Annotated in this window: 56 protein-coding genes and 1 tRNA gene (2 of these 57 only partly in view); 33 read left to right on the forward strand and 24 right to left on the reverse strand. The window is 57.9% G+C overall.

Annotated elements, in window-relative coordinates:
* The 3 genes from H1Y61_RS03045 to H1Y61_RS03055 all read right to left on the reverse strand — a co-directional run.
* Positions 1 to 2,991, reverse strand: the 5' portion of a protein-coding gene (locus tag H1Y61_RS03045; protein ID WP_180573680.1) for a translocation/assembly module TamB domain-containing protein. 1,224 nt of this gene lie to the left of the window's left edge; the window shows 2,991 of its 4,215 coding nt (coding positions 1-2,991); the start codon lies at positions 2,989 to 2,991; its stop codon lies off the left edge, out of view.
* A gap of 43 nt (positions 2,992 to 3,034) precedes the next feature.
* Positions 3,035 to 4,984, reverse strand: a complete 1,950-nt coding sequence (locus H1Y61_RS03050) for an autotransporter assembly complex protein TamA (protein ID WP_457915826.1) — start codon at positions 4,982 to 4,984, stop codon at positions 3,035 to 3,037.
* Positions 4,985 to 5,160: 176 nt separating this feature from the next.
* Entirely contained in the window at positions 5,161 to 5,424 is a 264-nt protein-coding gene (locus H1Y61_RS03055; protein ID WP_015917366.1) for a glycine zipper domain-containing protein, read from the reverse strand.
* Between the two features lie 688 nt (positions 5,425 to 6,112).
* Between H1Y61_RS03055 and hemA the strand changes: the two genes are divergently transcribed.
* Together hemA and H1Y61_RS03065 are read left to right on the forward strand one after the other, a co-directional pair.
* Positions 6,113 to 7,327, forward strand: coding sequence for a 5-aminolevulinate synthase (gene hemA / locus H1Y61_RS03060; RefSeq protein WP_180573682.1), 1,215 nt, complete (start codon positions 6,113 to 6,115; stop codon positions 7,325 to 7,327).
* Positions 7,328 to 7,451: 124 nt separating this feature from the next.
* The gene (locus tag H1Y61_RS03065; protein ID WP_180573683.1) at positions 7,452 to 8,681 is read left to right on the forward strand and encodes a serine hydrolase domain-containing protein; all 1,230 of its coding nucleotides are present in this window, start codon (positions 7,452 to 7,454) and stop codon (positions 8,679 to 8,681) included.
* 66 nt (positions 8,682 to 8,747) lie between these two features.
* Here the strand turns inward: H1Y61_RS03065 and dxr are convergent, their stop codons facing one another.
* Positions 8,748 to 9,941, reverse strand: a complete 1,194-nt coding sequence (gene dxr / locus H1Y61_RS03070; protein WP_180573684.1) for a 1-deoxy-D-xylulose-5-phosphate reductoisomerase — start codon at positions 9,939 to 9,941, stop codon at positions 8,748 to 8,750.
* Between the two features lie 130 nt (positions 9,942 to 10,071).
* Between dxr and H1Y61_RS03075 the strand changes: the two genes are divergently transcribed.
* The 14 genes from H1Y61_RS03075 (at position 10,072) to visR (ending at position 23,244) form a co-directional block, all read left to right on the forward strand.
* Entirely contained in the window at positions 10,072 to 10,365 is a 294-nt protein-coding gene (locus tag H1Y61_RS03075; protein ID WP_180573685.1) for a hypothetical protein, read from the forward strand.
* A gap of 373 nt (positions 10,366 to 10,738) precedes the next feature.
* Positions 10,739 to 12,322, forward strand: coding sequence for a globin-coupled sensor protein (locus H1Y61_RS03080; protein WP_409363967.1), 1,584 nt, complete (start codon positions 10,739 to 10,741; stop codon positions 12,320 to 12,322).
* Positions 12,323 to 12,458: 136 nt separating this feature from the next.
* On the forward strand, positions 12,459 to 12,755 hold the full coding sequence (locus H1Y61_RS03085) for an STAS domain-containing protein (protein WP_174111964.1): 297 nt from the start codon (positions 12,459 to 12,461) through the stop codon (positions 12,753 to 12,755).
* Positions 12,752 to 13,117: a chemotaxis response regulator CheY1 gene (cheY1, locus tag H1Y61_RS03090; RefSeq protein ID WP_006726298.1), complete on the forward strand. Its 366-nt coding sequence runs from the start codon at positions 12,752 to 12,754 to the stop codon at positions 13,115 to 13,117. Before H1Y61_RS03085 ends, cheY1 begins: the two co-directional genes overlap by 4 nt.
* A 15-nt stretch (positions 13,118 to 13,132) precedes the next feature.
* Positions 13,133 to 15,388: a chemotaxis protein CheA gene (locus tag H1Y61_RS03095; protein ID WP_180573686.1), complete on the forward strand. Its 2,256-nt coding sequence runs from the start codon at positions 13,133 to 13,135 to the stop codon at positions 15,386 to 15,388.
* A 4-nt stretch (positions 15,389 to 15,392) separates the two neighbouring features.
* Positions 15,393 to 15,860, forward strand: coding sequence for a chemotaxis protein CheW (locus tag H1Y61_RS03100; protein ID WP_174111962.1), 468 nt, complete (start codon positions 15,393 to 15,395; stop codon positions 15,858 to 15,860).
* Positions 15,857 to 16,765, forward strand: a complete 909-nt coding sequence (gene cheR / locus H1Y61_RS03105) for a protein-glutamate O-methyltransferase CheR (RefSeq protein ID WP_015917358.1) — start codon at positions 15,857 to 15,859, stop codon at positions 16,763 to 16,765. The genes H1Y61_RS03100 and cheR overlap by 4 nt, the downstream gene beginning before the upstream one ends.
* A complete protein-coding gene (cheB, locus tag H1Y61_RS03110) occupies positions 16,762 to 17,799 on the forward strand; it encodes a protein-glutamate O-methylesterase CheB (protein WP_015917357.1) in 1,038 nt (345 codons plus the stop codon). The genes cheR and cheB overlap by 4 nt, the downstream gene beginning before the upstream one ends.
* Complete coding sequence (locus tag H1Y61_RS03115) at positions 17,799 to 18,188, forward strand: response regulator (RefSeq protein ID WP_015917356.1); 390 nt, start codon at positions 17,799 to 17,801, stop codon at positions 18,186 to 18,188. The genes cheB and H1Y61_RS03115 overlap by 1 nt, the downstream gene beginning before the upstream one ends.
* Positions 18,185 to 18,739, forward strand: a complete 555-nt coding sequence (gene cheD / locus H1Y61_RS03120; RefSeq protein WP_015917355.1) for a chemoreceptor glutamine deamidase CheD — start codon at positions 18,185 to 18,187, stop codon at positions 18,737 to 18,739. The genes H1Y61_RS03115 and cheD overlap by 4 nt, the downstream gene beginning before the upstream one ends.
* A 334-nt stretch (positions 18,740 to 19,073) precedes the next feature.
* Positions 19,074 to 19,403: a chemotaxis protein CheT gene (gene cheT, locus H1Y61_RS03125; protein ID WP_174112157.1), complete on the forward strand. Its 330-nt coding sequence runs from the start codon at positions 19,074 to 19,076 to the stop codon at positions 19,401 to 19,403.
* Positions 19,404 to 19,680: 277 nt separating this feature from the next.
* The gene (gene fliF, locus H1Y61_RS03130) at positions 19,681 to 21,369 is read left to right on the forward strand and encodes a flagellar basal-body MS-ring/collar protein FliF (RefSeq protein WP_180573687.1); all 1,689 of its coding nucleotides are present in this window, start codon (positions 19,681 to 19,683) and stop codon (positions 21,367 to 21,369) included.
* 331 nt (positions 21,370 to 21,700) lie between these two features.
* Positions 21,701 to 22,354, forward strand: a complete 654-nt coding sequence (gene visN, locus H1Y61_RS03135) for a transcriptional regulator VisN (protein WP_234617693.1) — start codon at positions 21,701 to 21,703, stop codon at positions 22,352 to 22,354.
* A gap of 134 nt (positions 22,355 to 22,488) precedes the next feature.
* Complete coding sequence (gene visR, locus H1Y61_RS03140; RefSeq protein ID WP_174111960.1) at positions 22,489 to 23,244, forward strand: transcriptional regulator VisR; 756 nt, start codon at positions 22,489 to 22,491, stop codon at positions 23,242 to 23,244.
* Between the two features lie 84 nt (positions 23,245 to 23,328).
* On the opposite strand, the gene H1Y61_RS03145 is transcribed toward visR, so the two are convergent.
* The 3 genes from H1Y61_RS03145 to H1Y61_RS03155 form a co-directional block, all read right to left on the reverse strand.
* Positions 23,329 to 24,429 carry an AI-2E family transporter gene (locus H1Y61_RS03145; RefSeq protein WP_234627075.1) on the reverse strand — a complete coding sequence of 367 codons (1,101 nt, stop codon included), beginning with the start codon at positions 24,427 to 24,429 and terminating at the stop codon, positions 23,329 to 23,331.
* 199 nt (positions 24,430 to 24,628) lie between these two features.
* A tRNA-Arg gene (locus tag H1Y61_RS03150) sits at positions 24,629 to 24,705 on the reverse strand.
* Positions 24,706 to 24,763: 58 nt separating this feature from the next.
* Positions 24,764 to 25,927, reverse strand: coding sequence for a M20 aminoacylase family protein (locus H1Y61_RS03155; RefSeq protein WP_180573688.1), 1,164 nt, complete (start codon positions 25,925 to 25,927; stop codon positions 24,764 to 24,766).
* Between the two features lie 176 nt (positions 25,928 to 26,103).
* On the opposite strand from H1Y61_RS03155, the gene H1Y61_RS03160 reads away from it, so the two are divergent.
* Positions 26,104 to 27,204: a D-alanyl-D-alanine carboxypeptidase family protein gene (locus H1Y61_RS03160; RefSeq protein WP_180574390.1), complete on the forward strand. Its 1,101-nt coding sequence runs from the start codon at positions 26,104 to 26,106 to the stop codon at positions 27,202 to 27,204.
* Between the two features lie 141 nt (positions 27,205 to 27,345).
* Positions 27,346 to 28,497, forward strand: a complete 1,152-nt coding sequence (locus tag H1Y61_RS03165) for a CobW family GTP-binding protein (RefSeq protein WP_180574391.1) — start codon at positions 27,346 to 27,348, stop codon at positions 28,495 to 28,497.
* Positions 28,498 to 28,521: 24 nt separating this feature from the next.
* Here H1Y61_RS03165 and H1Y61_RS03170 read toward each other — a convergent pair whose 3' ends face one another.
* From H1Y61_RS03170 to H1Y61_RS03190, 5 genes are all read right to left on the reverse strand, one after another.
* On the reverse strand, positions 28,522 to 28,773 hold the full coding sequence (locus H1Y61_RS03170; RefSeq protein WP_041697160.1) for a sulfurtransferase TusA family protein: 252 nt from the start codon (positions 28,771 to 28,773) through the stop codon (positions 28,522 to 28,524).
* On the reverse strand, positions 28,770 to 30,086 hold the full coding sequence (locus H1Y61_RS03175; protein WP_174111958.1) for a L,D-transpeptidase family protein: 1,317 nt from the start codon (positions 30,084 to 30,086) through the stop codon (positions 28,770 to 28,772). Before H1Y61_RS03175 ends, H1Y61_RS03170 begins: the two co-directional genes overlap by 4 nt.
* Before the next feature lie 353 nt (positions 30,087 to 30,439).
* Positions 30,440 to 31,393: an acetyl-CoA carboxylase carboxyltransferase subunit alpha gene (locus H1Y61_RS03180; RefSeq protein WP_174111957.1), complete on the reverse strand. Its 954-nt coding sequence runs from the start codon at positions 31,391 to 31,393 to the stop codon at positions 30,440 to 30,442.
* A gap of 207 nt (positions 31,394 to 31,600) precedes the next feature.
* Positions 31,601 to 32,599 (reverse strand): site-specific tyrosine recombinase XerD, encoded by a 999-nt coding sequence (locus H1Y61_RS03185; RefSeq protein ID WP_174111956.1) that lies wholly within the window; start codon positions 32,597 to 32,599, stop codon positions 31,601 to 31,603.
* Between the two features lie 42 nt (positions 32,600 to 32,641).
* A complete protein-coding gene (locus tag H1Y61_RS03190; protein ID WP_015917342.1) occupies positions 32,642 to 32,794 on the reverse strand; it encodes a hypothetical protein in 153 nt (50 codons plus the stop codon).
* Between the two features lie 346 nt (positions 32,795 to 33,140).
* On the opposite strand from H1Y61_RS03190, the gene H1Y61_RS03195 reads away from it, so the two are divergent.
* The gene (locus tag H1Y61_RS03195; protein ID WP_180573689.1) at positions 33,141 to 33,734 is read left to right on the forward strand and encodes a shikimate kinase; all 594 of its coding nucleotides are present in this window, start codon (positions 33,141 to 33,143) and stop codon (positions 33,732 to 33,734) included.
* Positions 33,731 to 34,876 (forward strand): 3-dehydroquinate synthase, encoded by a 1,146-nt coding sequence (gene aroB / locus H1Y61_RS03200; protein WP_180573690.1) that lies wholly within the window; start codon positions 33,731 to 33,733, stop codon positions 34,874 to 34,876. The genes H1Y61_RS03195 and aroB overlap by 4 nt, the downstream gene beginning before the upstream one ends.
* A gap of 3 nt (positions 34,877 to 34,879) precedes the next feature.
* Here the strand turns inward: aroB and H1Y61_RS03205 are convergent, their stop codons facing one another.
* On the reverse strand, positions 34,880 to 35,161 hold the full coding sequence (locus H1Y61_RS03205; protein WP_180574392.1) for a BolA family protein: 282 nt from the start codon (positions 35,159 to 35,161) through the stop codon (positions 34,880 to 34,882).
* Between the two features lie 134 nt (positions 35,162 to 35,295).
* Between H1Y61_RS03205 and H1Y61_RS03210 the strand changes: the two genes are divergently transcribed.
* From H1Y61_RS03210 to H1Y61_RS03225, 4 genes are all read left to right on the forward strand, one after another.
* The gene (locus H1Y61_RS03210; protein ID WP_174111954.1) at positions 35,296 to 35,922 is read left to right on the forward strand and encodes a J domain-containing protein; all 627 of its coding nucleotides are present in this window, start codon (positions 35,296 to 35,298) and stop codon (positions 35,920 to 35,922) included.
* A gap of 89 nt (positions 35,923 to 36,011) precedes the next feature.
* A complete protein-coding gene (gene cobS, locus H1Y61_RS03215) occupies positions 36,012 to 37,004 on the forward strand; it encodes a cobaltochelatase subunit CobS (RefSeq protein ID WP_180573691.1) in 993 nt (330 codons plus the stop codon).
* A 17-nt stretch (positions 37,005 to 37,021) separates the two neighbouring features.
* Positions 37,022 to 38,923, forward strand: a complete 1,902-nt coding sequence (cobT, locus tag H1Y61_RS03220) for a cobaltochelatase subunit CobT (protein ID WP_180573692.1) — start codon at positions 37,022 to 37,024, stop codon at positions 38,921 to 38,923.
* Positions 38,924 to 38,961: 38 nt separating this feature from the next.
* The gene (locus H1Y61_RS03225; protein ID WP_180574393.1) at positions 38,962 to 39,939 is read left to right on the forward strand and encodes an esterase-like activity of phytase family protein; all 978 of its coding nucleotides are present in this window, start codon (positions 38,962 to 38,964) and stop codon (positions 39,937 to 39,939) included.
* 11 nt (positions 39,940 to 39,950) lie between these two features.
* Here the strand turns inward: H1Y61_RS03225 and H1Y61_RS03230 are convergent, their stop codons facing one another.
* Entirely contained in the window at positions 39,951 to 40,583 is a 633-nt protein-coding gene (locus H1Y61_RS03230; RefSeq protein WP_015917334.1) for a queuosine precursor transporter, read from the reverse strand.
* A 181-nt stretch (positions 40,584 to 40,764) separates the two neighbouring features.
* Complete coding sequence (gene rpmB, locus H1Y61_RS03235) at positions 40,765 to 41,055, reverse strand: 50S ribosomal protein L28 (protein WP_015917333.1); 291 nt, start codon at positions 41,053 to 41,055, stop codon at positions 40,765 to 40,767.
* A gap of 223 nt (positions 41,056 to 41,278) precedes the next feature.
* On the opposite strand from rpmB, the gene H1Y61_RS03240 reads away from it, so the two are divergent.
* Both H1Y61_RS03240 and yddG read left to right on the forward strand, forming a co-directional pair.
* Positions 41,279 to 42,079 (forward strand): DUF3108 domain-containing protein, encoded by an 801-nt coding sequence (locus tag H1Y61_RS03240; protein ID WP_180573693.1) that lies wholly within the window; start codon positions 41,279 to 41,281, stop codon positions 42,077 to 42,079.
* Between the two features lie 26 nt (positions 42,080 to 42,105).
* Positions 42,106 to 42,990 (forward strand): aromatic amino acid exporter YddG, encoded by an 885-nt coding sequence (gene yddG / locus H1Y61_RS03245; protein ID WP_180573694.1) that lies wholly within the window; start codon positions 42,106 to 42,108, stop codon positions 42,988 to 42,990.
* A 3-nt stretch (positions 42,991 to 42,993) separates the two neighbouring features.
* Here yddG and H1Y61_RS03250 read toward each other — a convergent pair whose 3' ends face one another.
* The 3 genes from H1Y61_RS03250 to gloB all read right to left on the reverse strand — a co-directional run bounded on the left by H1Y61_RS03250 (position 42,994) and on the right by gloB (position 44,882).
* The gene (locus H1Y61_RS03250) at positions 42,994 to 43,554 is read right to left on the reverse strand and encodes a cytochrome b (protein ID WP_197971643.1); all 561 of its coding nucleotides are present in this window, start codon (positions 43,552 to 43,554) and stop codon (positions 42,994 to 42,996) included.
* A gap of 126 nt (positions 43,555 to 43,680) precedes the next feature.
* On the reverse strand, positions 43,681 to 44,112 hold the full coding sequence (locus H1Y61_RS03255) for a cupin domain-containing protein (RefSeq protein WP_180573696.1): 432 nt from the start codon (positions 44,110 to 44,112) through the stop codon (positions 43,681 to 43,683).
* Positions 44,112 to 44,882: a hydroxyacylglutathione hydrolase gene (gene gloB, locus H1Y61_RS03260; protein WP_180573697.1), complete on the reverse strand. Its 771-nt coding sequence runs from the start codon at positions 44,880 to 44,882 to the stop codon at positions 44,112 to 44,114. Before gloB ends, H1Y61_RS03255 begins: the two co-directional genes overlap by 1 nt.
* A 125-nt stretch (positions 44,883 to 45,007) precedes the next feature.
* Between gloB and H1Y61_RS03265 the strand changes: the two genes are divergently transcribed.
* The 3 genes from H1Y61_RS03265 (at position 45,008) to H1Y61_RS03275 (ending at position 47,882) form a co-directional block, all read left to right on the forward strand.
* The gene (locus H1Y61_RS03265) at positions 45,008 to 45,769 is read left to right on the forward strand and encodes a class I SAM-dependent methyltransferase (RefSeq protein WP_015917327.1); all 762 of its coding nucleotides are present in this window, start codon (positions 45,008 to 45,010) and stop codon (positions 45,767 to 45,769) included.
* Between the two features lie 71 nt (positions 45,770 to 45,840).
* Positions 45,841 to 46,947 (forward strand): histidinol-phosphate transaminase, encoded by a 1,107-nt coding sequence (gene hisC / locus H1Y61_RS03270; RefSeq protein WP_180573698.1) that lies wholly within the window; start codon positions 45,841 to 45,843, stop codon positions 46,945 to 46,947.
* Positions 46,947 to 47,882 (forward strand): prephenate/arogenate dehydrogenase family protein, encoded by a 936-nt coding sequence (locus H1Y61_RS03275; protein ID WP_180573699.1) that lies wholly within the window; start codon positions 46,947 to 46,949, stop codon positions 47,880 to 47,882. The genes hisC and H1Y61_RS03275 overlap by 1 nt, the downstream gene beginning before the upstream one ends.
* Before the next feature lie 16 nt (positions 47,883 to 47,898).
* Here the strand turns inward: H1Y61_RS03275 and H1Y61_RS03280 are convergent, their stop codons facing one another.
* Entirely contained in the window at positions 47,899 to 48,858 is a 960-nt protein-coding gene (locus tag H1Y61_RS03280; RefSeq protein WP_235680872.1) for a DUF2125 domain-containing protein, read from the reverse strand.
* A gap of 226 nt (positions 48,859 to 49,084) precedes the next feature.
* Between H1Y61_RS03280 and H1Y61_RS03285 the strand changes: the two genes are divergently transcribed.
* The gene (locus H1Y61_RS03285; RefSeq protein WP_015917323.1) at positions 49,085 to 49,624 is read left to right on the forward strand and encodes a gamma-glutamylcyclotransferase; all 540 of its coding nucleotides are present in this window, start codon (positions 49,085 to 49,087) and stop codon (positions 49,622 to 49,624) included.
* Here H1Y61_RS03285 and H1Y61_RS03290 read toward each other — a convergent pair.
* The 4 genes from H1Y61_RS03290 to ftsE form a co-directional block, all read right to left on the reverse strand.
* A complete protein-coding gene (locus H1Y61_RS03290; RefSeq protein WP_180573701.1) occupies positions 49,619 to 50,422 on the reverse strand; it encodes a lysophospholipid acyltransferase family protein in 804 nt (267 codons plus the stop codon). The two genes, H1Y61_RS03285 and H1Y61_RS03290, sit on opposite strands and share 6 nt — an antisense overlap.
* Before the next feature lie 79 nt (positions 50,423 to 50,501).
* Positions 50,502 to 51,212: a YdcF family protein gene (locus H1Y61_RS03295; protein WP_235680821.1), complete on the reverse strand. Its 711-nt coding sequence runs from the start codon at positions 51,210 to 51,212 to the stop codon at positions 50,502 to 50,504.
* 73 nt (positions 51,213 to 51,285) lie between these two features.
* On the reverse strand, positions 51,286 to 52,236 hold the full coding sequence (locus H1Y61_RS03300) for a cell division protein FtsX (protein WP_015917320.1): 951 nt from the start codon (positions 52,234 to 52,236) through the stop codon (positions 51,286 to 51,288).
* Positions 52,237 to 52,354: 118 nt separating this feature from the next.
* Positions 52,355 to 53,014: a cell division ATP-binding protein FtsE gene (ftsE, locus tag H1Y61_RS03305; protein ID WP_041697140.1), complete on the reverse strand. Its 660-nt coding sequence runs from the start codon at positions 53,012 to 53,014 to the stop codon at positions 52,355 to 52,357.
* A 281-nt stretch (positions 53,015 to 53,295) separates the two neighbouring features.
* Between ftsE and H1Y61_RS03310 the strand changes: the two genes are divergently transcribed.
* The 3 genes from H1Y61_RS03310 (at position 53,296) to H1Y61_RS03320 (ending at position 55,294) form a co-directional block, all read left to right on the forward strand.
* Complete coding sequence (locus tag H1Y61_RS03310; RefSeq protein WP_180573703.1) at positions 53,296 to 53,985, forward strand: hypothetical protein; 690 nt, start codon at positions 53,296 to 53,298, stop codon at positions 53,983 to 53,985.
* A 68-nt stretch (positions 53,986 to 54,053) separates the two neighbouring features.
* The gene (hpt, locus tag H1Y61_RS03315; RefSeq protein WP_015917317.1) at positions 54,054 to 54,602 is read left to right on the forward strand and encodes a hypoxanthine phosphoribosyltransferase; all 549 of its coding nucleotides are present in this window, start codon (positions 54,054 to 54,056) and stop codon (positions 54,600 to 54,602) included.
* Between the two features lie 332 nt (positions 54,603 to 54,934).
* A complete protein-coding gene (locus H1Y61_RS03320) occupies positions 54,935 to 55,294 on the forward strand; it encodes a response regulator (protein WP_015917316.1) in 360 nt (119 codons plus the stop codon).
* 107 nt (positions 55,295 to 55,401) lie between these two features.
* Here the strand turns inward: H1Y61_RS03320 and H1Y61_RS03325 are convergent, their stop codons facing one another.
* Positions 55,402 to 56,382: the 3' end of a TIGR02302 family protein gene (locus tag H1Y61_RS03325; RefSeq protein ID WP_235680822.1), read on the reverse strand. The gene runs 1,722 nt beyond the window's last position; 981 of the gene's 2,703 nt are visible here — the last part of the coding sequence; its start codon lies off the right edge, out of view — the gene reads right to left on this strand; the stop codon is at positions 55,402 to 55,404.

The raw sequence follows: 56,382 nt of genomic DNA on the forward strand, positions 1-56,382 counted from the left end.
TTGCTTGGTCAACAGGCCCTGCAAGGCGCTGAGCGGCAGATTGGCCTTGAATGCCATATTGATGGGCTTGTCGCCTGCTAGCGTCAGCGAGCCGCCGCCCGTAACATTCAGGCCGCCGCCACCGGTCACGCGGCTGTCCACAGACAGGCGGTTTTCGGCAAAGGTGCCGGACGCTGTAATCGCCAGAGGTGGCAGGCCAGCGGACTGCATCTGCGCGACGCTGGCATCGTCGAGGCGCAGGTCATAAGCGATCTTCGGCGCGGATGTGCTGCCGGTGGCGGTGATCTTGCCGGATAGTGTGCCGGTCGCGCCCAGATTGGCCGAAAATGTATTGGCAAGCGAGGCGGGGAGCGCGTTGATCTGCGCTGTCATATCCAGAGCCGCGCCTGCCTTGCCAGCGACCGTGATTGTGCCGCTGCCGGCCTTGATGGTCAGCGTGTCGATTGTCGCCGTGCCATTTTCCACGGTGATATCAGTGGGCCGGGCGAGCGTTACGGCGATGCCGCGTGGGCTGACGGCAAAATCCTGAAGGGCAATGCCGATGCTATTGCCATCCTGCTGCACCAGTGCTTTCCCGGTCAAAGGTGCATTGCCATATCGTCCTGAAAGGTCGATATCGGTGCGGGTTCCTCTCCGGTCGAATTGAAGCGCCAACTGTTCCACAAGGGCAGAGCCGGCGGAGATCCGGTCCGCCTTGACCATGCCCTGCAAGGCCAGCGATTGGAGGTCGTTGGTGGTGACATCGACCGACGGCTGCGCGATTGTTGTCGTACCCTGGCGAATGGCGGTGCCCTCGGCCTTGATCCGGGCAGCAATCTTGCCATTGGCCTCGTCCAGTCTGATGGAGCCTTTCAGATCGCCCGATGCTGTCTGTCCGCCAAGGGCTGCCAGCAGGCCGAGATCGGGAAAGTCAAAATCGACAGAACCGCTGGGAAGCAGCGCACGGGAAAAGGTCAAGGCGCCGTTCAAGCGGTTGTCACCCACCGTCAAGCTCAGATCCGGCAGGCCGATGACGCCGTCTTTGGAGGTGAGGTTGAGATTGGAGCGCACTGGCTTGCCATCCAGCGCGCCTTGCGCGGTCAGTGTCGCGGAGGGGGCGCCGCGTGTCAGGTCGGCTTTCGCCACCATGGAAAAGCCAGTGAGGGCGCGGCCAGCAAGCTTTGCGGCCTCGATGGTGAACGTGCCATTGGTCTGCAAGGCATTGAGGGGACCATTGGCCTCAAGCTCGAACGCGGCCTTGCCCGATGCATTGGCCTGCAAGATGCTGAGATCGGTGATCATCCCCGAGAGGGTGGTGGCGAGTTGCTGCCTTGCAAAAGACAGTTTGCCCGAAGCGTTCAGCAGCCGTGTTTCCAGCGCAAACCCGGGAATGACAATTCCATCGGTTGCGGAATAGCGTGCCTCGCCGGAAAGCTTCACCATATTGGTTTGCTCGGTGCCACCAGGCGTTCCCAGCAGCTTGTCCGTCACGGCTTGTGGAAGCGCTTCAGGCCGCGCAAAAAGTGTATATTGTGCCTCCACGGCCTTGCTGGCGATGGTATAGGCAGCCGTCACGCTGCCGCCAAGCGCCGGGCTTTCGATGGTGAGCGGTTGGGCGGCAATCTGCTGAGGGCTGACCGTAATCGGTGCCTTGAGGGTAAGGGGTGCTTTTACGGCGCGCGCCAACGTCGGGTCCGTCAGTTGCGCCTGCTGCACGGTCAGCATGGTATCGATGCTGCCGGAACGGGTGGCCAGGTTGAAAGCGGGCGCGCTTGCTTTAAGGGCGATATCGCCAAACGTGCCCTGCGGCAGTGTCAGGCTCTCCAGCGCCGCGGTAGTTTCAAGTTTTGCCGCTTCGGCTGCCCCGGTCAGGCTGAATGTCATGCCGGAGACTTGGGCGGCGAGGGTGCCATCGTCCAGCGGCCAGCGGATCGCGGCAGGGCCATTCTTGCCGGTCAGTGTAGCGTGAAGGGAATTTTCGCCTTTCGGCGTATAGGTGCCGCTGGCGGCAAGCGACAGGCTGCCGGTCTCGACGCTACCTTTTTCCACGCTCAAGGCACCGTCATCGGAAAGACGGGCGGCAATGTCGATCATGGTCTTGCCGGCAAAAAGGTCGCGGAGATTGGCGGGCATCAGGCTGTCGAAGGAACCGTCGCCATTGATGGTCACATGGCGACCGTCTGCGGCCAGTCTATGGGTTGCGGTGATGTCCAAACGCGGTGTGCCGTCGAGCGTTGCCGCCAGCGAGCCTTTCCAGTCGTTGATCGGACCGCCGCCCTTGACCGTGATCGCAAGCGCCGGATCATCTGGCAATTGCAGCAGGTTGGCGATGAGTCCGCCCTTTGGCTCCTGCAAGATAGCATCGACGTCCAGCCGGTTCTGCTGCGGCGCGTAGGCGAGTTGGGCCGACAGATTTGCCTGCGGCAGATCTGCACGGCTCACCGTCAGCTGCGAGGTGATGGCTTGCGGGTTTGCCTCACTGCCTCGTTCAGCCTCGACATTGCCGTTCAAAGTCAACCGGGCTGCGGTGCCGAGCAGCGGTTGTTCCAGCCGGATTTCCGGTACAGACACCCGCTCGACCCTGACATCCACCGGCAGGTTGAAACCGTTGCTGCTGGAGGTTTCTGTTGTGGTCTCCACGGTCGGCAAGGGCTTGCGGGCCAGGGTCACGGAGGCGGCCTTTATCTGCGAGGCCTCGAAACGGCGTGACATCAGTGCCAGCGGCGACCAGTCGATGGAGAGATCCTGAATTCGGCCATAAGGACCGTTCGCGTCGGAAACAGTAATTGTGTTTACCCGCAAATGTCCGTCCAGCAAGCCGCTGATCCCGTCCAGGGCGATGATCCGGTTTGGCTTCGACACCAGCGAGGCGACGAAATCGCCGATGAACCGGCTGCCGAATTGCGTTGTGCCGACCAGTGTCAGTGCCACGACCAGCATCGCGGCCAGCACCAGCAAACCATAGGCGAGAATGCGGCCAAGGCCTGAGAATAGGGTTTTGAGTGCGCTCACTGTCTGTTCCGACCTTCTTCTGTCCCGAACGGCTGCTTCTGCGTCAGAAACTTTGTCCAATACCGACATATATGCCGTATTTGTCGCCGTCGGGATAGGGATTGAGCGGTACGGCCACATCCAGACGGATCGGGCCGAACGGCGTCGCATAGCGCAGGCCGATTCCCGCGCCTGCCTTGATATCGGAGAAATCAGGCACATGCCCGCTGGACACGGTGCCCACATCAAAGAATGGCACCAAGCCGATCGTGTCGGTAATGCCGATCCGTGTTTCCAGCGAGGCGGTCATGTAGGAAAGCCCGCCGGTGGCGTCATCCGCGCTGTTTCTGGGCGAAATGCTTTGATAGCCATAGCCGCGCACTGAGCCACCGCCGCCAGCGAAGAACCGTCGCGTCGCCGGAATATCGGCAAGGCCGCCGGTGCCAAACAAGGTCCCTACCGCCAATTTGCCCGCCAGCACCACCCGGTCTTCCATGCCAAGTCCGTAATAGCCGGAAATCGACCCTTCGAAATTGGAGAACACAGTGCTACCGAGGAATTCATAGCTTGGCGCAGCGCTGAGCGTGGCGCGGTAGCCGGTGGTCGGGTTCATCTTGTTGTCGCGGGTATCGCGCACATAATCGAGAGGCACGGAAAAGGTCAGGTAATCGTTTCGGCCAAAGGCATCATCGATCCGGGCATATTCCAGCGCGGTGGCCGCCGAGACCGTGTCATAGTCAGTCAACTCATAGGAATAGCCGAGTTTGCCGGTGATGGTGTCAGCATCATAGGAATCGGTGCTGAGTGTTGCGGCCTTGATCGAGGCTTCCAGTGTGCCTGACGGCAGCAGAAAACCTGGCTTGGTAAAGGTGATCCCAGCGGAATAATCGAAATCCGTTGCATCGGTTTTCTCGCCGATGCCGCTGACCGTGCCTTCGATCCGCAGAGATTCTGCCTGGCCAAACAGGTTGCGGTGGCCCCAATAGCCCTGCAATCCCGCACCGTCTATGGTGTCATAGGTTGCCCCGGCCCCGAAATAGCGGAATTTGCCTTCCGAAACGGTGATATTGAGCGGAATGGCGCCCTGTGGGTTGAGTTTATCGGCTTGGGTGACGGTCACGCTGGAGAAGACGTTAAGCTTGCGCAAGCGGTCGGATGCCTTGCGCAGATCTTCCGGCGAATAGGGCTGACCGGCATTGAGCCTCGAGTATTTCTGCACGAAACCAGGATCGATGGCCTTGGTGCCGGAGACTGCAACCGGACCCAGGGGCGCGACTGGCCCGGCGGACACACCAATGGTCACATCCACCCGGTTACTTTGATGGTCCGCGACCACCTGCCGGTCGGAAATGCGGGCGAGAGGGCGGCTTTGCGCCTTCAGATCATCGGCCATCTTGTTAGCGGCCTTGATAATCGCCAGGGAACCGGCGGGCTTGCCCGCCACAAGATCATAGGCCGTTGGGTCAAGTTTTGCGGCATCGCCGGTCAGCGTCACCTTGCCGAGGGTAAACAGCGGGCCGGGTTCGACCTCTATTTTAACCGGCACGGGTTTCGTGTGGGGGAATTCGGGATTGGGGGGCAGGCTATCCAGGGGCGTGCCATTGACCGTCATGGTAATGACGCCGCCATAATAGGAGTGTTCGTAAAGTGTCGCCAGGAGCCGCTCCCTGTCCTCGCGGGCCTTGATGACCACGCCAAGATCGCCGGAGACCGGCTTGTCCTTCTCCTGTATCAGCTGTGAGCTTTTTTCCAGCGCGTCTTTCAGGTCGCCGGACGCATCTTTCTCATCGCGATTGCCGGACGCTTCTTTCGACTGGAAATCGACAGAATAACGAACGGGATCGACGACATCCGTTTTGCCTTCATCGCGGCCCCACAGTGTTATCCCGAAAATCTTGAAGGCATAGGCATCAACTGGAAACGACAAAGCCGCACCCACGACGACACATGCCAGAGCGGTGCCTGACTTCCGAAACGCTCTACTGACATTCGGCAATGTCACCCTACTCGGTATAAACAGTGTCTGAAGTCCTCAATCTGGCCAGAGCAAAACCATCCACACCCCTTGCTCCGAAATCGCTATTCCCATTTGCGATTATAGCCGAAACAGTTCCTCGGTGAACTCTTCCGGTAATGTATGGCCACCGCCGGATCGGGCCGAGAACGGCTGGATCCGGCGGTGGCTGGATATCAGTAGCCGCGTGGGCAGTTGTCAACGTAGCGACGACCGTAGCGGTCACGATAGTAGCACTGGCCCGGCTGTTCGTTGACGCGTCCGATGATGGCGCCTGCTACGCCGCCCACGGCAGCACCAACCGCCGCACCGCGGACATTGCCAGTGGCGACGCCGCCGATGATGGCACCCGATGCGGCGCCAATGCCGGCGCCCTTTTCGGTTTCCGTGCAACCGGCGACGGCCAAGCCTGCCAGAATGAGTATAATTGCCTTTTTCATGTCCATCTCCGTATTGGATTTATCCGGATACCCAGGTCTCGCCGATCGTACTTCATCCTGGCCAGATTTGGGTCTGCCGGCGCGTCCGCCCCTGCGCTGATATTTTGTTATGCAGCATTATTTGTCGTCTTTTGACGCATTTCCTGCCGATTGTTGTCCATTGCTGGAATCCCAACATTGCAAAAACATATAGCGAGAGCGGCGAATGTCCACCGCAAACGCTCTGTTTTTTAAGGTGTCTCTCAAAGAGATTGTCAGCATGGACGATTTTTTTCGCGATACGCGACTTATGGCAATGAACACTGAAGATAGTCGCACATATTCTGGTTGTGAATGCCATTAATTTGCAATTTGGCGCATAGCCGAGGAGGATGGTTGGTAACCCCTATTAAAGTTATTTTGTTTTAGTTTATTCTATAATAAATGTCTGCTGTGTTCAGGTTCACTCTTGCTGTGCGCGCCGTCAAGCTTGACACAGATCAAGTCTGTTTGGATCCGTATCGGCTACTGAATGAGCGTGCGGCCTGCGGCGATGGGAGAGATCGATCGTCGGGCAGCGATGGTGGCGGTGGTTATCGGACCCCGCATCAGCGCCGGTGCCTTTTGTCGCAGTTTAGAATCACTTTAAGGGGTTGACCGCTGCCCCGAACGATCTCAAAAGAGATCCAGGAAGATTGGAGCAGGCGCAATGGATTTTGAAGCGTTTTTCAAGAGCGAACTGGATGGCCTGCACGAAGAAGGCCGTTACCGGGTTTTTGCCGATCTTGAGCGCCAGCGCGGCAATTTTCCACGGGCTACCCGCTACACGGAAAACGGTCAGCATGACGTGACCGTCTGGTGTTCGAACGACTACCTGGGCATGGGCCAGAACGAACAGGTCGTCGAGGCGATGAAAAACGCTATCGATCACTGTGGCGCGGGTGCTGGAGGCACCCGCAATATTTCCGGCACCAATCACTATCATGTTCTGCTGGAGCAGGAACTGGCCGACTTGCATGGCAAGGAACAGGCGCTGATCTTCACGTCAGGCTATATTTCCAACTGGGCGACGCTCGGTACGCTGGGGCAGAAGATCCCCGGCCTGATTATTTTTTCCGATGCCCTGAACCATGCCTCGATGATTGAGGGCATCCGCTATGCGAAATGCGAACGGGTCATCTGGAAGCATAACGACGTCAAGGACCTGGAAGCCAAGCTGAAGGCGGCCGATCCCAGGGCGCCGAAGCTGATCGCTTTCGAGAGCGTCTATTCGATGGATGGCGATATCGCGCCGATCAGGAAAATCTGCGATCTGGCCGATCGCTACGGCGCCATGACCTATCTGGACGAAGTTCATGCGGTTGGCATGTATGGGCCGCGCGGCGGCGGTGTTGCCGAGCGTGAAGGCATCATGGACCGACTGACGATCATCGAAGGCACGCTTGGCAAGGCATTTGGGGTGATGGGCGGCTATATCACAGCTTCAACCGCCTTATGCGATTTCATCCGTTCATTTGCGTCAGGTTTTATTTTCACTACGGCTTTGCCACCGTCGCTGGCTGCCGGTGCGGTTGCCTCGATCCGGCATCTGAAATCCAGCCAGATTGAGCGCTTCGCTCATCAGGAACGGGTGCGTCGGCTGCGGTCGCTTCTGGATGCGCGCGGCATTCCTCATATGCCCAATCCCAGCCATATCGTGCCGGTCCTGGTTGGCGATGCTGCTAAATGCAAGTGGATCTCCGATATCCTGCTCGACAATTTCAATATTTATGTGCAGCCGATCAATTACCCCACGGTGCCGAAAAAAACCGAGCGCCTGCGCATCACGCCCACGCCGTTGCATAGCGATGCCGATGTCGATCATCTGGTCGGAGCCCTGCATCAGCTCTGGTCGAGATGTGCGCTGGCGCGGGCTGTCGCCTGATTTTTCCATTTCACTCTTGCGCAGGTTGTGCGGGTCATGGTCACATGGCCCGCATTTTGTTTTAGGGTTTGCCAGGGAAAAGTGGAATCCGGTTTTCCCTGACAAACTCTAGGGGAGGGATAGGATGTCGATTGTCGAGCGGGTCAACCGCGTGCTGGAAGAGGCTGTGTCAAGGGAGGCTCTCGTTGGGGCGGTGGTCATGGTGTTCAGGCACGGACAGCCCCTGCTGCGGCGGGCCATTGGCTATGCGGATCGGGAAGCGCGTATTCCGGTGCGGCTCGATACGATTTTTCGCTTCGCATCGGTCACAAAACCATTTGTCGCGGCCACGGCGCTTACTCTGATCGACAAGGGATTGCTGGGTCTTGACGATCTGGTGGCCGATTATCTTCCCTGGTTCCGTCCAAAGACGCCCGCCGGCACGTTTGCCGCCATCACGGTGCGTCATCTGCTCACCCATACATCGGGTCTGACCTATGATCCGGCGCTGCAAAGGCTGCCGCGTGAGCGGGCGATCAATCTCGGTCTTCTCGATACGGATTTGACGCTTGAGGAGAATTTCAGCCGCCATAATGCCATTCCGCTGGCTTTTGCCCCTGGCGAGCGTTGGGGCTATTCTATCTCGACGGATCTGCTGGGCGCAGTGGTTGCCAAGGTGCATGGCGAAAACAGCCTATCGGAGCAGAAAGAGACCACGGAAGCGACAAGCGCTCCTCCGCTCCCTGGAAGCGTTCCGTTCGAACGATTTTTCGGCTCCATCGAGAACAGATGCATTCTGGAGGCTTCGGTGGTCGAGCATGTCTGTGCGCCCTTGCGGCTGACGGATGCGCGGTTCCATGTTACGGATATGTCCCGATTGGCCTTACCCTACCGGGACGGCGAGACGCGGGCCGAGCGCATGGAAGACCAATGGCGGTCAACCGGTGTATCGGGCGAAGGACCGGCGTTTTCCCCCTCGCGGATTTTCAATCCACGTGCCTTTCAGTCCGGAGGCGGGGGGATGGCAGGCACTGCGCTGGATGTGCTGACGCTGCTCGAAACCATTCGTACTGGCGGTGGTGCACTGATGTCACCTGAGCTGGCGCAAATGTGTCTCTCCAACCAGATCGGCGATCTCCCCATGGGACTTCCCGGCAAGCGCTTCAGCTTTATCGGTGCTGTCATCACCAATTCCGCCGCAGCGGCAACGGCCCTGCCGCCGGGCGCGGTGCAATGGGGTGGTGTCTATGGCAATACGTGGTTCATCGTTCCCGAGGCCGGTTTGACCGTGGTCAGCTTGAGCAATACGGCATTGGAAGGCTGTGACGGTGCGTATGTCGAGCGCTTGCGTGCTGCGGTATGCGCGACTGGATAATTCCTGAAGCCGGAATCGGCTCAAGAAAAACTATACTGCAGATTTAAAGTGTTGCAGCATTCTGGATTATCGCGTGCGGCCTTGGTTCACGATGACCTCCTGGGCTCGGCGTCGTGCCTGCGCATCGGCGGCAAAGACATCGGCAATCACGGTCGCCGGTGCCAAGCCCGATAGATGGTCCATGACATCCTCGACCACATCGGCCATGGCAAGAAAACAGATCTTTTCCTCGACAAAAGCCTCAAAGGCACATTCTTCGGCGGCGTTCAGCACCGCGCCCTGCAAGCCGCCGCGCTCAAGCGCTGTACGGGCGAGACGGATGGCCGGAAAACGGTCCAGGTCCGGCGCTTCGAAATCCAGCCGCGCCAGCTTGGTAAAATCCAAGCGGTCCACATCCAGCGCCGCGCGTTTCGGATAGCTCAGCGCATAACCGATGGCGGTGCGCATATCCGGTACGCCAAGCTGGGCCAGCACGGAGCCGTCACTATAGCCCACCATCGAATGGACGATCGACTGAGGATGGACGATAACCTCGATCTGGTCGGGTGTCAGATCGAACAGGTGCTTGGCCTCGATCATCTCCAGCGCCTTGTTGAACATCGAGGCGCTGCCAATCGACACCTTCAGTCCCATGGACCAATTCGGATGGGCGCGGGCGGTTTGAACACTGACATCGGCCATCTGTTGGCGGGTGAAGGTACGAAACGGCCCCCCAGAAGCCGTCAGCACGATCCGCTCCAGCGTGTCACGGTGATTTTCGTCCAGGCATTGGAAAATTGCCGAATGCTCACTATCGACGGGGATAATTTTGCCGCCGCCCTTGCGCACCGTCTCGATGAACAATTCGCCAGCCGAAACGAGGCATTCCTTATTGGCGAGCGCGATATCGGCGCCGCGTGCAGCCGCAGTCAAGGTTGGCTGCAAACCGGCGGTTCCGACAATGGCGGCCATCACCCAGTCGGCCTCAAGGCATGCCGCTTCCTGTAGCCCGCTGCTGCCAGCTGCAACGTCGATACCGCTGCCCGACAACAGATCTTTCAAGGCAATATATTGATTTTCATCCGAGGTAACCGCCAGCCTTGCGCCTGTCACCAATGCCTGCTCCGCCAGAAGAGCGACATTGCCGTGCCCTGTCAGAGCCATGATGTCGAAGCGATCGCGTCCGCCCATTTGTCTGATCACGTCAAGCGTGTTGGTTCCGATAGAGCCGGTTGACCCCAGAATGGTGAGGCGGCGGGGCTGGGACGTGGCGGTATTCATAGATATATCCGGCAATTGCACCTGTTCCCCATGCGTCTACAGGGGAATGGGCAGGGCGGCAAGCTTCAAGCCGATGGCGCTCCCTGATGGACCATAGAAGGCCCCCCTTGAACGCTTCAGATGATTTGCTATGGCACAGGCATTCGACCAATCCTTAAAAGGATATGGACCAGGCATCTGGGAAATTTTCGAGTGGAAACGACAAAAACCAGCAGTTTTAATAGGTAAGACTGCTCTTCATGCGTGGGTTAAACGCATGGTAAGTCAGAATGTCGGCTTTGTCGCGACCGCCAACTTGCCTCGCTCATTCAGCGATACGACAATTATCGTGCTTGCTGCAATCAGCGCAGCCCCTATTCCTAGAACAATCATTGCTCACCTTTTCGACCGTCATGCCGCTTGGTGCCACATTAACACAACTTAACCTTGCTCCAAACTGGATTTCACGTTTACGCCTTCACAAATCGATTCAAATTTTAAGAATTTGGCAGTAAAGTTGAGCAGATAATAAACATTAACCTCCAATCAACGAATTAACCATAAAGATTGTAGGACACGGAGGAATGGGCGCGTTGCGCGTCCCACTCGGCATGATGCCAGTCCCACCGTACCGGTTCCGATCCGGTATCTCCAGTACAGAGCGGTTCTCCAGGTCATGCGGCGTATAGCGCATCCATGCGGACGATTTAACAGGTGATGGCGGTCAGTTCCTGGTTCGACAGGGCCGACCCCGCGGGGATTGGCAATTGGTTCAGCACGCTGAGGCAGAACGGACAGGTGGATCGCAGGCTGGCAGCTTGCGGGACCGGCTGAATTTTGCCGGCCTGGACCAGGATGCTTGCAGTCTTTTGCGCCGCCACCGGGTCGGGCTGGAACCTGAGGTGGAAACGGGTCTGCGCGCGTTTTTTCGCAAGCTGCAGACGGCACCCGATGCGGCCCGTCAGTTTACCGGCGAGCGGCAGATTGACCGCCTCCATGATCTCTATGTTTCCCATTGGGACGTGATGACCGATGCACGTTTCGATGCGCTCTATGCCGAGCGTGTCAAAGTGCTGGCTGATAGCCAGAGCCGGATGGGGCTTGATCCCCGTTGGCAAATTGCCGGCCATGCCGTTGTTCTGGAGGGCCTGGTCAGTTCCGTCTTCGCCGATCTTGCCAATCGCGGCTTCATGCCGTCCTCGCGCAAGCGGGCAGCCGAATTGCAGGCGCTGGTCAGCGCGCTCATTCGCCTGGTCATGGTGGATGTGGAGATTGCCGTTTCCCTGCGCTTCAACGAATTGCGCCTCAAGCATCATCGCGACATGGCTGATCTACGCCGCAAGGAGCGCGCCAGCGTCACGGATCTGTTCCAAGGCGCATTCACGGCGCTGTCGCAGGGCGATCTGTCCAGCCGGCTGAACAGTGATGTCCCCGAGGAATATCTGGATCTCGTGTCGAGTTTCAATGGCGCAATGGAGAGTATTTGCGCTGCGGTTTCCGTGATGGACGCTAGCCGCCGCACGGCGGAGGACGTCAGCGCTGCCCTTGGCGAGCAAGGATCCGCGCTAGGAGTGCGGGCCGATGAGGCCGCAGCAGGCCTTGATGCGGCAAGTGCCAGCCTGCGGCAGGTAACCGAAACAGTCAGCCATAACGCGGCGCAGTCGAAACTCACCGAGCAGGCTGTCGAGATGACCGTCAAGGCGGTCGAAGCGAGCGGCGAGGTGGTTGGTAAGGCCATCGCCGCCATGGCGGATATCGAAACTTCCGCTGAGCAGATTGGCCATATTATCGGCTCCATCGATGAAATTGCCTTCCAGACCAACCTTCTGGCTTTGAACGCCGGCATCGAGGCGGCTCGCGCCGGTGATTCCGGTCGTGGCTTTGCCGTCGTTGCCCAGGAAGTGCGGGCTTTGGCCCAGCGATCCGCCGACAGTGCGCGGGAAATCAAGGCCTTGGTTGCGGCCACCAAGCATCAGGTCGAGGCCGGGGTGGAGATGGTCAATCGGACCCAGGATGCGATTTCCAGCATCGTGACGCAGGTCGTCGATATCAATCGGTCGGTCTCGGTGATGGCTGGAGAAACGGCTAAGCAGGCCGCAGCCCTGGATAGCGTCGCGTGCGTGCTCGAAGCCCAGGGCGAAACATCGCGTGCAAGCGCACAGTTGTCACGCCAGGCAGCGGATGACAGTGCCGATCTGCATACGGTGATCGTCGAGCTTGGCAAGACCGTGCGGCAATTCACCCTTGAACGCACGCCCTATCGGGGCAACCAGACCAATCCGTCGAACGGTTATCCGGTGCCATCAGCACAACCAGCAGAGCTGCCGATGGCGGCTTTTTCCGAGGACTTCGGGGGGCACGATTTTTTAGTGCCGATTCGGGCAGGAGGCCTTTCGATGTGAGCGGTTTATTTACCTACCTCTTATACAACGGAGGAAGGTTCGGGATGAAAACAGCTTTTCGTGCCGGAGAAGCGCTTAGGTTTTGAGCTCTCATACCCTTATGGGGCGGTCGTTAGAAACAGTAGGGAAACAGTCTATGGCGAGCAAGAAAGGCGCATCGGCGCAGCTTAAACTGGCATCGGTGCTCGACTTGAATGAAGCGTCTCAGCTCAAGGACAAGCTTCTGTCCATGCGGGGAGGAGCAATTGAAATCGACGCATCCGGTGTCGAGCGAATGGGAGCGCTTTGCGCCCAGGTGCTCGTCTCGGGCGCGAAAACCTGGGAAGAAGACCAGAAAACCTTCTCGATAAAGCAGGCGTCAGACGCTTTCACCAAAACCATACAGCTCTTGGGCTTGAACAACGATCAACTGATCGCGGAGATCCGGCAATGAAGAAAAAAGTATTAACCGTGGATGACTCTAGAACCATCCGCAACATGCTTCTCGTGACCCTCAACAATGCGGGTTTCGAGACCATCCAGGCCGAAGACGGCGTCGAAGGTCTTGAAGTGCTTGAAGAGTGCAATCCCGACGTGATCGTCACCGATATCAACATGCCGCGCCTTGACGGTTTTGGTTTTATCGAGGGCGTACGCCGCAATGAAAAATACCGTGCCGTTCCGATCCTCGTTCTGACGACCGAAAGCGATGCTGAGAAGAAGAACCGTGCGCGCCAGGCTGGCGCTACCGGCTGGATCGTCAAGCCATTCGATCCGACGAAACTGATCGATGCGATTGAACGTGTAACCGCCTAACGGGGTCTGACTTCGATGGATATGAACGAAATCAAAGAGATCTTTTTCCAGGAATGCGAGGAACAGCTCGCGGAACTGGAATCCGGTCTTCTGAAAATGAACGATGGGGATCGTGACCCGGAGACGGTGAATGCTGTTTTCCGAGCTGTTCATTCCATCAAAGGAGGCGCAGGCGCGTTCGGTCTCGACGATCTCGTTGCCTTCGCTCACGTTTTTGAGACGACCCTTGATTGCGTTCGATCCAATAAGCTGGAACCGGGCATTGAAGTCATGAAGGTCATGCTCAAGTCGGCCGACGTGCTCGCCGACCTGACCAATGCTTCTCGTGACGGCGGCAGCGTCGATCCGTCTCGTTCAAGCGGCCTTGTCAAGGAATTGGAAGCGCTTGCCAAGGGTGAAGTGCCTTCGTCATCCACCACACCGGCAGCGCCTGCTCCAAAGGCGGCTGCCAAGCCTGCACCGGCGCCAGCAGCCACGGATGACAGCGGTTTTGCACCCGTTCCATTCTCCTTTGACGATTTTGCCGACGAAGAGCCTCCCATTGTGTCTCCTCCGCTTGAAGTGACCTTCAAGCCGCGCCGGGATCTCTACGCCAAGGGCAATGACGCCACGCTTTTGCTGCGTGATCTGTCGCGCATCGGCGAAGTCAGCCTGAACTGCAACGTAAGCGCCGTTCCGACGCTGGAATCCATGGATCCAGAGGAGGCCTACTTCTCCTGGAAAATCCTGGTGAAGAGCGAAAAAGGCGAAGAAGGCGTTCGGACTGTTTTCGAGTTTGCCGAATGGGATTGCGAACTGGAAATCAAGGAACAGGAAGCGACTGTTGCTGAAGGGAGCGATGAGCTGCCGATGGTACCGGTGCCGTTCGATCTGTCCGCGCTGGACGACGATAGCGGCGTTGAAGAGGTTGACGATAGCGCCGTCGACTTGATCGCAGAGGCCGTGGAAGCCGCCGATACGGCAACCAAAGTGGTCAGTGCCGTCAGGGAGAAGAGAGAATCTCCAGCCGCTGCTGCCGCCGCTGCCGCTGCCGCTGCGCAAAACCAGTCCGCAGCTTCTGCTGCCGGGCAAACGATCCGCGTCGATCTCGATCGCGTCGATCGCCTGATCAACCTGGTGGGCGAGCTTGTCATCAACCAGGCCATGCTGTCGCAGAGCGTCATCGAAAATGACACCAACGGCACATCGTCGATCAATATGGGCCTCGAAGAGCTGCAACAGCTCACCCGCGAGATCCAGGATTCGGTCATGGCGATCCGTGCTCAGCCGGTCAAGCCGGTGTTCCAGCGCATGTCGCGTATCGTGCGAGAAGTCGCTGATATGGTTGGCAAATCGATCCGTCTGGTCACCGAAGGTGAGAACACCGAGGTGGACAAGACGGTCATCGATAAGCTGGCCGAACCGCTGACCCACATGATCCGAAATGCCGTTGACCATGGTATCGAAACCCCCGAAAAGCGTAGTGCCGCCGGCAAGAACCCGGAAGGCACGGTCAAGCTGACGGCAAAGCACCGGTCTGGCCGTATTGTGATCGAACTGGTCGATGATGGCGCCGGTATCAACCGCGAGCGGGTCCGCCAGAAGGCAATCGACAACGATATCATCGCTGCCGACGCCAATCTGTCCGATGAGGAAATCGACAATCTGATCTTCATGCCGGGCTTTTCGACGGCGGACAAAATTTCCGACATTTCCGGCCGTGGCGTTGGCATGGACGTGGTCAAGCGGTCCATTCAGGCCTTGGGCGGGCGCATCTCCATCAGCTCGCGCCCCGGTCAGGGCTCGACTTTTACCATGAGCTTGCCGCTGACACTGGCGGTTCTGGATGGCATGGTGGTCACGGTTGCCGGTCAGACGCTTGTCGTTCCGTTGACGGCTATCGTTGAAACCTTGCAGCCGGAAGCGCAGAACATCCATTCCTTCGGGGCCAACCAGCGGCTGATTTCGATCCGCAACAGCTTCTGCCCATTGGTGGATGTCGGTCGGATCCTGAATTTCCGGTCAGTCCAGGCCAACCCGATCGATGGTGTTGCTCTGCTGGTTGAATCGGAAGGTGGCGGTCAGCGCGCCTTGATGGTTGATGCCATCCAGGGTCAGCGCCAGGTGGTCATCAAGAGCCTCGAGGCTAACTATACGCATGTGCCCGGCATCGCCGCGGCAACCATTCTGGGCGATGGCCGCGTGGCTCTGATCCTGGATGTGGATGCTGTCGTCGCTGCCTCGCGCGGTCAGTCTCTCAAGCAGGAAATGTCGTTAGCCGTCGCAGGATAGTTCTATGTCGAATGCGGTCAAAAGTCTGGTTCAGGGAAATCGCGAGTTGATCGCGTTTCGTATCGGTGATCAGGAGTTTTGCGTCAACATCATGCAGGTGCGGGAAATCCGTGGATGGACCCCCGCAACGCCGTTGCCGCAGTCTCCTCATTACGTGATGGGCGTGATCAACCTGCGCGGAGCCGTCTTGCCGATCGTCGATCTGGCGATTCGGCTCGGGCTGAAGCGGACAGAACCGACAGTCCGGCATGTGATTATCGTGGTCCAGACCAGGACCAAGGTCGTCGGCCTGCTGGTGGATGCCGTGTCCGACGTACTGAGCGTGACAGATGAGACAATCCAACCGACACCTGAGGTCTCGTCTGATCTCGAGCGTCAATACGCAAGAGGCATCCTCGCCATTGACAAACGGATGATCTGTTTGATTGAGCTGGCGGGCCTTTTCTCTGAAACTGAAAGCGAAGCGGCATGACATCGACCTTTTCTGCGCATAGCCGGCAATCGGACGACGAGATCATGGCCAGTGGCGAATACCCGTTGACCCGTCGCGATCTCAACGAAATTGCTGCGATGATCTATGCCGATGCCGGGATTGCGTTGAACGATTCCAAGGCTTCCCTTGTCTATTCGAGACTGTCGAAGCATATTCGCAATCTTGGATTGCGTGGCTTTCGGGAGTATTGCGCGCTCGTGTCGTCCCAGGAGGGGGCCGGGGCGCGACGTGAAATGTTGTCGCATCTGACAACGAATTTCACCCGGTTCTTTCGTGAGAACCATCACTTCGATCATTTGCGCACCGAGGTTCTGCCGGGGTTGATCAACCGCGCCAAGGCCGGTGGTCGCGTGCGGATCTGGTCTGCCGCCTGTTCCGATGGGCAGGAGCCCTATTCCATCGCCCTGACGGTCCTGTCCTTGATGCCGAATGCTGCCGATTACGATTTCAGGATATTGGCAACGGATATCGATCCGAAGATCCTGGCGCTGGCCCGGGCCGGAGCCTATGACGAAACGGCGCTGGAAACCGTGAGCCCAGCCATGCGCAAGCAATGGTTCCGCGATGTCGATGTCGGTGGACGCCGGAAATTCCAGGTCGATGATCGGGTCAAGAAGCTGATCACCTTCAACGAGCTGAATCTGATGGCGCAATGGCCGATCAAAGGACCGTTCGACGTGATCTTCTGCCGCAATGTGGTGATCTATTTCGATGAGCCCACCCAGGTGAAGATTTGGTCGCGGTTTGCCGGGCTTCTGCCGGAAGGTGGTCATCTTTATATCGGCCACTCCGAGCGGGTATCTGGCGATCCGAAGAACCTGTTCGATAATATCGGTATCACCACTTACAAATATACCGGCAAGACCGGAGGGCGCAAAGCATGATATCAGCCGCTCGCGTTCTTGTCGTCGATGACAGCCCAACCATGCGGGGACTGATCACCGCCGTTCTCAATTCCGATCCGGAAGTCAGCGTCATTGGCCAGGCCAAGGATGCCATGGAGGCACGTGCCGCCATCAAGCAGCTGAACCCGGATGTGGTGACGCTCGATATTGAAATGCCAAACATGAATGGTTTGGAATTTCTCGAAAAGATCATGCGGCTGCGGCCGATGCCGGTGATCATGGTTTCGACCATGACCCATCGCGGAGCTGAAGCGACGCTGGCTGCCTTGGAAATTGGCGCATTCGACTGTGTCGGCAAGCCGATGCCGGGTGAGGCTCGTCCGTTCGGCGATCTTGCCGAGAAGGTCAAGGCTGCGGCCCGCTCCCAGCGCCGGCAGATCATGCAGGCAGCGCCTGTTGCCACGCCTGCGGCCGATTTTCGGGTGGGTCGCAAAATCGTGGCGATCGGTTCCTCGACAGGGGGTGTCGAAGCGCTGATTGCCGTGTTGCAGAAGTTTCCACCTAATTGCCCGCCGACGGTGATTACCCAACATATGCCGCCGACATTTACCAAGAGTTTTGCTGAGCGGCTGAACCGGCTCTGCGCTCCGGTGGTAGAGGAAGCAACGGACGGTGCCAGATTGCAGATCGGTAAGATCTACCTGGCCCCTGGTGGAGAACGGCATCTGCAAGTGGTGAACGCATCCGCTCCCAGTTGCCGTTTGCTGGACACGCCCCCGGTCAATGGACACCGGCCATCGGTCGATGTTCTCTTTGATTCGGTGGCGGAATTGGCTGGACGCAATGCTGTTGGCGTCATACTGACAGGTATGGGACGCGATGGAGCGTCTGGATTGCTCAAAATGCGAAGTGCAGGCGCACGGACCATAGGGCAGAACGAAAAGACCTGTGTGGTCTATGGTATGCCTCGCGTTGCCCATGAACTGGGTGCCGTCGAGCATCAATTGCCGCTTGGCTCAATCGGCGAAGAAATTCTCAAACTCACGGCCGCACGGAAAGAAGGTTATGAATAATGTCAATAGCTGAAAAAATTAAGGTCCTGATAGTGGACGACCAGGTGACCAGCCGCTTGCTTTTAAGTGATGCGCTGACTCAGCTGGGTTTCAAGCAGATCACGGCTGCCGGTGACGGTGAGCAGGGGATGAAGATCATGGCGCAACAGCCCCATCATCTGGTGATCTCTGACTTCAATATGCCGAAGATGGACGGTCTCGGCCTTCTCCAGGCTGTTCGCGCCAATCCAGCGACCAAGAAGGCGGCCTTCATCATTCTGACTGCCCAAGGGGACAGGGCGCTGGTGCAGAAGGCGGCCCAATTGGGTGCCAATAACGTCCTCGCCAAGCCGTTTACCATCGAAAAGATGAAGGCGGCCATTGAAGCTGTTTTCGGAGCATTAAAATGAGTGACGAAGCTGCGGCTCGCAGGGTCCATATTATTCAAGGTGAATACAAGGTTGTCAGCGACCCGAATGTGGTGCTTTCAACCATCCTGGGTTCCTGCGTGGCTGCATGCATACGTGATCCCATTGCCGGTGTCGGAGGCATGAACCATTTCCTCCTGCCGGGCTCTGCCAATCCCGGCATGGGAGGCGGGGATGCCACGCGCTATGGCGTCCATCTGATGGAGTTGCTGATCAACGGCCTCTTGAAGAAGGGAGCTCGGCGCGATCGTCTGGAAGCCAAGATTTTCGGGGGCGCCAAGACGATTGCGACGTTCTCGAATGTTGGCGAACAGAATGCCGCCTTCGCTGCACAGTTTCTGAAAGATGAAGGCATCAAGGTGGTTGGCTCTTCCACGGGCGGCGAGCATGGCCGCAAGCTGGAATTCTGGCCGATCAGCGGTCGTGCCCGCCAGTATCCTCTGACAGGAGCGGAAACGCAAAAGACCGTGGCCATGGAACAGCGACCGGTCAAAGTGCAAAAGCCGGTGGAAAGCTCAATCGAATTTTTTTAACGGTTCCGTTCTTTCACAGGCAATCCATATTGATCAAAGTTGCGTAACGATTTTGAAGGACAATCCAAGGTATGTGATGCGGCTGACGGCACGATGTATTCGAGCAAGGCTGGCATGAAATGAATGACAATCCGAACCTTGTTTACGGTTTCGGATGAGCGGAATGGACAACCCCTCGCTCGTTTACACAAGCTCAGGGCGGGACTGAATAAAAAGCATAAATGGTGCGTGCCGCGCGGCTTTTGTCCGTGGTGGGTTCCGGGAGAACAGAACTGCGAAGCCTGAGTCAGTATTGGAGGCCACGAGCGTGGAAGAATCACTACCTGAAATTCTGATGCGTGTTGTGACGGAACTTCACGACGTTGCCTATCTGATCGAGCGGGTCGAGCCGCAATTACTGGAACTGGGTGGCTCAAAGGCGTTGGAATCAGCCGAGACGCTGAAAGTCTTGCAAGGTATCGATCTCGCCGTGCAGAAATCGCGCGGGTTGGCGGAATTTATCGATACCATTACGGCGGATGTTTCCGATGACTGGAAAGTGGACATGACGACGGCGCTCAGCCTCGTCAAGCTGGCCGAAATGCAGAAGGCACTGGGCGATGGTTTGCGTCATGGCCATTCGCAGCCTCTCAGCAAAGTTGCCGGCGATTTCGATTTTTTCTGATCTCTGCAAGCCCCGAGAGAGCATTTCCAGCAGAAGTGCGAGGCCGTTTGCCCCCGCAAATACGTAGAAATAAAGAGAAAGAATTTTGTAATTCCATAAATACACAAATACTAAAGTGTTCAGATCGCTCCTTTCCGGGGCGATCTTCGTTTTGGGACATTCGTTTCCGCACACCGGGCTTCCTTCGCAGGCTTCAGGAAACGCTCGCACAAGCTTCGCGTCCTAGGGTGACACTAGGCCAAAAGCCGTAACCTCATGTTTGACGGTGCGAGACAGAATGAATCTGTTCAATCAACTACTCCAGGTCTTCAAGAACCTTTCGTCCTTGGGACCGACTAAACTATGGACCCTTGCGGGTGTTGGCGTCGTTTCGGTGGCGCTGGTTATCGGTGCGGCGTTTTTTATTAATAAGCCTGCCTTTGAGACCCTTTACGTTGGCCTCGAAGCGACAGACGTTAATCAAATCAGTATTGCGCTGGCTGAAGCGGGCGTCGGTTTCCAGACTGGCGCCGATGGCAAGAGCATTCAGGTCCAGGCCGGAATGACCGGCAAAGCCCGTTTGTTGCTGGCCGAACGCGGCCTGCCCAATAGCACCAATGCTGGCTACGAACTGTTCGATAATGTCGGCTCCCTAGGTCTGACATCCTTCATGCAGGAAGTGACCCGGGTGCGCGCCCTTGAGGGCGAGATTGCCAGGACGATCCAGCAGATCAACGGTATTGCGGCAGCCCGCGTGCATATCGTCATGCCGGATGTCGGGAATTTCCGGCGCGGCGCGCAGAAGCCAACGGCCTCGGTGATGATCAGAGCCGGCTCCGATGCTGGTCGCAAATCCGCAGCTTCGATTCGCCATCTGGTGGCGTCGGCTGTACCAGGTCTTGAAGTCGATGATGTCACCATTCTGGATTCGACCGGCCAGTTGCTGGCATCGGGCGATGAGACGGGTGGGGCTGCAAACCGGAATCTCGGCGTTGCCCAGTCGGTTCAACAGGAAATCGAATCGAACATCGACAAGGCGCTCGCACCTTTCCTCGGTATGGACAATTTCCGCTCCAGCGTCACGGCGCAGTTGAATACCGACCAGCAGCAGATCCAGGAAACGGTCTACGATCCCGAATCCAAGGTCGAACGCTCGACCCGCACCACCAAGGAAGCGCAGAAGTCGCAGCAGCGGCAATCCGATACCGCAGCGACTGTGGAGCAGAATATTCCGCAGGCAGCTCCGCAAGCGGGCGGTGCTGGCCCTGAATCGTCCGACCAGCAGGACAAGAAGGAAGAGCAGACCAACTACGAAATCAACAGCAAGACGATTGCCACCGTCAAGAACGGCTATACGCTGGACAAGCTTTCCGTGGCCGTGGTGGTCAACAAGCAGCGTATCGCCACCATGGTCGGCGAGCCGGTCGATCAGGCCAAGATCGATGCCTATCTGGCGGAAATGCAGAAGATCGTCAAATCGGCTGCTGGGCTCGATGACAAGCGTGGCGACGTGGTGACGCTGACGGCGATGGACTTCCTGGAGAATCAGCTGCTGAGCGAGGCTCCAACCGGACCCGGTGTGATGGAAATCCTCAGCCGCAACATGGCGGGTATTATCAACTCGCTTGCCTTCCTCGCCGTTGCTTTCCTTGTTGTCTGGATGGGCATTCGTCCGATGGTACGCTCGATGGGCGGCGGTGGAACTGCGGCGCTTGAGGGTGGCAGCGACGCTATTGCCGGACTGGAACTGCCCGACTTCTCGCCCGGTCTTGATGCCGGTGCCGGCGGCGGCCTGATGGATGGCTTTGGTTCCGATTTCGGCTTCGATAGCGCTGATGATGTCCTTGCCCTCGACAATGACCCGAATGGCGGCTTCAACCGTCGCGTCAAGGAAGGCCCGGAACGGCGCCTGGCGCGTATGGTGGAAATCTCGGAAGAGCGCGCTGCCAAGATCCTGCGCAAATGGGCGGTCGAGAACGCAGCCTGATCCTTCAATCCAATCGAATAGGGGAGCTGCGCTGGCGAAAGTCGGCGCAGCTTTTTTGTATGGTGCGGATAAGCCACACCTTCTGTACTAATCCCCGTAGCGTTTAGAAGTTATTTACATACAATAACAACATGGTGATTCGGCATGTTTCGAATGACGCGCCTAACCACGGAATGGGCGGCTTCCGTGGCAAAGCATATAGAGAGGTGGCCGTTTCGTCCCTTGAAAGGGGAGCCTTATGAGTGTCGAACTCCTTGAGCCTGGGGGCTATCAAGGGATCCGTAGCCAGAAGACGGCGAACAGGCCTGAAGGGCCCAGGTTGCGTGATGCGATGATCAGGCAGCTTTCCTCGGCAGCGTCCTCAGGAAAGCTTCGGGTGGCAATGCATATCCTGACGGATTATGCCGGAGCTTCGCACTATCTCCTGGCGCGATACGACCTTATTCAGGAACATGGGCTGGATTTCGTGGTGACGGCCGACTGGCCGTTCGATCTGGCGCGTGGGGTTGCCACGGAATTGTCGGCTGCCTGTTCACGGGCCACAGAGCTTGAAAAATGCTTGGGTCTGCTGCAAGCAAAATTCGTGCTCCTGCCTGACGACCTGGAACTGCCCTTAGGGGCCAGCCGTCAATATTGCTCCGTCATGTTCAATGTTGGGCGCACACGGCTGGCGCTGGTCATGCTTCTTCCGGACGGATTTGTAATCTCGCCGGACCGGTTGCGGGACGTGGGTTTGTTGGCAGCCTATTGCGTTAGCCTGTCGACGGGACGGTCGCAGAAAGCAGATCGTGATTTTGAGCTGACGGAACGTGAATTGGAATGCCTATTTTGGATTGCTGAAGGCAAGACAAGCGATGAAATAGCCACGATTCTGGGTATTTCCCGCAATACAATCAATAATTACATCACCAGTGTGATGCGCAAGACAGCTACGAAAACTCGCTCTGAAGCGATTGCCTACGCGGTTCGCAACAATCTGGTCTAACGCCGACTGCCCTTCAAGGTGACGGTTGGCATTCTAATTCAGGATATCTCGAGTCTTTGATGTCTTGAGACATCCACAACCACTTCAAGATGGAGATGCGTTCGCATCTTCAAGCGTTGGTATGAAAGGCAGCCATGGCGTTTAATGCAGACATGTCGAGCGGCAGGACAGGATCGGCGGCAGATCTGAAAGCCCGGCTGGCTGCGAACCGGGGCGATATTTTTCCTCGGCTGATTGCCATGCAGAAGACGATCAACGCCCGCAGCTTCGCGGTGTTTCGGGTTGCGGGTTCAGGCCTGCCGCGTAAACGCATGTTGCAATGCGAATGTGAAAGCTGGGCGGCTAGCGGCATGGTCGGCAGCTATAGCGACGCATTTGTGTCCTGCTATGGCGACCTTCTGCTGAGCCATATCGACGATTTGCTGCTGCCTTTGATGTGGAATGCCAAGGACAACGCCACATTCTGTATCAGCAGTGAGTTTGGGGCTTTCGTATCGCGCCTGCCTGCTGGCAATCTGCCGTTTTCGGGTGTTGCCTTTCCTGTCCGGCTGGGCGCTGTCGGCAATGGCTATGTCATCTTCGCATTAAACGGATCTGAGGATCTCGATAGTGATGTAATGATCGACATGCATAATCGCAGCTGCAAGCTGATGATGGACATTCTGTCCCTGAGCGAGCGAAAAGTAGCGCCCTCCGAGGCGTTGAGCGACCGGGAAATCGCCTGCCTGCAATTGGCGGGCGACGGGCGGATCAGCGAAGAAATTGCCGAAAATCTCGGCCTCTCGGTCCATACCGTCAATGCTTACCTGGGATCGGCGACGATCAAGCTTGATTCGGTCAACCGTATACAGGCAATCGCCAAGGCTATCAGGCTCGGCTATATCAACTGAGTTTCTAAATAGATTTCCCTATCGGCTTGTTTGCCTGGCAGGAATTTCCGAACCGGTTTGGCGTAAAGCGCTGCCGAAGCGCGATCACTCTGGCTGTTTGGCTTCCAGGAGCCATTCGCGCCAGATGGCCACCAGGATCGCCATCAGCACCGGGCCGACGAACAGGCCGAGCATGCCCATGGTCTTGACGCCGCCGATCAGGCCGAAGAATGTTGGCAGGAAGGGGAGTTTGATTGGTCCGCCCACCAGTCTCGGTCGCAATGTCTTATCGACAATGAAAAGCTCCACAGTTCCCCAGGCAAGCAATCCGACCCCTGCAATGGTCGATCCGCTGGCAACCAGATAGATCGAGACCAGGGTGAAGGACAGCGGCGCGCCACCGGGAATGAGCGCCATGAAGCCGGTGATAATGCCCAGCGTGACGGGGGAAGGCACGCCGGCGATCCAATAGGCGAGGCCAAGCACGATGCCTTCGCCGACCGCAATGATCGTCATGCCGGTCACCGTGGAACTGATGGTCAGCGGAACCAGACGAGATACCCGTTCCCAGCGACCGGGCAGGATGCGTTCACCGACAATATCAACTTGCGCGACAATCCGCTCCCCGTCGCGATAGACGAAAAACAGGGCGATCAGCATGAAGAGCAGGGTGAGAAAACTGTGGAAGGCCGAGGAGCCGACCACCAGCAGGCCACGGTAAATCGTGCCGATATTGGCGCCGCTGATCAGTTGCACCAATTCACCAAGCGCGCCGGGATGGCCGACATATTGATCCCAATGCTCGGAAAGCCAGGCTCCGGCCAGAGGAACCTGGATTAACCATTGCGGGACCGGCGCGCCGACTTCATTGGCCCTCAAGGCCCAGACGCCCCAGCTTTTCACCTCATCGACGGCATAGATACCAGCAAGTGAAATGGGAACGACAATGAAGGAGACGACAAGAATGATGGCAATCGTCGCACCAATTGTCCTATTGCCACGGGCGAGGCCCAGGATGCGCCGATAGATCGGCCAGCTTGCAAAGCCGATCACCATGGCGGCCAGCAACGGCACGATGAAACCGTAGAAAAAATAGGCGCTGGCCATCAAGACGGCCAGCAGCAGCCAGCGCGCCGCCGAGGTTGGTGCAACCAGCGCATAGCGCTCTGCGGCAGCTCGCCGTACAGGAACGGCGGGCGGTGTCACGACGCTATCGTTTTTCGCAGTTCTCACGGTCACCAATACACTCCGAAGTCCAAAAGCCTCTCTGAAGCATGATAACTTCAGCATGAGCCGACGCAGGTCCGCGCCCGGTCGACCGATATTAGTTCCTAATTCCAAAAAGCTTGTGAAAATATGGCAGCCGCACTGCAAAATATCGTTTATTTCGCTTTTGGCTTAAAAATGGTGATTCCGACGCGATTCGAACGCGTGACCCTCAGATTAGGAATCTGATGCTCTATCCTGCTGAGCTACGGAACCACTGCCTATCTCCATACAAAAACCCGTTCGTGAAGCCAAGCCTTTTCCTTGCGATATCTCAATCCCCCAGCCGCTGTTCGGCAAGCCTGACCCAGTAGGAAATGCCGTAGGCGATGGCTTCGTCGTTGAAATCATAGGCCGGGTTGTGAAGGCCCGCCGTATTGCCATTGCCGATCATGATATAGGCGCCGGGTCTGGCCTTCAGCATGAAGGCGAAGTCTTCGCCTGCCATGGAGGGATCAACGTCGGTGTTAACATTACCTTCGCCGACGATATCGATGGCGGCGCGGGCGGCATTGTCGGTTTCCTTAGGATGATTGGCCGTGACCGGGCAGGGGCGCTCATAGATCACCTCTGCTTCTGCTCCATGGGCGCTGGCGATGCCAGCGACGATTTCGCGGATCCGGCGCTCTGCCATGTCCTGTGTTTCGTCGTCATGGGTGCGCACAGTACCGGTCAGTTCGGCCTGCTCGGGAATGATGTTGTGGGTCGTTCCTGCCTGAAAGCGGGTGACGGAGACGACGACCGAGCGCACCGGATTGGCGCTGCGCGCCGCGATCAATTGCAGATTGGTGACGATCTGGGCGCCGATGGCAATCGGATCGATGGCGCGGTGCGGTTCGGCAGCATGGCCGCCACGGCCCTTGATGGTGATGAAGAATTTGTCCGGAGCGGCCATGATCCCGCCCTTGCGGATCGCGAAGGTGCCAACCGGCATGCCGGGCATGTTGTGCATGCCATAGACTTCGGCGATGTCGAAGCGCTCCATCAGGCCGTCTTCCACCATGGCAAGCGCGCCTGCTCCGCCTTCTTCGGCGGGCTGGAAAATTACGGCAACCGAGCCGTTGAAATTACGGTTCTCGGCCAGATATTTCGCGGCACCCAGCAGCATGGCGGTATGGCCGTCATGGCCACAGGCATGCATGCGGCCATCGGTTTTCGAGGCCCAGGGTTTGCCGGTGATTTCCTGTAGAGGCAGGGCGTCCATGTCGGCGCGAAGGCCGATCACCCGGCTGCCATCGCCGCGTCCCTTGATCAGACCAACGACGCCGGTGCGCCCTAAACCCGTCACCACCTCATCGACGCCGAATTCCGTCAGTTTTTCCGCCACGAAGGCAGCCGTCTCATGGACGTCATACAGAATTTCCGGATTCTGGTGCAGATGATGGCGCCATTGCCGGACATCGGCTTCCAGTTCTGCGGCGCGGTTCAAGATTGGCATCGGTTTTCCTGATCACATGCGTTTGAACCGGGCGGGTCCGGCTCATTTATCACTCGGTTGCAATTGACGTTACTGATGGGCTTTGCCATTGGTTCGACATATAGGACATATGGTTGCCCGATGCGAGAGACATTCAGGGTTGCCTGTCCAGTTTCCGGAAGGAGAAGTCATTGTCTGTGCTGCCTCGCCAGATCCGGCGCGCCTTTGTTGCCGTTGCCTTGTGTGCCGCCATGCTGCCGTCTACGGTCGCCGCCAACCCCGTGCTGGTGGTGGATGTCAACTCCCTGACGGTGTTGGAGCACCAGGATAGTTTCAAGAAATGGTATCCGGCCTCGCTGACCAAGCTGATGACGGCCTATACGACGTTCAGGGCGCTGAGAGCCGGCGAAGTGCGTCTGGATAGCGTGGTGACACTGAGTGCCTTTGCAGCGTCGCAAGCGCCGAGCAAAATGTTTTTCAAGCCCGGCTCGAAAATGACGCTGGACGACGCCTTGAAGATGATGCTGGTGAAATCCGCCAATGACATTGCCATGGCCGTGGCTGAAAATGTCGGTGGCAGCCAGACGGCGTTCGTTGCTCGGATGAATGCCGAGGCGGCCCGGCTTGGCATGACATCCAGCCATTTCGTCAATCCGAATGGGCTGCCAGCCCCCGGACAATATTCCACGGCTCGCGATCTTGCGGTGCTGGCCGTGACCATTCGCCGCGAATTTCCTGAATATGCAGGCTATTTCAAGATCGAAGCGATTGATACCGGCAAAAAGATCTATCCCAATGTCAACATGCTGGTCGGCCGCTTCGATGGGGTCGATGGCATGAAGACCGGTTATATCTGTGCCTCCGGTTTCAATCAGATCACCTCTGCGACCCGCAATGGCCGCACCCTGATCACCGTGGTTATGGGCGCTGACAGCCTGGCGGCACGCGCCGATATTTCCGCCAATCTGCTCCAGAAATATTTCGATCGACCCAATGCTCAGGGATCGCGCCTTTCGGCGCTAGGGCCTGACAGCGTTGACGGTTTGAACGCGGTGAATGACGTGTCTGCCGAAATGTGCTCCACGGAGGCACGCAAGCGGCGCAGCGAAACCCGGGACGAGACCGGCCGGATGAAGCTGCAATCGCCCTATATCCATGAAATGTCCGCGCCGCCGGTGCCAGTCTTTGCTGGCCTCATCCCCGGCAGTGAGCCGCCGGATCCGCCACCGGCTGCTTCGGGTGCCAAACAGCAGCAGATGGGCGAAGTTCCCCGCCCCACGCCGCGCCCGCAAATGTAATGCGGGGCGCCATTGATAATGGCAGTCCGTGTTTTCTTTTCGAATACCTCAAGCCTTTAATAGATTTGTAAAATTCGAAATTCTTTCAAGTCGAGGATGCGTGAGCATCTCCCAGCCTTCGTATAAGAAGAGGTCATGACCATGGTTGCCCTTGCCGACCGCATTCCTGTTTCGATTCTGACCGGCTTTCTCGGCGCAGGAAAATCCACGCTGCTCAACCGGCTGCTGAAAGATCCCGCCATGCGCGACGCGGCGGTGATCATCAATGAATTTGGCGAAGTGGGGATCGATCACCTCTTGGTCGAAGCCTCCAGCGATTCCATCGTTCAGCTTTCGGATGGGTGCCTATGCTGCACGGTGCGGGGTGAATTGATTGATACGCTGGCCGAACTGGTTGATGCCTTGCAGACCGGGCGGATCAAGACCTTGTCGCGGGTGGTGATCGAAACCACCGGATTGGCGGACCCCGCCCCGGTGATGCAGTCGGTGATGGGACATCCTGTTTTGTCTCAATCGTTTCAGCTGGAAGGGCTTGTCACCGTGATTGATGTGGTCAATGGCGAGAAAACTTTGGACAGTTACAGCGAAGCTGTCCGGCAGGTGGCGGTGGCCGACCGGCTGGTGATGACCAAGGCGAGCCTTGCTGATGAAGGTGCCGTCGCAAGGTTGAAGAGCCGGATTGCCGGGCTGAACCCACGGGCGGTTGTTGTCGATGCGGAAACATCGGCTGCCGGTGAAGCGGTGATCCTGAACAATGGTCTTTATGATCCGGCGACAAAAATGCCGGACGTGGCGCGGTGGTTGCAGGAAGAGCAACACGCGGAGGATCATCGTCACCACGACCACGACCACGACCACGACCACGACCACGACCATCATCATGCCCACCATCACCATGACGATGTCACACGTCACGGCGCCACGATCCGCTCCTTCTCCATCCTGCACGACGATCCGGTCGATCCGGCGGCGCTCCATATGTTCATCGACCTGCTACGGTCGGCTCATGGTGAAAAAATGCTGCGGATGAAGGCGGTGGTCGGGCTGAAAGACGATCCCGAGCGGCCGGTCGTCATTCATGGTGTGCAATCGATCTTTCATCCGCCGCATCGGCTGGCAGCCTGGCCTGATCCCTCCGACCGCCGGAGCCGGCTGGTGATGATTACTGATGGGCTGGACGAAGCCTATGTGCGGGACTTGTTTGATGCCTTCACAGGTAAAGTGGCGATAGACCGACCGGATCGGAAGGCTCTGGAAGACAATCCCCTGGCAGTGCCGGGCATGACCTTCTGATCGGCGGTTATCTCGGACGCTGCTTTATCGGGTGGGCATCTGATCCGGTTTGCCGATCACAAAACGGTGGCCGGTCGCGGATCTCTCGCTGGACAGCAGGATATATCCGTCTTCCCGGCAGAAATGCGGGATATCGATAATCGCCAGGGGATCGGTGGTTTCGACAATGAGCCGGCTACCGACCGCCATCCCAGACAGACGTTTTCGCGATTTTAGCACGGGAAGCGGGCATTTCAGCCCTTTGAGGTCCAGGATGTCTTCCGGCTCCGGGGTCACCGGGCGGCCCAGAATTTCCAGAAGGGTTTCGCCGCTGGCTCAGAGGCCGCATCCATGGCCACCATGCTGGCCTGCGGCGGCGCGACCGGGTTCGGCACGGGAACCGGGCCGGTGGCCGGGAGTGCGACGGTTGCCGTCTGCGTTGGGTCGATGTTGGCCGGAGCACCAGAACTCATAGTGCTTGCTGTCTGCGGATCGCTTGGCGCGCCATAGCGACCGGTCTTGGCGGAATTGTCCAGCGATGCGAACAGCGGGGCGGCTGTCGCTGCGGTTTTGCGTGGGCTGATGACCGGATTGGCGGGGTCGGCGACCTCGGACAATTTCAACAGCTTGCCAGCCTTCAGCGCCGAGCCTGTCGGCGCATAGGCCAGGTCGCGGCCTTTCTTCAGGTCGGCAACCAGAGCCTTGCGTTCGGCTTCGCTCGGATCGTACCAGACCTTGTCCTCATACTTCTTCATGGCCTTGGCATAGTCGCGGCTATAGGCTGAATTATAGGAGGCAAGCGCCGCAGACAGTTGCGGTGGTGTGCTCATCGGTGGGCAGGCACCAGCCGGGTTCAGGCTTTTGCCTGCTTCGACCTGCTGGTTGAAGACATATTTCTTGTCGCAAACCCCAACCTGCGGCGGTTGTTTGGTGACTTCGAACTGGTCGTAGCCAGCCTTCAGCATCTGCCAGAAAGGCATGTGGGTGCTGTAGCGATGCCGGGCCATGTTTTCGGCGGTCATGCGGAACGGAAAGGCTTGCAATTGCACGGTCTGCTGGCCGCCGCGAAAGGCATCGCGGGCAAAGGCATAGATTTCCAGGATCTGGGCATCCGTCATCGAATAGCAGCCGGAGGACGAGCAGGCCCCATGGATCATCAGATTGGTGCCGTTGCGATTGTTGACGGCATCATACTTGTTGGGAAAACCGGTATTGATCGCCAGATAATATTTTGAATAAGGATTGAGATTGGCGGGCGTCAGGGCATAGAATCCCTCCGGCGCCTGCCGGTCGCCTTCCTTCTCTTTCGGTCCCAGTTTCCCGGACCACGCACAAATCTGGTAGTCGGCAATTTTCTCGAAACGCCCGTCAGTCTTGGCTTTCCAGATTTCCAGAACGCCTTCTTCCTTGAAAATCCGGATGGCGATCGGCGAGTTTCGCTCCATGCCCTTCGCCTTCAGCGAGGCGAGGATTTCAGGTGGCAGCGGCTGCTCTACCTTGTTGGACACATTGGCCGGCATCTTCTTTTCGCTGACGCTATCCAAGGTGTCGTTGCACCCTGCCAGAAGCAGGGCGGTGGCGATCAGCAGGGCGGCGTTTGAAAGGCGCATTGTCGAGCTCAACTGGGTCTCATTGGGGCGGAGGCATTCTTTCAGGACAAGGATGCGTGAGCATGTCCTTATCATGGAACGACGAAGCATTGATCATTCAGGCGGGACCATATCAAGTCGGAGCCTGTCGATCCAGTCTCGATCCTTGCCCGAATATGGTTTCTAAAGTGTGAACGGGCACTGATTGCCCATTCCACGCTTTGCCTTAATTGCCAAGGCTTTTGTCGTTCACAACACCTAATACCGACAGTCCATGGTTATGACTGTCGGTATAAGGCCCGATTGAAACATTTATGGGGCAAATCACCGGCTGCATCGCATGCCGATGCAAAAGGAGTTGTACTCGGGGCGGTTTACAGGTTGCGACCGATATCGAGGAATTTCTGGCGCCGCGCCGCGCGCAGCTCTGCCCCGCTTTGGCCCGACATATCCTTCAGCGCCGCCGCGATGGTTTCTCCCGTGCGGTCGATCACTGTCTCGGGGTTGCGATGGGCGCCGCCAACCGGTTCGAGAATGATGTCGTCGATAATGCCGAAACCCTTCAGGTCTTCCGCCGTGATCTTCATATTGGTGGCGGCTTCCTTGGCGCGCGTGCTGTCGCGCCATAGAATCGAGGCCGCACCCTCAGGCGAAATCACCGAATAGATGGCGTGTTGCAGCATATAGACGCGGTTGCCGGTGGCAATGGCAATGGCGCCGCCGGAGCCGCCTTCGCCGATGACGACGGATATCAACGGGGCTTTCAGGTTAAGGCACATTTCCGTCGAGCGGGCGATGGCTTCGGCCTGGCCGCGCTCTTCCGCACCGACACCGGGATAGGCGCCAGCGGTATCGACCAGCGAAATCACCGGCAGACCAAAACGGTCGGCCATTTCCATGACGCGGATCGCCTTGCGATATCCTTCAGGCCGGGGGCTGCCGAAATTGTGCTTCAGGCGCGATTTGGTGTCGCTGCCTTTTTCCTGGCCGATAATGGCCACCGGTATACCCCGGAAACGGGCCAAGCCAGCCTGGATGGCTGCGTCCTCGGCAAATTTGCGGTCGCCGGCCAGCGGCGTGAAGTCGGTAAACAGGCGTGAGGCGTAATCGACGAAATGCGGACGCTGCGGATGGCGGGCGACCTGGGTTTTTTGCCAGGCATTCAGCTTGGAATAAATCTCTTCCATGGCTTCGCGCACGCGGACTTCCAGACGACCGATCTCTTCCGAGGTGTCGATGCTTTCATCCTCGCTCTTCAGCTTCTTCAACTCGTGAATCTTGCCTTCGAGGTCGGAAATAGGCTTTTCGAAATCGAGATAGTTGATCATCAGGTCCGTTCCGATCCGTTACTCTATCCTGCTTTACGATGTTGGCTGAGCGGCGGCCATCGTAATCTCTGACTATATGCCTGATCTCACCACCCATCCTTGATGGTGTGAAACCGTAAATGTCTTCGCAATGCTTGGCCGCATGTCTGTCTTGCAGACAATTTGCGTGCCAACCCAAGGGGCTTAGCACATCGCCTAGCCGGGCTTCTAATCGTGGTTTTTCCTATGTTTTGCAAGAGGGTGATGTGTCTCAACCAGAATCTGGAGCCTTTCTTCGAGCACATGCGTGTAGATTTGCGTCGTCGAAATGTCGCTATGTCCCAGTAATTCCTGCACAACACGCAGATCCGCGCCGTTTTCGAGCAAATGGCTGGCAAAGGCATGCCTGAGCACATGCGGCGACACCGCATCGCCGCTGAGACCGGCGCGAATGGCCAGATCCTTCAATTCCCGCGCGAAAACCTGCCTGGGCAGATAGCCTTCGCGGCTGGCGGCTGGAAACAGGAAGCCAATGCCCGATGATTTTCCCAGTTTCGACTCTGTTTGTTTCGACGCTGTTTTTTTCGAGGGTGGTTTTTCTGCCTGTTCGATTTCCTTGGCCTGCGCGTAAACCTGCATTGCGGCGATGGCCGAGCGCGACAGCGGTACCAGCCGTTCCTTGTTACCCTTGCCGCGGATCACCAGGAACCGGCCCTCCTGCGCAAGCACATTGGCCGGAAGTGAGACCAGTTCGCTGACACGCATGCCCGTCGCATAGAGGAGCTCCAGCAGCGCCAGGCGCCGCAGCCTTTGCAGGCGGTCTGGGCCTTCCAACGCCGCCTCGGCCTGGGCCAGGGATAGGAGCTTGTCGACATCGGCAATCGACAGGGTCTTGGGCAGAGGCCGACCCTTTTTCGGGGTATCGAGGATCGATGTCGGGTCGTCACCGCGCAGTCCCTCGGCATAGAGAAACTTGTAGAATTGCCGAAGCGCCGACAGACGGCGGGCCTGGGAGGAGGCTTCGAAACCGCGATGGCCAAGATCGGCCAGATAGGCGGAGAGGTCGTCGCTGGTGGCGGCCATGACGCTGACTTTGCGCGTGGCCAGAAAGCCATGCAGATCTTCCAGATCCCGTTCATAGGAAGAGAGCGTGTTGCCCGCCGCACCGCGCTCGGCGCTCATCATCTCAAGGAAAGCTTCAATGCGGGCGTGGCCGAGATCAACCATGGATGCTGTCGTTTCTATTGTTTGGTGTCTGTGCCATCACCGTTATGGCTGCTGCGGCTTGATTTGCGCGGCGGGAATGGTTGCGGTGATCTCCCGCTGGCCTGGTTCCACGAAGATGACCAGAGCCCACATCGCCGCATAGATCATGGCCGCCACAGTGGCAATGACGAACAGGAAGCGGAACAAGGTGGGCATGATGACGGCCTCCTGCCTTAAAAGGCATGGTGTACAGTGCCGTGCTTCCCAGAAGAAGCAGTCGAGTTTGCTGTAACACTTTGGGTTCTCTGGGTGTCGTTTATCTCTTCGGGAAAGAACTGTTTTGCTTTTCCCTCAGTGCAACACACATCAGCAATATCGGCTGGAGCCGTTCCTGTTTCAAGATGGAACGTGGCAGCTTCTGCCAGATAATGCCCTAAACCCCTGGCACTTAAGGGAGGTCAAGTGGCATGGAGGTGATTGTTTCTTGCTGGCATGCGCGGCAAGTGCTTGACGTGGCCCCGGCATTTGTCAATAGGGTGGTAAACCTGTTGCGAAAAGGCTGATGACCCACTCGATGCCCCATGCTGTTCTACCTCTTGCTGAGCGTGCCCGCTCGGTGCTCGGGCGTCGAAACCTGATTTTCGTCGGCCTGATGGGGGCTGGAAAATCCGCGATCGGGCGTCTCGTGGCCCAGCAATTGAACCTGCCGTTCATCGATACCGATACCGAGATCGAGCGTGTGTCGCGTATGACGATCAGCGAATTGTTCGCAGCCTATGGCGAGGCGGAATTCCGGGCGCTGGAAACCCGGGTGATCCGGCGGCTGCTCAGGTCCGGGCCGAAAGTCGTCTCGACCGGCGGCGGGGCCTTTATCAATGACAGGACCCGCAGGCAGATCGAGCGTGGTGGCATTTCCATCTGGCTGAAAGCCGATCTGGATGTGCTCTGGGAGCGGGTCAACAAGCGCGATCATCGCCCGCTGTTGAAAACCGAAGACCCGAAACAGACGCTGGAAAAGCTGATGCTGGAGCGCTACCCGATCTACCAGCGTGCCGATATTACCGTATTGTCGCGCGATGGGCGCAAGGAAGCCATTTCCGCTGAGGTGATGGATGCGGTGATCGCCTATATCAGCAAAGGCAGGAGCAAGCGATGAGTACAGATCAGGCATCCGAACGTCCCGAATCCTCAGAGCGCCTAGTCCATGTACCTCTTGGTGAGCGCGCCTATGATATCCTGATCGGCGATGGCCTGATCGGGCGGGCGGGCGGTGAGATTTCCACCCGTATTAAGGGCCGCAAGGCAGCCATCATCACCGACGAGAATGTTGGTGCACTCTACCATGGGCCGCTGATGGACAGCTTGGAGGCCGACGGAATCGACACCGTGTCGCTGACCCTTCCCGCCGGTGAAAAGACCAAGAGTTTCGACCACCTGACCAAGGTTTGCGACGTGCTGCTGGAAGCGCGCATCGAACGAAATGATGTGGTGATCGCGCTTGGCGGCGGCGTTATCGGTGATCTCACAGGCTTTGCGGCGGGCATCGTCCGGCGCGGGGTGCGGTTCGTGCAGATCCCGACCTCGCTTTTGTCGCAGGTCGATAGCTCCGTCGGTGGCAAGACCGGTATCAATGCCAGGCAGGGCAAGAATCTGGTTGGCATTTTCAACCAGCCGGATCTGGTTCTGGCTGACACCGCAGTGCTGAATACGTTGAGCGAACGGGAATTTCGCGCCGGCTATGCCGAAGTGGCGAAATATGGCTTGATCGACAAGCCGGAGTTTTTTGATTGGCTGGAGCGCAATTGGCGCGAGGTGTTTGCCGGTGGAGCGGCTCGCACGCAGGCAATTGCGCTGTCCTGCCAGGCCAAGGCCGATGTGGTCGTGGCGGACGAGCGTGAACATGGCCGCCGGGCTCTGCTCAATCTTGGCCACACCTTCGGCCACGCGCTGGAGGCGGCCACGGGCTATGATAGCCGCCGCCTTGTGCATGGGGAAGGCGTTGCCATTGGCATGGTACTGGCCCATGAATTTTCGGCCCGACTCAATCTGGCCAGCCCTGACGATGCAAAGCGGGTCGAGCGCCATTTGAAAGAGGTTGGACTACCCACCCGGATCGCTGAAATTCCTGGCGATATGCCGCCCGCCGAAGAGCTGATGAAGGCCATAGCTCAGGATAAGAAGGTCAAGGGGGGTCAACTGACATTCATTCTTACCCACGGTATCGGACAGTCTTTCGTCGCCGATGATGTGCCGTCTTCGGAAGTGCTGGGCTTTCTGAACGAAAATCTGCCCGGCTGATCTCTACCAGCGTGTGGCCTCGCCAGGGGCTGATGGTTCGATGGCCAGCGCATGCAGGCCGGCATCCAGTTCTGGCTTTAACAGGTCGGTGACAGCCCGGTGTCGGGCCAGGCGGCTGAGGCCGGTAAAACTGCCTGAGATGATGCGCACCCGCATATGGGTTTCTCCAGTGCCGGTCATATCCGGTTGATGGCCGGCATGGTGGTGGCTTTCATCGATCACCAGCAGGCGCTCGGGCTTGAAGGCCTGTGTCAATTTCTGCTCTATCATCTGGCGAAGTGACATCTGGTGGCTCTGCATGCGATGGCGTCCAATTCTGCTGACCAATTCGGGCGTTTTGAGAAAAGCCTCCAAATGGCCAAGAACAATATGATTTGTCAATTCTTGTTGTGAGATGGGGAAAGCCTCATAATTTGCCAATGAAACTCGACTCAAAATATTTCGACAAGATCAGAACGCGCCGCAAGAAGGATGCGGAACCGGAACCGCCTGTCACCACGTGCCAGTGGGATGGCTGCGAGCGACCGGGCGTGCACCGTGCGCCTGTCGGACGCAATGCTGAAGGCCAGTTTTTCCTGTTCTGCTTCGAGCATGTGAAGGAATATAACAAGGGTTACAATTACTTCTCCGGCCTTTCCGACAGCGAGATTGCCCGCTACCAGAAGGAGGCGATCACCGGTCATCGCCCGACCTGGACGGTTGGCGTCAACAAGGCCGCCAAGGGATCACCCATTCACTCCACCCAACGCTCCGGCTCGGCCACGGCGCAGGCGCGGATGAGGGACCCTTTCGGCTTTGTCTCGCAAGGGCGCGGCAATGCGTCGCGGTTCGAGCCGCAGGCGCGGAAATTGAAGACGCTGGAAGCAAAAGCCTTCGATGCCCTGGGCTTGACGGGCGCTGCCACCGCACAAGATATCAAGAGGCGCTATAAAGAGCTTGTCAAAAAACATCATCCAGATGCAAATGGCGGAGACAGAGGTTCTGAAGAGCGTTTTCGGGCTGTTATTCAGGCCTATCAATTGTTAAAGCAGGCGGGTTTCTGTTAATCGAAGACTATATCCGATTGCGTATGCGACCTGATTGTATGCGACCTTGATTGTATGCGCTGGGAGATGCCGCCCGGCTTGGAGAGACGATGAGCAAAATTGACCTTGATATCGCCAACCTGCCCGACACGACAGTTTCCGTCCGGGAGGTGTTCGGCATCGACAGCGACATTCGCGTGCCTGCCTATTCGAAGGGCGATGCCTATGTGCCGGATCTCGATCCCGACTATCTGTTCGACCGGGAAACCACGCTGGCCATCCTTGCCGGTTTTGCTCACAACCGCCGCGTCATGGTGTCCGGCTTTCACGGCACGGGCAAATCCACCCATATCGAGCAGGTCGCTGCCCGGCTGAACTGGCCCTGCGTGCGCGTCAACCTCGACAGCCATGTCAGCCGTATCGACCTGGTCGGCAAGGATGCCATTGTCCTGAAGGACGGCAAGCAGATCACCGAATTCAAGGACGGCATTCTGCCCTGGGCCTATCAACACAATGTGGCGCTAGTGTTCGACGAGTATGATGCCGGTCGCCCGGACGTGATGTTCGTTATCCAGCGGGTGCTGGAATCCTCTGGCCGCCTGACCCTGCTCGACCAGAGCCGCGTCATTCGTCCACACCCCGCTTTCCGGCTGTTTGCGACGGCCAATACGGTTGGGCTTGGCGACACGACCGGCCTTTATCACGGTACCCAGCAGATCAATCAGGCGCAGATGGACCGCTGGTCGATCGTCACCACGCTGAACTATCTGCCGCATCAAAAGGAAGTCGATATCGTCCTGGCCAAGGTCAAGGGCTTTGCCGCCACCCAGAACGGTCCGGATAATGTGGCCAAGATGGTGCGGCTGGCCGATCTGACCCGGTCTGCCTTCATCAATGGCGATCTTTCGACCGTCATGAGCCCGCGTACCGTGATCACCTGGGCGGAAAATGCCGAGATCTTCGGTGATATCGGCTTTGCCTTCCGCGTCACCTTCCTCAACAAATGTGACGAACTGGAACGGACCCTGGTGGCCGAGCAATACCAGCGCGCCTTTGGCATTGAACTCAAGGAAAGTGCTGCCAATATCGTTCTTGGCGCCTGAAAAGAGACTTAAGGAACATGGCAGGTCGCGGCGATAATTCCCAGGCGAAACCCGGCACGGCGGTCGATACCGAACCGTTGCGCCGGGCGATTACCGGCTGCGTGCGCTCGATTGCCGGCGATGCCAATGTCGAAGTGGCTTTTGCCAATGATCGTCCGGGCATTGCCGGCGAGCGGATTCGCCTGCCGGAAATTTCCAAGCGACCAACCGCCCACGAACTGGCGGTGACGCGGGGTCTTGGCGATTCCATGGCGCTACGGCTCGCCTGCCATGACCAGAAAGTTCATGCCTCCATGGCGCCGGAAGGGCAGGATGCTCGTTCGGTATTCGATGCGGTCGAACAGGCCCGGGTGGAATCGATCGGTGCCTTGCGGATGACGGGTGTTGCCGCCAATCTGAAATCGATGACCTCGGAAAAATATGCCAAGGCCAATTTTTCCGGCATCGAGCGGCGCGAGGATGCTCCCCTGTCGGAAGCGGTGGCGATGATGGTCCGTGAGGCGCTGACCGGTCAGAAGCCACCGGAAAGTGCTGGTAAGGTGCTGGATCTGTGGCGCTCCTTCATCGAGGAAAAGGCCAGCAGTGATTTTTCCAATCTCTCCAATGTGATCGAGGACCAGCAGGCCTTTGCCCGCGTCGTGCGGCATATGCTGTCGTCCATGGAAATGGCCGAGGATTTCGGCGAGGACCCGGAACAGGCCGAGCAGGAAGAGACCTCAGAAGAAGACCAGCAGCGCAGCGGCGAGGAAGAGCAGGAAAATTCCGAGGAGGATGCCGGCTCTGAAAGCGCGCCCGCTGATGAAAGCGAATCTGCCGAAGAGCAGATGGACGATGGCGAGATGGACGGCGCCGAAATTTCCGATGACGATATGTCAGAGGAAGGCGACGAGGACAGCGAAACTCCCGGTGAAATGCGCCGTCCGGCCAGCCCGTTCGATGATTTCAATGAAAAGGTTGATTACAAAGTCTTTACCGAGGCCTTCGATGAGGAAACCTCGGCGGAAGAACTTTGCGACGAAACCGAACTGGATCGGTTGCGCGCCTTTCTCGACAAGCAGCTTGCCCATCTCCAAGGCGCGGTCGGTCGGCTGGCCAACCGGTTGCAGCGCCGGTTGATGGCGCAGCAGAACCGGTCCTGGGATTTCGATCTGGAAGAAGGCTATCTCGATCCGGCCCGTTTGACCCGGCTGATTATCGATCCGATGCAGCCGCTGTCGTTTAAGCGGGAAAAGGACACCCAGTTCCGCGATACGGTGGTGACGCTGGTGATCGACAATTCCGGCTCGATGCGCGGCCGTCCGATTACCGTTGCCGCCACCTGCGCCGATATTCTGGCCCGCACGCTGGAGCGCTGCGGCGTCAAGGTGGAAATCCTTGGCTTTACCACCAAGGCCTGGAAGGGCGGCCAGAGCCGCGAGCAATGGCTGGCCAGCGGCAAGCCGCCAACGCCAGGCCGTCTCAACGACCTGCGCCATATCGTCTATAAATCGGCGGATGCGCCGTGGCGGCGGGCGAGGCGTAATCTTGGCCTGATGATGCGCGAAGGCCTGCTCAAAGAAAATATCGACGGCGAAGCGCTGATCTGGGCGCATAACCGGCTGTTGGCGCGGCGCGAGCAGCGCAAGATCATGATGATGATTTCCGATGGTGCGCCGGTGGACGATTCGACCTTGTCGGTCAATCCCGGCAATTATCTGGAACGGCATTTGCGCGCTGTGATCGAGCAGATCGAAACCCGGTCTCCGGTCGAATTGCTGGCCATCGGCATCGGCCATGACGTCACCCGCTACTATCGCCGTGCCGTGACCATTGTCGATGCGGATGAATTGGCAGGTGCGATGACCGAGCAATTGGCTGGCCTCTTCGAAGACAAGCCCACTAAGGGTGCCCGTGGCGGTTCGTTCCGCCGCGCCAGCTGAGTGCGCGTGATCCGTTGCTAATCACCTCCCGCAAAGCCTTGGCCGCCTTCTGCTGCGCCTCCGCACTGCTTTTGGCAGCATCTCAGGCCGTTGGTGAGTCTGCGGCGGTGAGTAGCCGCAAAATTGAATATTTCAATCCGGCCTCGGACCAGACCGTGTTCGGCAAGCTGGAATTTCTCGGAGGGCTGGACCTTACATCCTCAGACAGTCTGTTCGGCGCCTGGTCTTCAATCCGGTTTCGACCGGATGGTAAGCGTTTCATCGGTGTGCTGGACACCGGCCACTGGATTTCCGGCGAAATCAAACGGGATGAAAAGGGACGCCTTTCCGGTATAGATGGTGTGTCGTTGGCTCCGATGTTGGACCGCGAAGGCCGCAGCAATGCGCCGAAACGGGCGATGGATGCCGAGAGCCTGGCGATCCGTGGCGACACGATCTATGTCGGCTTTGAGCAACGCCATCGGATCGATCAATACCCACTCGACGGATTTGAAACGGCCAAGCCGGAAAAAAGCCTGCCTTTGCCTTTTCCCAAGACGGTCCTGAAGAGCAATCGCAGCCTGGAAATGCTGACAGCATCGCCCGCTCAAGGACCGCTTGCCGGTGGCCTGGTGACGATCACCGAGGAGAGCCTGGACGCCAAGGGTAATCTCTATGCTGGCGTGGTCGATGGTCCGCATCCGGGCGGCTTCAAGCTGGTGCGCCGTGAGGATTTTGACGTCACGGACGGCGCATGGCTGCCGGATGGTGATCTGCTGCTCTTGGAGCGGCGGTTCCGGTTTCCCAGTGGGCTGGGGATGCGCATCGTGCGCGTCAAGGGCGACAGCATCAAGCCGGGCGCGTTGGTGGATGGTGAGATCATGCTCGAGGCCGATCAAACCTTCCAGATCGACAACATGGAAGGCCTGGATGTGGTGGACATGGGCAATGGCGACCTTCGCCTGATCCTGGTCTCTGACGACAACCACTTCATGTTGCAACGGACGCTGATGCTGGAGTTCCGGCTGCTACCGTAAAGCAGTTGGGGTCAAGCCCGCGCAACTTGGTAGGGCTTTAGCCTGTTCATCAATGCCCCATAGGGCAAAAGCATGATCAGGCCAACCAGCATTTTCACGGTAAAATCACCGATGGCCCAGGAGATCCAGCGCGGGATTTCAGGGGAAAACGCGCCAAGCAACGGCGCTGAGCTGATAGCAAAATCATCATTCGGGCCGATGAAGCCAAAGACCGGCGCAAAGGACAGCGAGAAGAAAATCACCGTATCGAGTACCGAGCCGAACAGTGAACCGGCCAGCGGTGCTTTCCACCAGTCCTGCTGACGCAGCCGGTTGAAGACGCTAATATCAAGCAATTGTCCGACCAGATAGGCAGTGCCCGAGGCAATGGCGATGCGTGGCTGCCCGGTGACAAAGGATAGCGCCACGCCCACCAGAAAGCCCACGAACACCACTTTGCGGGCCGTGGAGGGGCCGAATTGGCGATTGGTGAGATCCGTGACCAGAAAGGCGACCGGATAGGTGAAGGCACCATAGGTCAAGAGGTCGCCGAGCTGCACGCCCGCCAATTGCCCCGACAGCGGAAACTGCACGAGGATGTTGGAGGCGACCACAACCAGGGTCATGAGTAGGCTGTAGACGAAGATGTGCCGTGTGATCCGCATTTTTTTATCCTGGGAGATGCCACCAGCTATAGCTCAGCCCACACGCGGACTGGCCATAACAAGAAAGGGTCGATATTTGCCGCTATGCCAAAGACTTTGGTAAGAAACGGCGCAAGCGAAAAGGCTCGAACGTTTTACCGTTCAAGCCCATTCGTTATGTCAGTGCTGTGGCTGCCTGATATCAGGCGGCGACGGCGGTCTTCTTGACGATCTGGCGGCGCAGCAGACGAGCGCGCATGCTCAGTTCGGTTTCATTTGCCTTCAAAAGGAAGGCATCCAGGCCACCGCGATGCTCGACGGAACGAAGAGCAGCAGCAGAGACGCGCAGACGGTAGCGCTGGCCGAGGGCATCGGAAATCAGCGTAACGTCGCACAGGTTCGGAAGGAACTTGCGGCGGGTCTTGTTGTTGGCATGGCTTACATTATTACCCGACTGGACGCCCTTGCCGGTCAATTCGCAACTGCGGGACATGATGCACCTATTCTTATTGGCAGTCAGAGAGCTTTCCGGGCAATAACCCAGGGCGCAATCCAACGCGGTCTGATTGGAAAGTTGCGGTTCTATAGTCAGCTGAAGCCGCCCCGTCAAGACAAACCTTGGCAAAAGGGCGGATTTATCGACGCTTCGGCTATGGTCTTGCCATAGTGAACGTCATAAATGAAGGGGTAACAGACATTGGAGCCATGGTGTCGCAATGGGTTTTAAGCTTGTTCGTAAACTGTCTTTTCTGCTGGTCGCCCCTGTCGTGCTTGGTGCTACGCTGGTCTGCGCCAGCGGTTCTGCCTTTGCAGGCGAGACCTATCGCAATGAATACCGCGTCACCCTGCTTGGTCTGCCCGTCGCCCGGGCGACCTTCGTTACCGAGGTGACACGCCCCGGCTACACCATTACCGGCACGATTTCGTCGGCGGGCATTGCCAATGTCTTCACCAGTCTCGATGCAAAGACCAAGGTGACGGGACAGGTGGCCGATGACAAGCATTTGCAGGCCAGCAATTACAATCTGGTCTATACGCGCGGCAAACGGACGCGGGTCTATGACGTGCGCTATGCGGGCGGCAATGTCGTCTCCACGACCATCACTCCTCAACCGAACCGCAGCAAGGACCGCTGGATACCGGTGAGTGCCGGGGATCTGCGCGCCGTGCTCGATCCGGTCGGTGGGCTGACCTTACCCGACGATGGCAAGATCTGCTCCCGGACCCTGCCGATTTTCGATGGTGAAAGCCGGTTGGATCTGGTGATGTCGCCAAAGGGCAAGAACAAGTTTACCGCCGGGAATGTGTCGGGTGAGGCGATTGTCTGTTCCGTGCGCTATGTGCCGAAATCCGGCTTTAACAAGGGCCGTAGCGATATCGAATATCTGCGCAGCGCCAACGATATGGAAATCTGGTTTGCCAAGACCGGAACCATGACCTTATATGCCCCTGTTTATGCGCGGGTGCCAACGCGGGTGGGAACGCTGTCGATCACAGCGACCCGGTTTGGCGCCTGATCAGCACTAAAATAATTGAGGGGCGGATGAAGGTTCGGGCAACGCTGATCGGGTTTTCGGCCATCCTGATGTGGTCTTTTCTGGCGCTGTTTACGGCAGCGTCCGGCACCATGCCGCCCTTCCAGCTCTCGACCATCTGCTTTGCCATCGGCAGTCTTCCCGGCATTGCCACCTTCATTGTCCGCCCGGAGCGGCTGACATTGCTGAAACAGCCGGCTAAGGTCTGGTTGGTTGGGATTGCCGGCCTGTTCGGTTATCATTTCCTCTACTTCACGGCGCTGAGAAATGCTCCGGCCGTGGAAGCCGGGTTGATTGCCTATCTCTGGCCGCTGTTGATCGTGTTTGGATCGGCGCTGCTGCCGGGGGAGCGGCTGCGCTGGTATCATATGGCGGGTGCGATTGCCGGGCTATGCGGCACCGTGCTGATCATCGGTAAAAACGGTCTGTCCTTCGATCCAGCCTATGCGATGGGCTATGGCGCGGCCCTGCTCTGCGCCTTGACCTGGTCCAGCTACTCGCTGGTCACGCGCCGGTTCGATGCGGTCTCCACCGATGTGGTGACAGGCTTCTGCCTCGCCACGGCAATGTTGTCGCTGCTCTGCCACCTCTGGCTCGAAACGTCCGTCTGGCCGGATAGCGCCAGCCAGTGGCTTGCTGTAGCGGGTCTTGGGCTGTTGCCGGTCGGTGCAGCCTTTTACGCCTGGGATTACGGCGTCAAGAACGGCGATATCCAGATCCTGGGGGCAGCGTCCTATGCCGCCCCGCTGCTATCGACGCTGGTGCTGCTGGTTTTCGGTTTTGGTGAGGCAAACCTACGCATTCTTGGTGCTTGCGTGCTGATCACGGGCGGCGCGGCGCTAGCTGCAAGCGGCATGTTTCGCCGCAAGACAGCCATCGAAGACGCGGCTTGACGGTTACCTGCCGGGCATCATCTTCATCAACACGCCATCTTTCAGCACGGCATGATGGAAAATAGCCGCAGCTGCATGCAGCGTGGCCGTGCCGATGATGATCCAGGCGAGGAGAGAATGCATGTCACCGAGCAGATGGCGATAATCCGGCGATATACCGATGAGATCGGGAATGGAAAACAGCCCGAAGAAATCAACCGGTTTGCCTTGCGACCAGCGCCATAGAAAGCCGAGAGAAATTTGCGCGGCAAGCCCGAAATAGAGCAGATAATGCACCGCCTTGCCCATCAGGCCCAAAACGCCTTTTTCGGCCTCCGGCAGGGTTTTGAGACTGGCGATCCGCCAGACAAGCCGCAGCACAAAAACAGCGAAAAGCGTGATGCCAGCACCATAATGCAGCGCTTTCAGGCCATTGCGCACAGCACCGCCTTTTTCCGTAAATTCCCAGATTTCCGCCGAGAAAAACAGGGTGAGCACCAGCAGCGCTGTTGCCCAATGCAGCCAGATCATGCCGCTATTGTAACGCGTGCCGCGCGATTCGATCACATTAAGAGGTATATTCATCGTCATGTCGCCACTCCAAAAAATCGGATTTTGCAGCGCAACAAATCGGTTCATGCTGACATGGGCCTGAAGCACATTGGGGCCTGAAGCATATGGGGGCCTGAAGCATAACAGTATGCCAGGTTATCAAAGAGGCTGACCTGGCTCCCAGCCCGGAGGGGCCATTTCGAAAGCGTCGAAAGTAAAGCCCGGTGCGACCGTGCAGCCAACCAGTGTGTACTCCCCAAGGCTTTCCGCGGCCTGCCAGCTAAGCGCTGGGATGATGGCCTGGGGTCGCTCGCCGCGCACAAGGTCTGTACCTAGAACCAAGGTTTCCACGGATTGTCCGTCATTCGAACGGTAACGCGCCAGCGGGGCGCCAGCATAATAATGCCAGATTTCAGCCGCGTCCTTGACCCGATGCCAATGGGAGCGTTGTCCCGCTTGCAGCAGATAGTAGATGGCCGTGGAATGGCCACGCTGACCTCCTTTACCGTCGCGGAAGGTTTCGCTGTACCAGCCGCCTTCCGGGTGGGGCTGCATGGCCAGCGCTGCGATGATCTCATCGGCATCGGCCATCAGAAATTGTCCTTGCGCTTGCGGATCTCGGCAAAAACCTCTTCATTGCTCTTGCTTTCCATCACCAGGTTGCGGCGGATTTTTGGATCGGCCACCCGCAGGAACGGATTGGTTTCCTTTTCCAGAGACATGGTGGTGGGAATGGTGAACTGCCCTTGCGCGCGCATCGCCTCGATGTCGCGGGCGCGGGCTTGAAGCCGCTCATTGTCCGGGTCGATAGTCAGGGCGAAACGGGCGTTGGACAGTGTGTATTCGTGGCCGAAATAAATAGCGGTTTCATCCGGCAGCACGGCCAGCTTTTGCAGGGAATGCCACATGTCGGCAGCCGGCCGTTCGAAAAGCCGTCCGCAGCCGAGCGCAAATAGTGTGTCGGCGGCAAACAGCAGTTTGGCGTCTGGAAAATGATAGCAGACATGGCCTGCCGTGTGGCCCGGCGTTTCGATCACCTGAACCCGGTGCGGTCCGAATAAAAACTCTTCCCCATCATAGGCAGACCGGTCCAGACCGGGAATGGCGACCGCTTCGTTGACCGGGCCGATGATTTCACAGCCATATCGTTGCTTCAGCGCCAGATTGGCCTCGACATGGTCATTGTGGTGATGGGTGGTGAAGATATGGCTGATCTTCCAGCCGCGTTTTTCGGCAGCCGCCACGATCGGGCCTTCCTCCGGCGCATCGATGGATGCGGTCAGGCCGGTTTCAGGGCAATGGACCAGCACACCGTAATTGTCGGTGCGGCACGGGAAGATTTCGATATCCGGGCTTTTCATCGGGGTGACCCTTTGCTTGGCGGTGGCGATTACAGGGGCTGGGCAGTGGCGATTGCAGGGCGATTTAAGGAGAATCTAGTGCCTGGGGCCTTGATGTCCAACAGCCTGCTGCTAACAATTGTGCCATGCATGTGGATATAGTCGATCTTCGTCAGTTCTATCACACCATGCTTGGCCATGCTGCCGAGCAATCCATTACCATGGCGCTGTCGTCGCTCTGGGCGCGGCTGCCGGAAGAGCGGCTGGTGGGGCTGGGCTATTCGGTGCCGTATCTGGATCGGTTTCGGGCCGATACCGAGCGGACATTCGCCTTCATGCCAGCGGGGCAGGGGGCGGTGAACTGGCCGCCGGGCGAGCTTTCCGCCACCTCCCTGGTGTTTGACGAGGAATTGCCACTGCCCGACAGTTCCATCGACCGGGTTTTGATGGTCCATTCCCTGGAATTTGCCGAGAATCCGCGCGAGACGCTCAAGGAAATCTGGCGGGTTCTGGCACCGGGCGGGCGGTTGGTTATGGTTGTGCCCAATCGCCGTGGGGTCTGGGCGCGGATGGAGCATACGCCTTTTGGCTCCGGTCGCCCCTATTCTCGGGGCCAGTTGACGGCGCTGCTGCGCGAGACCAATTTTACCCCCGGAGCCAGCACCGAGGCATTGTTTTTCCCTCCATCGAAGCTCAGAACCATGTTGAAAATGCATAGTGCCTTCGAGCGCTTCGGTCGCATGCTGTCACCGGCTTTTGCCGGCGTTATTGTTGTCGAGGCGCAAAAGCGGCTCTATCAGGGCCTGCCCGTTGCCATGCGCGCGTCGCGCCGGGTATTTGCTCCGGTTTTGAGCCCGCAGGGCGTGCCAACCACACGCCAGACCCTCTTGCCGCCCTCGACAAAATAGAGGTTCCGGGCTACTTGCGTAAATTGTTTGAACCGGATCAGGTTCAAGGTCAGAATCAGGAAATCGCGTCAATGAGCAGCACCATGAACCAGCCCGTTCCACGCCCGGGGATCCTCGATATTGCCGCCTATGTTCCCGGTAAGGAACATGCCCCTGGCGTTGCGAAAGTGTTCAAGCTCTCATCGAACGAGACGCCGCTGGGACCAAGCCCGAAGGCCATCGAGGCATTTAAGGCGGGTGCTGCCAATCTGGAGCTTTATCCCGATGGCCAGGCTGTGAAGCTGCGGGAGGCGATTGCCAGTGCGCACGGGCTGAACCCGGCCAATATTCTCTGCGGCAATGGTTCGGACGAATTGCTCGGCCTGCTCTGCCATGTCTACCTGGGCACGGGCGACGAGGCTGTTATCACCGAGCATGGTTTCCTGGTCTACCGTATTCAGATCATGGCGGCAGGTGCCACGCCGGTCACGGTCAAGGAGCAGGATTGCCGCGTCGATGTCGATGCCATTCTTGCGGCAGTGACCGACAAGACGCGGATGGTGTTCATCGCCAATCCTGGCAACCCGACGGGGACCTATGTGCCGGGTGCCGATATTCGCCGTCTGGTCGCTGGTTTGCCGAAACATGTGCTGCTGGTGCTGGATGCGGCCTATGCCGAATATGTTCGCCGTAACGATTACGAAGCCGGGCTGGAAATCGTTTCTGAAAACCGCAATGTGGTGATGACCCGCACCTTCTCTAAAATCCACGGGCTGGCAGCGCTGCGGATCGGCTGGATGTATGGTCCGGCTGCCATTCTCGATGCCCTGAACCGGGTGCGCGGACCGTTCAACATGAATGCCCCGGCGATTTCGGCGGGGGCTGCTGCCATTCTTGACCGTGATTTTGCCGATAAGGCTGTGGATTTCAATCTCGAGTGGCTGGACCGGTTGACGGAAGCCTTCGAGGGGATCGGCTTGAAGGTTACGCCGTCGGTCACCAATTTCCTGCTCATCCATTTTCCCGATGTTGATGGCAAGCGGGCGCCGGAGGCCGATGACTTCCTGACCAGCCGTGGCTACATCCTGCGGGCGGTCAAGGGCTATGGCTTTGCCAATGCCCTGCGCATGTCAATCGGCACGCCGGAGGCCAATCTTGGCGTGATGGATGCCCTGACCGAATTTATGGGCAAGCCGTGATGGCCAGCATTCAGTTTGACCGGATTGCCCTGATCGGCATCGGCCTGATCGGCTCTTCCATTGCCCGTGACGTGCGTGCGCTTGGCCTGGCGCGTGAGATCGTCGTCTCAACCCGCTCGGTGGATACCTTGCGGCGAGCCGAGGAATTGCAGCTTGGGGATCGCTATACGACGTCGGCTGCCGAGGCGGTTGCAGGGGCCGATCTGGTGATCGTTTCTGTACCGGTCGGGGCGTCCGAAGCGGTGGCCATCCAGATTGCGTCGCATCTTGCGCCGGGCGCTATCGTCACAGACGTGGGGTCCACCAAAGCTTCGGTCATTGCGCAAATGGCACCGCATATGCCGGATCATGTGCATTTCATTCCGGGCCATCCGCTGGCTGGCACGGAGAAATCTGGCCCCGATGCCGGTTTTGTCGGGCTATTCAATGGACGCTGGTGCATTTTCACACCGCTGGAGAATACGGATCAGCAGGCGATAGACCGGCTCAAGCGTTTTTGGGAAGCACTGGGCTCGCGCGTCGATGAAATGGACCCCCAGCACCATGACAAGGTATTGGCGATCGTTTCGCATCTTCCCCATATCATCGCCTATAATATCGTCGGCACCGCGGATGATCTCGAAGCGGTGACGGAATCGGAAGTCATCAAATATTCCGCCTCCGGTTTTCGCGATTTTACCCGTCTGGCGGCGTCCGATCCCACCATGTGGCGCGATGTCTGCTTGCACAACAAGGACGCCATTCTGGAAATGCTGGCGCGGTTTTCAGAAGACCTTGCCTATCTGCAAAGGGCGATCCGTTGGGGGGAGGGCGATAAACTGTTCGAACTGTTCACCCGCACCCGCACCATACGCCGCTCGATCATCGATGCGGGCCAGGATGTGGACGTGCCGGATTTCGGCCGTCATGGGCTGGATGGCAAGACGAACGCATAGGTCGTTCGCCGCCGGTTCAGATTGGTGGGATGTTGCCAAGCGGAATGAAGCCCAGCACCACGACGCCATTGGTGATCTGAAGGGTCACCTGGCCCTGGTTCTGGCCGAGGAAGACCGCTTTCAAACCCTTGGCAGCCATCCGGGCGATGTCCTTGGTTTCGGGATAGGCGGCAATCACCAGGTCGCGCCAGGCATCGACCTTGCCAATTTCCAGCTTGAGCGTGCCATTGGCAAGGCCGGCATTATCGATGGAAATCGGTCCGCTGGCGGTGATCGTCCTGCCTTGGCCCATATCGATCTGCAGATTGCGGATGTCGGCGCTTAGACCCCGCAATTCTATGGGTTCAGGATGTTCGATATCGAGGGCGCTTGCTTGGCCAAGTAATTTCACGTCCAACTGTGCGGCCATGGGCGGCAGATCGGGGTTACGGTCGTCCTGGCCAAAATCCATGTCAGTCAGACGGGCGGTTCCCACGAGGTCTTCGCCATCGCGTTGCAGCCGCGTCCGGCTCTCAGTGGCGTCGATCCTCAGAACCCGACCGGAGAGTGCATCGGTCAGGTTGGCCTGCAATTTCTGGATCACGCTTGCTGACGAATCGACGCCGTTCATGCCCAGTGACAAGGTGGAGCGAAAGCTGTCCCACTGAAAAGCACCGGCAAGCCCGGTGGAGGTTTGCAGAATGGCAGGCCCGTCGATTTCCCATTTGATTCTGCCGGGCCGGAAAATTTCGGCCGATGACCGGAAAGCGCCTGATGAGCCGGTAATACCGTTGCGGCTGTCGTTGACCGATACTTTGGTGCAATTCAATCCGATATGCAGCGGAAAACCGCTCATCCGCATTCCCGGGCAATCGAGGGCAGAGGCCAGCGGATTATCGCCATCAAAGGCATGTTCGAGTTTCGTCGTGGCGTAATTGGCAGCGGCGAACCAGCCTGCGGTGTAGAGGATACCGAGCAGGACAAGGACAATGCCCACCAAGAGAACTGGCGATCTCTTCCGTGGTCTCTTCGTCCGGCTGGACATGGCCATGCGCTTCTCCAATTGTCTTCCATTTTGCCCAGCGGTCACTGAAGCGACTTTTGAGTCATCAGAGCCCAGCACCGGTTATCAGTGCAAAGACTGCTGTAAAAATTCATTTCTGCTGGATAATTTCAACCCGAACCTATCAGAATTCGAGAATGAGACAGCAGGAGCGAGCATTATGACGTGCGATATGGACGAATTTTGGGTGTTTGGCTACGGATCTTTGATGTGGAATCCCGGCTTTGTCCATGAAGAACGGCAGGGTGCCAGGGCCCACGGGTTTCGCCGCTCCCTTTGTGTTCGATCTTTCGTGCATCGTGGCACCGAACAGACGCCCGGTCTGGTTCTGGGGCTGGATCGCGGCGGTTCCTGCCACGGTGTGGCGTTTCGCGTCAGTCCATCGGCATGGACGCAAACGCTGGACTATTTGCGAGCGCGGGAACTGGTGACGATGGTCTATCAGGAAAGAACGTTGCGGTTGCAACTCTCCGATGGGCGACGGGTGCTTGGCGTTGGTTATGTGGTGGACCGAAACCACCGTCAATATGCGGGAGCGATTACCGTTGAGGAGGCGGTACAGGTTACCGCGCAGGCCAGCGGCCAGTCGGGTGATAACCGGGCCTATGTAGAAAATACCGTGGAACACCTGCGCAGCATAGGCATCCGTGATCATTGGCTGGAACACGTGGTCAAGGGACTGAACAAACCGACGCTATGACGGGTTCTTGGCCTGTTCCTGCGCTCTCATGGTTTCAAGACGGTGTTTGGCGGTCGGCGGCATGGGGAGATCCGGATTGGTCTGGGCGGCCTCCAGCAGCAGTGCATCGCTGGCCGTCTCCAGCTGGTGGGTCAATGTTTCAAAAAATGCATCGGGCTTCATTCCCGGCTGGATGGGGGGAAGGATACGAATCTTGTAATGCCCGGGATAGCGCATCAGGCTGCGCCGCGGCCAGAACAGACCGGCATGCATGGCAACCGGCACGACCGGCACTTTGAGATCGCGGTAAAGCCGGGCGATGCCGAATTTATATTCAGGGTCGGCGCCGGGCGGGCGTCTTGTCCCCTCGGGATAGATGACCAATTGACGGCCGTTGCGCACTTCCACGGCGGCACGCTGCATGACCTTGACCATTTCCTTGCCCCGCCCACCGCGATTGACCGGGATCATGTTCTGCTTGGCGGCATACCAGCCGAAAAACGGAATCCACATCAATTCCCGCTTGAGGATATAGACCGGATCGTCCAGCCAGGGCAGAAGCGCATAAGTATCCCAGAAGGATTGGTGCTTTGGCGCGAGGATGTAGCCGGAGTGCGGGATATTCTCCAGGCCTTCAATTTCGAATGTCGTGCCGACCACGGTTTTCATCAGCCAATGACTGAATCGCGCCCATGTCTTGGGGACGGAATAGGCTATTTTGCGTGGCAAGATGAAATAGATCGGCGCGGCCAAGACCATCCAGAGGATCAGGCAGGCATAGAACAGCACGTTGAAAACATGGGACCGCAAAGCAAGCATGAAGATATTCCGCAGACAGATGGCCCTGCCTATACGAATTTTCCAATAAGAGGAAGATGGTTCGACATCGCAGGTCCGACTAGCTTTGGGAGGATTGCTGAGATGTATTGCCTGGGGTGCGAAGCCCCTGCCAATTGTCCCAGCCGCCGAGATCGCGGGTATAGGCAATGAGGATCTTGGCGTATTCCGACATCAGCGTACGCAGCGCATTGGGATCGGCATACCAGGCCCTGGTGCGCAAATCGGCGGTGACGACTGGATAGGGAATAAACTGGGTTTCATGATCTGTACGGCGCAATTCCATCAAGCTGCGGCGCATATGGTAATTGCTGGTGACGACCAGAACCGAGGAAAAGCCCTTGTCGTGGATCCACTGGGCGGTTTCATTGGCATTGCCGATGGTGTCGATGGCGCGGTAGCCCATATCCACACAGCAGGCAAACAGATCGGGTGAGGCTTGCGTCATTTTGCGGATTGTCGCGGGCGAAGTCGATGGATGGACCCCGGAAATCAACAGTCGCCGTCCCGATCCCTTGCGCAACAGGTCTACAGCCTGGTCGATGCGCTGATAGCCACCCGTCAGCACGACGATGGCGTCAGCCTTGGGCTCAGCAGGCGGCATCATCGCTGTGACGTCATCGGCAAAATGCAGAAAGCCAGCGACAAGACAGGCCATCAACAGGAGAATGGCGTAGCCTCCATAGCGAAGCAGGCGGCGCAGCGGTGCCTGCCGATGGAATAGTTTGGCGGGCCGGCTGCCTCGATCCTTATCAGGGTCTGCTTGGCGCATTATCATTGCTCGTGGGTCATGGGACTGCATCGAGGATGCTGGTGCATCCTCGCATCGAGGACGTATAAAAAGATCATTCGGGTGGCAACCCGCCACTGCGGCTAGGGTCGGACCTGATCTGGTCGATTTCATAGATGGCACGCATCACAGTCAACCTGGCCGTGACCGTTGTCAGCAGAGCAATAACGATCATCGTGGCGAAAATACCGAGATAGCCGGTAAAGCCGATTTCGAACCGGCCAAACATGGCGGTGGCCTGATCGGCTTGCGGTGTGGCGAGCGTATTGTCCTGCCAGATGCTGGCCAGTGCGAACAGGCCGGCTGCGGCAAGCCCGCCAGCAGCGGAGCCCTTCAGGCTGATCTTCAGAAAATGCTTCTGGAATTCCCGTGCCACGAACAGGCTTTCGGCACCGACGAAATGCAGGACCTCGATAATATGCCGATTGCCGGACAAGGCGCCGCGCGTTGCAAAAATCACCGTCAGCACCATGGCGGTAAACACCAGGATCAGCAGGCCAAAGCCAATCAGCACCGTGGTGCGGGCCATCGATACCAGGCGGTCCACCCAGGTGCGGTGATCATCAAGGGAGGCCTGGGGGATCTGCGAGGTCAGAAGGTCGCGCATGGCGGCGAAGTCAGGCGGATTGTTCTCGTCAATGGTGATAATGACCAGCCGAGGCACCGGGAGGTCGTTGATATCCAGTCCGGTGCCGAGCCAGGGCTCCAGCAGGCGGGCCGTTGCGGCCTCATCGACGATCTGTCCGGTCTTGGTGCCGACGAAGGTCAGCGCCAGGTCCTTGGCTTTCGTCAAGGCCTCATCCATGTTGACAGTGTCGTCCGGCTTGATCTGGATCGTTACCTCGCGGGAGATCTGGCTTTGCCAACTCGCTGCCGTTCCGCGTATCATCGACACCGCTCCAAGCGTCAGGCAGGCGAGGAACGCCATAATAGCGATCACCACCATCAGCGCATTGCCCTGGATGTTGGAGGGTGGCAGGATGGGGCCGGTTGGGCGCACCTGCATCTCCACCCGCCTTTGTGCCTTGGCCCGCTCCGGCGGTGGGGTCTTGGTCGGTGGCGGGGTCTTGGCCAGCGGTGGGCTCAGGGGTATTTTTTTCGGCTGCGGCGGCGGGGATTTGCGGTCATTCATAAATATCGAGCCGCCCTTCAGTCAGGATCATCCGCCGCGCATCGACCTGATCCATCAGGGTCAGGTCATGGGTGGCGATCACCACGGCGGTGCCCAGCCGGTTCAACTCCAGAAACAGGCTGAGCAGACGGCGCGCCATGGGCGGATCGACATTGCCGGTCGGCTCGTCGGCCAGCAGCACTTCGGGCCGGTCGATCAGGGCTCTGGCAATCGCAACGCGCTGCTTTTCCCCGCCCGACAGGATGGGCGGCAACACGTTGATGCGCTCGCCCAGCCCCACCCATTTCAACAGTTCTAGTACATCCTGCTTATAGCTCGCCTCGTCCTTGCCGCGAACCCGCAGCGGCAATGCGACATTTTCATAGGTCGTCAGGTGGTCGAGCAATTGGAAATCCTGGAAGACGATGCCGACCCGGCGGCGCAGCAAAGGCAATTCATCGCGTGGAATCTGGGTAATATCACGACCGAAACTGCGAATCAGGCCACGCGTCGGTTTCAGCGACATGAACAGCAGGCGCAAAAGCGTGGTCTTGCCAGCCCCCGACGGCCCGGTCAGGAACTGGAAGGAGCGCTTTGGGATGTCAAAGGTCAGGTCGCGGAGGATTTCAGGCCCCATCCCATATCGCAGGCCGACATTTTCGAAGTGGATCAATGGATAAACCCGGGCTTGAGCCTGTTGACGACTGCTCAGTTCTTAACGGTTCCGGTTACCATTTGGTAAACGCCGCGATGTTACGGCGCCAATCCGGCGATTTTTTACAAATCATTAACCATTCGAATTTACGACTTGAAAGGATAGGTTTCAATGCCCCTTCGTATTCTATCGCATCTGGCTGGTGCGAAGCTTTCGATCAAGGGTGCTTCATCTGTTTCAATCAAGCCGGGATCGGGGTCACATTTTCCGATATCCGGACTTGCTCTGGCGAGGGTTCCATGAACGCATTCCGTTTTCGGCCTAAATATGTCGAGCCCGATATCGATCTCCTGCCGCCCGAGCGGCCCTATCGGCCCATGCCGCGTCCCGGCTTTCGGCTGGCTGAGAATGTGAGCGATGCGAAATTCGTCACGGTCGGTGATCCCGTCGGCGCGCTTCGCAGCCGAATCCAGGCGGAAATCAAGACCCCATACCGGCCACAGGCACCAGCACCGCAGGGCGTGCTGCACTCTATCGTCAATCATGTTGTCGGGCATGTCGTTCGGTTGGAAAATCGCCTTGGGCAGCTATCGGAACGGTCTTTCACCTCGTTGATTGCATCCCTTGCCGTGCTGATGTTTTTCAGCGCCGGTGGCTTTTGCCTGATTGGCGGCACCGAGGCGGTCCCGGCCCGAAACCCTCTCGACATAACCCATGTCAGCCTGACACCGCAAACTGCTGGCGGCATGCCGGTCCTGCTGGTCAACGCGATTGTTGAGAATCATGCCGCGACGACGCAGGCCCTGCCGGATATCCGGGCGGATCTCTATTCGGAGGGTCGCCTCATTGCCTCCACGCTGATTACCCCGCCCGCACCGGAAATCGGTGTCGGCCATAGCCGCGGCATCGCGGCCCGGCTGCGCCATCCCGGTGGAAAAAACCCGGAACTCAAGCTTTCCTTTGCACCTAAGGATGCCTCGCAATCCTGATTGTGCTATCGGCAGGGTGAAAGAAAACCCTGTCGCCTGAAGATCGGCAGCGAAATCCTGGAGACTCCATGCCTGTCGTTCGCGGAAAAAATATCGAACCTTTGTTCACAGCCGAACAGATCGCCGCCCGCAATATCGAGATCGCCAAGGCGATTGTCGATGGTCCTTCCGAGGATCTTCTGGTGATTTCGATCTTGAAAGGCTCGTTTATTTTCGCCGCTGATCTGATCCGGGCGCTGCATCATGTCGGCATTGCGCCGGAGGTGGAATTCATCACCCTGTCCAGCTACGGCACCGGCACTGTGTCGCAGGGGGTCAAGATCCTCAAGGATATCGACAGCGATGTCCGTGGTCGCAATGTTTTGCTGATCGACGACATCCTGGAATCGGGACGAACCCTGCTGTTTGCCCGCACGTTGATGTATGAGCGGGGTGCTGCCAATGTTAGCATTGCCGTGCTGCTCGACAAGAAGGTCAAGCGCAAGGAAGTGTGCGAGGCCGATTATGTCGGTTTCGAATGCCCGGATTATTTTGTCGTCGGCTATGGCATGGATGTCGCTCACGCTTTCCGCGAATTGCCTTTTGTCGGTGTTGTTACCGGCGATGCAGCGTCATAATCTGCGATAAAAGATATTGATTACAAATATTTATGGCGTGAATGCCTTATTGCGGCTGACGTCCTGAAGCGGGACGTCATCGCGCTCAACAGGTAGAAACTATTAACCATCCTCTCGTCTTGGCTGCCGGTTGTTTACCTCTCGCAAAGGAAAAACTGGTGATTTGCTTCAGTAATGACAGCGCCACCCATCCTCTATGATTCGGGGAGGGCGCTGTAGCGGCGGGGATGCGTGAGCATCCTCATGCCCTGGTACAACATGCCGCATGATGACAACCGTTGATCGCGTTTGGTCGAATGGTGATGTGGCAGGCTTCAAGATGGGAATGCGATATGGCCAAGATACTGATTACCGAAGACGAAGATGCCCTACGGTCCTTCGTTGCCCGGGCGTTGCGGCTCGACGGACATGAAACCCATGAGGCGGCAGACGGCGCCGAGGGTCTCGAAATGCTGGCTACCAGCAATTTCGATCTGCTGCTGTCGGATATCCGCATGCCGGTCATGGACGGTATCGAACTGGCGCATCGCGCCCATTCGGATTTTCCGGGCCTGAAAATTCTGCTGATGACCGGCTATGCCGAACAGCGCGAACGGGCCGACGATCTGCTCGAAAAAATCATTGATGTCGTGCCTAAGCCGTTCGCGCTTCCCGATATTCGCAAGGCCGTTGCACAGGCTTTGACAGCCTGACGGTATTCGGTTGGTCTCGCGACGTTCGCCTGGAACGGAATGCAGGTCCATTCGGTCATTTGTTTTGATGGACTTGAAGGGCGCGAGCGCTGCTCCTCGCCCTTCCATTACATGTCCAGCAACCGTTCCAGATAGCGGCGCTCCACTTCGGGGCTTGCATTATTGCCCAGCTTGTTGCGGATCGCGTCAAGGATTTCGCGGGCGCGTTGGACGTCGATTTCGTCGGGGACTTTGACGCGCTCGCCGAAATCCGGTCCGGTGGTTGACCGTGGCCGCCCCAGTGGATCGCGACCGCCCTGATTGCCTTCCGCCATGCCCTGGCCTTGACCTTGCCCCTGGCCTTGCTGCATGGCCTGCATCATCTGGTTCATCATATCGCGCGCCCCTTGGCGCAGGGCTTCCAGCGCCCGACCCTGACCCTGCACCGCCCGGTCACCTTGGCTTTTGCCAAGCGCCTCGCCCGCGCCTTGCATTTCCCGGCCTGCCTGGCCGAAATTCTCTCCTGGTTTGATACCAAGCTTGCCAAGTCCGTCCTGAACGCCCTTCAACTGCTTGCCAAGCGCATCCTGCTGCTGGCGCAATTGTTTGAGGGCTTCCCGCAATTGCTCTGCCGTCATCTGGTCGGGGGCAGAAGGATTTTTACCGGCGCTGTCTTTATTCTGGTTCTGGTCCGGCTTTTGGCCCTGTTGCTGGTTTTGATCGCCATCGGGCGTTGGTTCAGCCTGAGGATTGTCCTGGCTCATGCCGTCACCGTCTTCCGGCTGAAGGTCATCGCCCATCTGTGACCGGCTCTGTAATTCCTGATCCAGTTTGAAAGTCTGGTCCATCAGCTTTTGCTGGTCCTGCATGATCTGGCCGAGCTTGTCGATCTGCTTGCGCGCTTCGCTGGTCTGTTGTTGCTGCTGCGGATTGGAGCGCTGTGGACGTCCGGCCTGGAGATTGTTCATCATCCGTTGCATCTCCTGCAACATCTGGCGGGCGGCATCCTTGTTGCCGGAACGGGCCAGGTTCTCGATCTGGTTCATCATGTTTTCCAGATCGCGCTGGGTCAGCATTTTCTGAGCGCTTTGCTGGTTCTGCTGACCGTT

The organism is Agrobacterium vitis (assembly GCF_013426735.1).
Lineage (GTDB): Bacteria > Pseudomonadota > Alphaproteobacteria > Rhizobiales > Rhizobiaceae > Allorhizobium > Allorhizobium vitis_D.

Bases quoted from the DNA above. Each gene is read 5' to 3' on its own strand.
- cheR (WP_015917358.1), top strand. From the start codon at position 15,857: ATGACATCGACCTTTTCTGCGCATAGCCGGCAATCGGACGACGAGATC.
- gloB (WP_180573697.1), bottom strand. From the start codon at position 44,882: ATGAAAAGCCCGGATATCGAAATCTTCCCGTGCCGCACCGACAATTAC.
- H1Y61_RS03300 (WP_015917320.1), bottom strand. From the start codon at position 52,236: ATGCAGGTGCGCCCAACCGGCCCCATCCTGCCACCCTCCAACATCCAG.
- hisC (WP_180573698.1), top strand. From the start codon at position 45,841: ATGAGCAGCACCATGAACCAGCCCGTTCCACGCCCGGGGATCCTCGAT.
- H1Y61_RS03210 (WP_174111954.1), top strand. From the start codon at position 35,296: ATGAAACTCGACTCAAAATATTTCGACAAGATCAGAACGCGCCGCAAG.
- H1Y61_RS03055 (WP_015917366.1), bottom strand. From the start codon at position 5,424: ATGAAAAAGGCAATTATACTCATTCTGGCAGGCTTGGCCGTCGCCGGT.
- H1Y61_RS03240 (WP_180573693.1), top strand. From the start codon at position 41,279: ATGGGTTTTAAGCTTGTTCGTAAACTGTCTTTTCTGCTGGTCGCCCCT.
- H1Y61_RS03185 (WP_174111956.1), bottom strand. From the start codon at position 32,599: ATGGTTGATCTCGGCCACGCCCGCATTGAAGCTTTCCTTGAGATGATG.
- H1Y61_RS03075 (WP_180573685.1), top strand. From the start codon at position 10,072: ATGGCACAGGCATTCGACCAATCCTTAAAAGGATATGGACCAGGCATC.
- H1Y61_RS03255 (WP_180573696.1), bottom strand. From the start codon at position 44,112: ATGGCCGATGCCGATGAGATCATCGCAGCGCTGGCCATGCAGCCCCAC.
- cobS (WP_180573691.1), top strand. From the start codon at position 36,012: ATGAGCAAAATTGACCTTGATATCGCCAACCTGCCCGACACGACAGTT.
- H1Y61_RS03265 (WP_015917327.1), top strand. From the start codon at position 45,008: ATGCATGTGGATATAGTCGATCTTCGTCAGTTCTATCACACCATGCTT.
- rpmB (WP_015917333.1), bottom strand. From the start codon at position 41,055: ATGTCCCGCAGTTGCGAATTGACCGGCAAGGGCGTCCAGTCGGGTAAT.
- H1Y61_RS03190 (WP_015917342.1), bottom strand. From the start codon at position 32,794: ATGCCCACCTTGTTCCGCTTCCTGTTCGTCATTGCCACTGTGGCGGCC.
- H1Y61_RS03290 (WP_180573701.1), bottom strand. From the start codon at position 50,422: ATGCTTGCTTTGCGGTCCCATGTTTTCAACGTGCTGTTCTATGCCTGC.
- yddG (WP_180573694.1), top strand. From the start codon at position 42,106: ATGAAGGTTCGGGCAACGCTGATCGGGTTTTCGGCCATCCTGATGTGG.
- H1Y61_RS03065 (WP_180573683.1), top strand. From the start codon at position 7,452: ATGTCGATTGTCGAGCGGGTCAACCGCGTGCTGGAAGAGGCTGTGTCA.
- H1Y61_RS03285 (WP_015917323.1), top strand. From the start codon at position 49,085: ATGACGTGCGATATGGACGAATTTTGGGTGTTTGGCTACGGATCTTTG.
- H1Y61_RS03195 (WP_180573689.1), top strand. From the start codon at position 33,141: ATGACCCACTCGATGCCCCATGCTGTTCTACCTCTTGCTGAGCGTGCC.
- H1Y61_RS03295 (WP_235680821.1), bottom strand. From the start codon at position 51,212: ATGCGCCAAGCAGACCCTGATAAGGATCGAGGCAGCCGGCCCGCCAAA.
- H1Y61_RS03095 (WP_180573686.1), top strand. From the start codon at position 13,133: ATGGATATGAACGAAATCAAAGAGATCTTTTTCCAGGAATGCGAGGAA.
- visN (WP_234617693.1), top strand. From the start codon at position 21,701: ATGATCAGGCAGCTTTCCTCGGCAGCGTCCTCAGGAAAGCTTCGGGTG.
- H1Y61_RS03230 (WP_015917334.1), bottom strand. From the start codon at position 40,583: ATGCGGATCACACGGCACATCTTCGTCTACAGCCTACTCATGACCCTG.
- H1Y61_RS03155 (WP_180573688.1), bottom strand. From the start codon at position 25,927: ATGCCAATCTTGAACCGCGCCGCAGAACTGGAAGCCGATGTCCGGCAA.
- visR (WP_174111960.1), top strand. From the start codon at position 22,489: ATGGCGTTTAATGCAGACATGTCGAGCGGCAGGACAGGATCGGCGGCA.
- H1Y61_RS03275 (WP_180573699.1), top strand. From the start codon at position 46,947: ATGGCCAGCATTCAGTTTGACCGGATTGCCCTGATCGGCATCGGCCTG.
- aroB (WP_180573690.1), top strand. From the start codon at position 33,731: ATGAGTACAGATCAGGCATCCGAACGTCCCGAATCCTCAGAGCGCCTA.
- H1Y61_RS03320 (WP_015917316.1), top strand. From the start codon at position 54,935: ATGGCCAAGATACTGATTACCGAAGACGAAGATGCCCTACGGTCCTTC.
- fliF (WP_180573687.1), top strand. From the start codon at position 19,681: ATGAATCTGTTCAATCAACTACTCCAGGTCTTCAAGAACCTTTCGTCC.
- H1Y61_RS03100 (WP_174111962.1), top strand. From the start codon at position 15,393: ATGTCGAATGCGGTCAAAAGTCTGGTTCAGGGAAATCGCGAGTTGATC.
- cheD (WP_015917355.1), top strand. From the start codon at position 18,185: ATGAGTGACGAAGCTGCGGCTCGCAGGGTCCATATTATTCAAGGTGAA.
- cheY1 (WP_006726298.1), top strand. From the start codon at position 12,752: ATGAAGAAAAAAGTATTAACCGTGGATGACTCTAGAACCATCCGCAAC.
- cobT (WP_180573692.1), top strand. From the start codon at position 37,022: ATGGCAGGTCGCGGCGATAATTCCCAGGCGAAACCCGGCACGGCGGTC.
- cheB (WP_015917357.1), top strand. From the start codon at position 16,762: ATGATATCAGCCGCTCGCGTTCTTGTCGTCGATGACAGCCCAACCATG.
- cheT (WP_174112157.1), top strand. From the start codon at position 19,074: ATGCGTGTTGTGACGGAACTTCACGACGTTGCCTATCTGATCGAGCGG.
- hemA (WP_180573682.1), top strand. From the start codon at position 6,113: ATGGATTTTGAAGCGTTTTTCAAGAGCGAACTGGATGGCCTGCACGAA.
- dxr (WP_180573684.1), bottom strand. From the start codon at position 9,941: ATGAATACCGCCACGTCCCAGCCCCGCCGCCTCACCATTCTGGGGTCA.
- hpt (WP_015917317.1), top strand. From the start codon at position 54,054: ATGCCTGTCGTTCGCGGAAAAAATATCGAACCTTTGTTCACAGCCGAA.
- H1Y61_RS03310 (WP_180573703.1), top strand. From the start codon at position 53,296: ATGAACGCATTCCGTTTTCGGCCTAAATATGTCGAGCCCGATATCGAT.
- H1Y61_RS03175 (WP_174111958.1), bottom strand. From the start codon at position 30,086: ATGCGCCTTTCAAACGCCGCCCTGCTGATCGCCACCGCCCTGCTTCTG.
- H1Y61_RS03180 (WP_174111957.1), bottom strand. From the start codon at position 31,393: ATGATCAACTATCTCGATTTCGAAAAGCCTATTTCCGACCTCGAAGGC.
- H1Y61_RS03250 (WP_197971643.1), bottom strand. From the start codon at position 43,554: ATGAATATACCTCTTAATGTGATCGAATCGCGCGGCACGCGTTACAAT.
- H1Y61_RS03205 (WP_180574392.1), bottom strand. From the start codon at position 35,161: ATGTCACTTCGCCAGATGATAGAGCAGAAATTGACACAGGCCTTCAAG.
- H1Y61_RS03165 (WP_180574391.1), top strand. From the start codon at position 27,346: ATGGTTGCCCTTGCCGACCGCATTCCTGTTTCGATTCTGACCGGCTTT.
- H1Y61_RS03115 (WP_015917356.1), top strand. From the start codon at position 17,799: ATGTCAATAGCTGAAAAAATTAAGGTCCTGATAGTGGACGACCAGGTG.
- H1Y61_RS03085 (WP_174111964.1), top strand. From the start codon at position 12,459: ATGGCGAGCAAGAAAGGCGCATCGGCGCAGCTTAAACTGGCATCGGTG.